This is a genomic window from Parasaccharibacter apium (genome assembly GCF_002917995.1).
In the GTDB taxonomy this organism is placed as follows: domain Bacteria; phylum Pseudomonadota; class Alphaproteobacteria; order Acetobacterales; family Acetobacteraceae; genus Bombella; species Bombella apis.
Genome location: NZ_LMYH01000012.1, coordinates 229,871 through 287,541 on the forward strand (window position 1 = coordinate 229,871; position 57,671 = coordinate 287,541).

Here is a 57,671-nt window from a genome sequence, read left to right on the forward strand (position 1 = left end):
CACGCAGCACCGCATCTCGGTCGTCTCCGCCACGGCTGTTGACCATAAACAGAAAATGGATGAGGCCGCCCTGACCCGCCTCAATGCGGCGGTCGCCTATGCTGCCCTGACAGCCTATCACCGTGGCATGACGGATGTCTGCTCCACACAGCCTCTGCCCGAAGTGGAAGAGGTGAAAAACACCCTGCCGGAACTGCACTGGAGCGGCATCACCATGACCCGGCCAGACCGGGTCTCCACCGCCAGCTCGGCACATGTGAATGTCCTCAGCACCACACCAACCATTCATGTCGTGTTTGATGCCAGTGGTCTTCATTCCCCCGGTGCCATCCTGCTGCCACCGACCCTGTCCGGCGATGTCAGCTTCACACCGGCAGCCCAGCCCCCCTATCATCTGACCATCAACAGGTTCCAGACCGTCATCAACGGCAGCGATGTGACTGGAACGGGCACGGTCGTGGCAGGTGAAGGAACAAAAAACCTCAAGGCGGATGTTCACCTTTCCATTGGGCGGATCGGCGAAATGATCGATCGGGTCAACAGGGTAGCCCCGACAGAACTCAAAGCCGCCCTGCTCATTGCCCGCTTCATGAGCGCCAGAGAGCCCGACCACCATGTTGGCTGGCACATCGTCGTGAAGAATGGCACCGTCAAGGTCAATGGTGTCGAACTTCCCATCCCCTTCTGATGCCACAGCGCCCCGCCCTGACAGGCGGGGCTTTCTGTTTCAGGCCTGTTCCAGCTTTCTGATTCCTTCCAGTGTGTGCATCTGCTCCGCCAGACGGGGTGTGACACGATAGAAACCCGGCAGCCTGATCTCAATCGCCTGCGTCTCCTCAAGAGTAGGCAACAGCACGACACGCCCCCGCCCGCCCCTGACCTCTGCCAGCATGTCATGAAGGGGGGCCAGAGCTGCCTCATCATCAATCCAGATACGCAGCTCTCCCTGCTCATTGGCTGCGGCTGTTTCCAGGTCCTGCACGCTATTGGCCGTGATACGCAGGGCATCTCCATCCAATTTCAGCTCCGCCTGCACCAGGACAGCCTGCCCAGCCACAAGCATGTCCCGGCAACTCTGCAATGTTTCCGAAAATAACGTGACTTCGCAGCCACCGCTGGCATCCGTCAGGGTGACCCATGCCATCTTCTTGCCGGTCTTGGTGGGACGCTCCTTCTTGTCCACCACACAGCCCGCAATGGAAACACGTGATACACCCTGATGCGCCCTGCTCTCCAGCTGGAGAGCAGGCGTGATCCCCAGTCGGCGCAGCACCTGCCTGTAAGCATCCAGCGGATGGGCACTCATATGGAACCCGATTACCCCGGCCTCATGAGAGAGACGCTCAAAATCCGGCCAGGGACGGACCTTCTTCAACCGCAGGACCTCCCGCAGGCTGCTATCGACACCCCCACCGAACAGACCGGCCTGTCCCACTTCCTTCTCCTGCGCCCGGGACTGCGCCCGCCGCAGGATGATCTCCGCACTGGCAAACACGGTGTGACGGTCTGGCTCCAGACTGTCGAACGCACCTGCCTTGGCCAGACTCTCCATCTGTATCTTGTTGATGTGCCGGGAATCACACCGTTCGGCAAAATCGGTGAGATCGCAGAACGGCTTTTCTCCACGGTCCTGCACCAGCCCTTCCATAGCCACGAAACCAACCCGCTTGACCGCTGCCAGAGCGTAGCGGATGCCCAGCTGCCCGTCCTCCATCCTCTCGATGGAAAAATCGGCCTGGGATTTATTGATGTCCACCGGCAGGACAGGGATCCCCATGCGTCTGGCTTCCTGGCAGAGAGCCGCCAGCTTTTCCGTCTTTTCCCGTGCCAGAGACATGCAGCCTGCCAGGAAGGGAACAGGATGGTTCGCCTTCATCCAGGCCGTCTGATAGGACACGAAGGCATAAGCGGCAGCATGAGACTTGTTGAAGCCATAATTGGCGAATTTGGCCATGAGGTCGAACACCTCTTCGGCTTTCTCGGCAGGGATGCCCCTCTTCGTAGCCCCTTCGCAGAAAATGGCCCGCTGTTTCTCCATCTCCGAGGCGATCTTCTTGCCCATGGCCCGCCGCAGCAGGTCGGCCCCGCCAAGGCTGTAGCCCGCCATCTTCTGGGCAATCTGCATCACCTGTTCCTGATAGACCATGATGCCGTAGGTCTCTTCCAGAATCGGGCGGATTTCCTCGTGAGGCGGCTCCCACGGTGCCCCATGCTTGCGGCGGCAATATTCAGGAATGTTTTCCATCGGGCCGGGGCGGTAGAGCGACACGCCGGCAATCAGGTCTTCCAGACGGCTGGCAGCCATCTGCTTGAGCATGTCCCTCATGCCCGCCCCTTCGAACTGGAACACACCCGCCGTGTCTCCCCGGGCCATCATCTCGAAGGTTTTCTTGTCATCCAGCGGAATATGAGAGAGGTCCACCTCTTCCCCCAGCTCCCGCAGGAAATCGACCCCCCGCTTGAGAATGGTCAGGGTCGTCAGCCCCAGAAAGTCGAACTTGACCAGCCCGGCCTGCTCCACAAACTTCATGTTGTACTGGGTGACCAGCATCTCACTTCGTGGATCGCGGTAGAGAGGCACAAGCTCCACAAGATCACGGTCCCCGATCACCACACCGGCCGCATGGGTCGAGGCATGGCGGTACAATCCCTCCAGCTGAAGGGCGATCTCCAACAGGCGGCGGATCATCTCATCCGTGTCCCGCATCTCCTGAAGCCGGGGTTCTTCCTCAATGGCCTGGGCCAGTGGTGTCGGTTTGGCCGGATTGTTGGGGATCAGCTCCGCCACACGGTTGACCATGCCATAAGGCAGACCCAGCACACGCCCTACGTCCCGCACGGCCGCCTTGGCCTGGAGTTTCCCGAAGGTGATGATCTGCGCCACACGCTCGTGGCCATATTCATTCCGCACGTAGCGGATGACCTCATCCCGCCGGTCCTGACAGAAATCGATATCAAAGTCCGGCATGGATACACGTTCGGGATTCAGGAACCGCTCGAAAAGCAGCCCGAACGGAATGGGATCAATATCCGTGATGGTCAGCGCATAGGCTACCAGTGATCCAGCACCGGACCCACGCCCCGGACCCACCGGAATGTCATGCGCCTTGGCCCACTGGATGAAGTCCGCCACGATGAGGAAGTAACCGGGGAAGCCCATATCGGCTATGATTTTCAGCTCGGTCTCCAGCCGCTCCTCGTACTCGGCCCGACGGTTCTCCCCATCCTTCATGACAGCCAGACGTTTCTCCAGCCCTTCCTGCGCCATGGCCCGCAGGGTTTCCTCTTCCGTGCTGCCTTCACGAACTTTCGGACAGACAGGCAGGAGCGGCTTGCGGGTATTCACCGCCACGGCACAGTGACGGGCGATCACCAGCGTATTGTCGCAGGCCTCCGGCAGGTCATGGAAGAGCTTCCGCATTTCATCCGGAGTCTTGAACCATGCCTGACGGGAAACACGCCAGCGGTCTTCCTCCGCCATGGTACGCCCCTGGGCGATGCAGAGCAGCGCATCGTGCGCCTCATGCAGTTCCGGTCGGGGAAAAAAACATTCATTGGTCGCCACAAGCGGGAGGTCCAGCTCATCGGCCAGAGCGATCAGCTGCGGCTCCGTGATCTCCTCACCAGCTTCATCCAGCCGGTTGATCTCGACGGCCACATACCCCCCAAAGGCCTCCCTGAGACGCTCGAGCATCTGCTTCGCCGCAGCCCTCTGCTCCCCCAGCAGGAGCCGGTTGATCGGCCCCCGGTTGCCACCCGTCAACAGGAACAGCCCACCGGCACGGCTGCACAGCACGTCCAGCGGCATGGACGGGTCTGCCGAATCCCCATTCAGGAAGCCCTGCGTGGAAAGATACTGAAGATTCTCCAGCCCTTCTTCCGTCCGGGCCAGAACGACCAGCGGTTCCGCCGGAACGCCGGGCCTGCCCGAAGCTGACGGCAGGGCCAGCTGGCACCCGATGATGGGCTGCACACCGGCCTTGCGGCAGCTCTGGGAAAATTCCAGCCCGCCAAACATGTTGCCGCTGTCCGTCAGGGCGACGGCGGGCATGGCATTCTTTTTGGCCAGCTCCACAAGCTCGGAGACACGAATCGCCCCCTGGCTGAGGGAATAGGCGGAGTGATTACGGAGATGGACAAAGCTGGCATAGGACATGCCGCCCATTTACCACGCCCCCGCGCCGGGGCGGAATAGAAAACGCCCTACCCCTGAAAAGGAACGATCCGCCCTTCATCCAGCGTGACGGTACGGTCCATCGCCGCCGCCAGAGCCTCATTATGGGTGGCGATCAAAGCCGCCACACCCTCTTCCCGCACCACACGCATCAGCTCGGCGAAGACGAGATCGGCGGTTTTCGTATCCAGATTGCCCGTCGGCTCATCGGCCAGCAGCAGGCTGGGCCGGTTCGCCAGCGCACGGGCGATGGCCGTACGCTGCTGCTCCCCACCGGACATGCGTCCCGGCAGAGCCTCCAGCCGATGGGACAGCCCAAAACGGACCAGCAGGTCTTCTGCCCGCTTCCGGGCCTCGGCAGGTTTCACGCCTGCCGCAAGCTGGGGCAGCATGACATTCTCCACGGCCGTGAATTCCCGCAGCAGATGATGGAACTGATACACGAAGCCGATTTCATCCCGCCGCAAGGCCGTCCGTCCCGCCTCGCCCAGTCTGGATGTGGCCTTCTCCCTGATAAGAACCTCTCCCCTGTCGGGGCGTTCCAGAAGGCCAGCCAGATGCAGCAGCGTGGACTTGCCCGTGCCGCTCGGGGCCACGAGGGCAACCAGCTCACCACTTTTCAGGGAAAGATCAGCCTCCCGGAGAATGTGCAGTTCTTCATCCCCGGAACGGAAGGACCGCCCCAGCTTCTCAAGCGTCAGAACCGTGGTCTGTTTCGTGTCACTCATGACGCAGGGCCTCCACCGGGTCGGTCTTCGCCGCACGCCATGAGGGATACAGCGTGGCCAGCAGGGACAGGGCCAGCGACAGCACGGCGACTTCCACAACCTGCGACCAGACCAGACGGGCCGGCAGCCGGGCCAGGAAATAGACCTCAGGATTGAACAGGTCCGTGCCCGTCAGGGATTCCAGAACGTGACGGATCCGCTCGATGTTCAGGGCGAAGCAGATGCCCAGCCCCGTCCCCACCACGGTCCCCACGACGCCAACAGACGCTCCGCACATGAGGAAAATACGCATCACGCTGCCCCGGCTGGCTCCGAAAGTCCGCAGGACGGCGATGTCCCGTGTCTTGTCCTTGACCATCATGATGAGCGAGGAGATCACGTTGAAGGCCGCCACCAGAATGATGAGCGTAAGGATGAGGAACATCACGTTCTGTTCTACCGTCACGGCATCCAGAAAACCGTTGGCACTCTGTGTCCAGTCCAGCACCTGAAGACGGGGATCATTCAAAGCCTCCGTGATCTGGCGGCTGACCGGCCTGACATTCAGCGGGTCGGAGGTGCTGACCTGCATCAGCGAGACCCCGTCTCCCATCATCAGGAATTTCTGGGAGGCTGCCAGCGGCATGAGAATGATGTTGCTGTTGTAATCATTCCAGTTGGCATCAAAGACCAGGGCCACGTGCAGTTTCCGCACCCGTGGCATCGTGCCGAATGGCGTGGCCTGCCCGTTGGGCGAGAGAATGGTCAGCGACGAACCGACATGCAGCCCGGCCCGCTCGGCCAGCGTGACCCCCACGGCAACGGCGGAATCCCCTTGGAAGTCATCCAGACTGCCTTCCATGATTCCATCGCTGAGAGCCTTCCAGTTCCGCAGGTCCTCCTGTGCCAGCCCTTCCAGCATCGCCCCGGTGGAATAACGCCCCGCCTCCGCAAGGACCGTGCCTTGCGTCATGGGCAGGACCTGCGTCACGCCGGGCACCCTGCGGATCAATGCGGCATCATCCTTGTAGTCCCGGATGACCTGCCCATAGGCATAGACATTCAGGTCTCCATGCAGGCCGAGAATCCGGCCCATGAGGTCGGCCTTGAAGCCGTTCATCACGGCCATGACGATGATGAGCGTCGCCACCCCCAGAGAGATGCCGACAAGGGAGAACAGCGCAATCACCGACGCAAAACGCTCCCCCTTGCGGGCCCTCAGATAACGCAGGGCAACCGTTCGCTCAAACCGCCCGAACATGCTCAGCCAAGCCCCAGTTTCGCCAGAGCTTCATCAAGAGGCAGTTCGCTGCGTTCGCCGGAGGCACGGTGCTTCAGCTCCACCATGCCCGCCTTGGCCCCACGGGGACCAACGATGATCTGCCACGGATGGCCCATCAGGTCGGCATCATTGAATTTCACCCCGGCACGGTCGGACCGGTCATCATAGAGCAGCCCTTCCGGGTCACGGCTATAGATGGATTCACAGAGCTGGTCACACAGTTCGTCACCGGGGCGGAGGTTGAGCAGAACTGCCCGATAGGGAGCCACCTCTTCCGGCCAGATGATCCCGGCCTCATCATGAGACGCCTCGATGATGGCTCCGACCAGACGGGACACCCCGATGCCATAGGACCCCATGTGCGGATGCAGGGGCGCACCATCGGCACCGCTCACTTCCACACCCATGGACTCGGTATATTTCGTGCCGAAATAGAAGATGTGGCCAACCTCGATGCCCCGGCCACCACGACGACGGTCTTCCGGCACGGCCTCCCAGGCGGAAAGGTCATGTTTTTCATCCGTGGCGGAATAGGTCGTCTTCACGATCTCACGGAGTTTCTGAAGGTCTTCCTCCTTCTGCGGGTCCAGGCCGATGCTGTCCCAGTCAATCTCGTCCCAGCCAGCATCATAGAAGACCTCACTCTCCCCTGTCGGAGCAAGAACGAGGAACTCATGGCTCAGCTCGCCACCAATCGGCCCCGTATCGGCCGCCATCGGCACGGCCTGCACACCAAGACGACGGAAAATCTTCAGGTAGGACAGCATGATGCGGTAATAGCTGCTCACCGCATCCTCATAGGACAGGTCGAAACTGTAACCGTCCTTCATGTAGAACTCACGGCCACGCATCACGCCGAAGCGGGGGCGGACCTCGTCCCTGAACTTCCACTGGATGTGGTAGAGCATCTTCGGCAGCTCACGGTAGGATTTCACCGTGCTGCCGAAGAGGTCCGTCACCATTTCCTCATTGGTCGGGCCGTAAAGCATCTCACGCCCGTGCCGGTCCTCAAGACGCAGCATCTCCGGTCCGTACGCATCATAACGGCCGGAACGCCGCCACAGATCGGCGGACTGAACGGTCGGCATCAGGATTTCCTGTCCGCCAATCCGGTCCTGCTCCTGCCGCACGATGGTGGCGATGTTCCGCAGGACACGCAGCCCGGCGGGCAGCCATGTATAGATGCCCGAGGATGTCTGCCGCACAAGCCCCGCCCGCAGCATCAGCCGGTGTGAGGCAATCTGCGCCTCGGCGGGGACTTCTTTCAGAGTAGGCTGGAATGCCTGACTTAACCGCATGTTCTTTTTCCCTCAGACGCGCAGGAGATGGACATCAACCAGCGGACGCTTCCGCAGCTTGCGGCCGAGTGCCCGCCGCAGGGCTGTGCGTGCCACATCCCGGAAGGCCTGATCGTCCTGACGGAATTCATCAGGAATCTCATCAATGGCATAGGCGAATTCTTCACGGATGCGAGTGCTTTCAGGGTCATCCCGCTCCAGAAGACCTGGTGCACTGATGCGTGGTTCGCCAATGACATAGCCCTCATCATCCACGGCAAAGCTGGCCAGCACCACGCCATTGAAAAGCATCCGGCGACGGGCCGCCAGCACACCGCCCGTCATGGGCAGAAGGCGGTCACCATCCAGAGCCAGAAGGCCCGTCGGAGCCGTATCGACCACCTCGACCGGCCCCGGCCCCAGATTGAGGATGTCACCATCCTCCAGCAGCACGGCCTCAGCACCGGCCTCACGGGCCAAAGCCCCGTGGGCTGTCAGATGGCGCCATTCCCCATGGGTGGGAATGCTGTAACGGGGGCGAACAAGGCTGTAGAGATGGCGGATATCCCCACCCGTTGCATGGCCGGATGTATGCACCATGCCATCCTTGTCCGTCAGCACGGTCACGCCACGGCGTGTCAGATTGTCCTGCACCGTCATGACGGCCTGCTCATTCCCCGGAATGACACGGGAGCTGTAAATCACCGTGTCCCCTTCCCCCAGGGAAATGGTGGAATGAGTATCACAGGCGATACGAGACAGGGCGGAGCGGGCCTCACCCTGGCTCCCCGTAATGATCATCAGCAGGTTTTCATCAGGAACATCCTTGATGTCATATTCCGTCAGGAAAGGCGGCAGATCGGCAAAGTAGCCACATTCCCGGGCGGCGGCCTCCAGATTGCGCAGGGAGCGTCCCACCACCATCACCTCACGGCCAGAAGCGAGCGCAGCCTTGGCGATGCTCTCCACACGGGCCACGTTGCTGGCGAAGCACGTCACGGCCACACGTCCTTCCAGCCCGGCAATCATTTCCGTCAGGCCGACACGGACATCCGCCTCAGACTGGGACCGCCCCTCCTTCATGACATTGGTGCTGTCACCCACCATGGCCAGCACGCCTTCATCACCCAATGCACGGAAGGCATCCTCGTCCGTCACGGGGCCGACAAGCGGAGTCGGGTCCAGCTTCCAGTCCCCGGTATGAATGACAATGCCATACGGACTGCGAATGGCGACGGACTGGGCTTCCACAATGGAGTGGGTTACCGGGATGAACTGGAGATCGAACGGCCCGACCTCAAACCGGGAACCCGGCATGATGATGTGGATGACGACCTGGTTCTGAAGGTTCGCCTCGCTCAGCTTGCGCCGCAGCACGGCTGCCGTGAACGGCGTGGCGTAGACAGGACAGCGCATCTGCCGCCAGAGGTGGGCTACAGCCCCCACATGGTCCTCATGGGCGTGGGTAATGACCAGCCCGTGCAGACTGTCTTTCCGTTCTGCGATGAAGGTCGGATCGGACATCAGCACGTCGGCTTCCGGCGTATCATTGCCGGAGAAGCCGATGCCACAATCTATGGCCAGCCAGTGTTCCTCACCATTTTCGCGCAGGCGGTACAGGTTGAAATTCATGCCGATCTCGCCCGTCCCTCCCAAGGGAAGGAAGGCAAAATCACTCTTCTGGTCTGTCATAAACGCATCAGTTCCTGTTCAAGAATTATCAGGGTGCCCGAAGGCGGTATGGGCCTGTTGCCCGGAAAAATCGGTGATGAAACGGTCCCTGTTCTGCCCGGCCAGGAGGCGCAGTCCCTCCAGCGTCAGGTCGGGTGCCACTTCATCAAATAACGTTGTCCCCTCGGAGAAGAGCGGAGCCAGACCGCCCGTCGCCACAACCCGGGGACGTCCATCCATCTCACCGGCAATGCGGTGAACAATCCCTTCGACCAGACCTACATACCCCCAGAAGAGGCCTGATCGCATCGCAACACTTGTGCTGCGGCCTATTGCTTCCACCGGCCGGCCAACACTGACACGGGGCAGACGGGCCGCTGCCTGATGCAGGGCATCCATCGAGAGATTGACCCCCGGTGCAATCGCTCCACCGCAATAGCGGCCCCGAGCATCGACAACATCGAAGGTTGTCGCCGTACCAAAATCCACAACCACCAGCGGGCCCCCGCCGTAAAGCTGCCGGGCGGCAAGGCCGTTCAGCAGGCGGTCAGCCCCAAGCTCTGCCGGCGTATCCACCAGCACATCCATGTTCCAGTCCAGCTCATGATTGGCCACAAGAGGCTCCACATGCAGCCAGCTACGGCACAGGCGCCGCAGATCATACAACGCAGCCGGAACCACCGTCCCGATAATGGCCTGCGTTACACAATCCGGACCCAGACCTGCCCGTTCCATCAAGGCCAGCAGCCAGACGGCATATTCATCCGCCGTTCTGCGATCATCCGTCGAGATGCGCCAGCGTCCTACCCATGCTTCGCCATCATGAACGGCAAAAACCACATTTGTATTGCCAGCATCAATGACGAGCAGCACATCCCCTCCCTTACTCACAGATCACATCACCCGTCACGACCGAGGTCATGCCACCATCGTCCAGTGCGAGCAGAAGATGTCCCTGCGCATCAAGCCCGGCGAATTGTCCTGCTACTTCCCTACCATGTCTTCGAAGGATCAGTCGAGTACCCAGAGGATGAGCACGCTCCATCCAGCTCTCCCAGATCGCACCGTTGCCCTCACGCTGCCAGCGTTCCATCCATCCATCGAACGCTCGCACGATGGCCTGGGCGCAGGCCTGGGCATCCGGCGGAGAGCAGACCTCGGAAAGGGCTGCGAGTGTCCGGCCTTCCATGATCGGAGCCTGCCACAGATTGGCCCCCATGCCTATGACCGCCCAACAGGGCAGCCCCTTTGCCCCGGCTGCCAGAAAACCGGTTTCAATCAGAATACCTGCCATTTTCCGGCCTGAAAGCAGAAGATCGTTCGGCCATTTCAGCCATAGCGAGGCTGAAGCCTCCCCCGACAGATCCGCTGCGGCCACGAGCCCATCACGAAGGGCCAGAGCCACCATATAGGGCAGAACCGCCCGCATGGCCTGATTTTCGGAAAAACGGAAAAGAAAGGAAAATGCCAGATTTCCCTCGCCACTCTGCCAGCTGCGCCCCCGGCTTCCCCGGGCTGCGCTCTGTCGCTCTGCCACAACGGCCAGCCTGTCTTCTTCGCCGGCTTCAGCCCGTTTCCGACAGAGATCGGAAGTGGATGCCAGCGTTTCATGATATTCGAAACGCCAGGTCATAAAAAAACTTGAATGTAAGATGGTGGGCAATGACGGGATCGAACCGCCGACCCTCTCGGTGTAAACGAGACGCTCTACCGCTGAGCTAATTGCCCGCCCCGGTTTATAGGCAAAAGCCTCACGGAGCGCAACGGGGAATTCTCATTTTTTTTCAGAAAATTATCTTCCCCGTTTCCACGATGCCAGCTTACTTGCTGACGGCATCCTTCAGGCCCTTGCCCGGCTTGAAACGCACGGACGTGGAAGCCGGAATGTCGATCTCTTCACCCGTACGCGGGTTGCGGCCCTTGGCAGCCTTGCGGGTGGCTGTCACGAAGCTGCCAAAGCCTACCAGGCGAACTTCCTGCCCCTTGGCCAGGGTCTTCTCGATGGTGCCGAACACGGCATCCACGACATCACCAGCCTTCGCCTTGGGAAGATCAGCGGCCTCGGCAACGGAAGCAATGAGTTCCTGCTTGTTCAGAGGTTTCTCCATGGTAAGCCTTTCAACGTTTGGTGAGACAGCCTCGCAAAGAGGCCAGAATCACATATTGCGATTTACACCTGCACTATGAAGCGGTTTTCGTCCGCGTCAACAGCCTGAAGCCAAGAATACCCTTACTTAATGTTGAATTGAGCGAGAAATTCCTTCCCCGTTCACTTTCTTGGCACTCCTGCCCGCCATCTGCCCCGCTGCCAAAGCCTTCGGCGGCTCTGTCAAGGCAATATTCAGCACTTCATCCATATGCTGGACGGGAATGATCTGTAACCCTTCTTTCACATTTTCAGGAATCTCAGCCAGGTCCTTGACATTCATTTCCGGGATGAGAACCGTCTTGATGCCAGCCCGCAGAGCTGCGAGCAGCTTCTCCTTCAACCCACCAATCTCCAGAACACGGCCACGCAGGGTCACCTCCCCCGTCATGGCAACATCATGCCGGACCGGGATGCGTGTCAGCACACTGACGAGAGACGTGGTCAGCGCTGAACCCGCAGAAGGGCCATCCTTCGGCACGGCCCCCTCTGGCAGGTGCACGTGAATGTCCGTTTTCTCAAGCACGGCCGGGTCGATACCGAATGTCTCGGCACGGGACTTCACATAGGAGAAAGCCGCAGACACGCTCTCCTTCATCACATCACCAAGCTTGCCGGTATGACGGATCGTGCCCTTGCCCGGCATGGTCAGGCTCTCGATGGTCAGGATCTCTCCGCCAACCTGTGTCCAGGCCAGGCCCGTCACGATACCGATCTGATCCTCCTGATCAGCCTCACCATGACGGTAACGTGGGACACCGGCATAAACCTCCAGCGTCTCTGGCGTCACCTCGATCTTTTTCACCTTGCCAGACAGAATCTCACGCACGGCCTTACGCGCCAGACGGGCGATCATCCTCTCCAGACTGCGCACCCCGGCTTCCCGTGTATAAGACCGGATAAGCGCCAGAAGAGCCTCGTCTGTCACGTGCCATTCACCAGGCTTCAGATTATGCTCTTTCGCCTGCTTGGCCAGCAGATGCCTCTTGGCGATCTCCAGCTTCTCCTGTTCCGTATATCCAGAAAGGCGGATGATCTCCATGCGGTCCAGCAACGGCTGGGGCATGTCGAGAGAATTGGCCGTGGCGATGAACATGATGTCAGAAAGATCATATTCCACCTCGAGGTAATGGTCCCCGAACGTGTTGTTCTGTTCCGGGTCCAGCACCTCCAGCAGGGCGGAAGACGGATCCCCCCGCCAGTCCGACCCCAGCTTGTCCACCTCATCCAGCAGGAAGAGTGGATTGCTCACCCCGGCCTTCTTGATACCCTGGACAATCTTGCCCGGCATGGCACCGATATAGGTCCGTCTGTGACCACGTATCTCGGATTCATCCTTCATCCCCCCAAGGGAAATGCGGACATATTTCCGCCCTGTCGCCCTGGCGATGGACCGTGCCAGAGAGGTCTTGCCAACACCCGGAGGGCCAACCAGACAGAGGATCGGCCCCTTCAGCTTCTTCGCACGGCTCTGGACGGCCAGATACTCGAGGACACGTTCCTTGATCTTCTCCAACCCATAGTGATCAGCCTCAAGAACGTCTTCCGCCTTCTGGAGGGATTTTGCCAGTTTGGAGCGTTTCTTCCATGGCAGGCTGACCAGCCAGTCCAGATAACTGCGGACCACTGTGCCCTCGGCAGACATGGGGCTCATGCTCCGCAGCTTTTTCAGCTCGCCACGGGCCTTCTCCCTGGCTTCCTGGCTTAGCCCCTGCGTTTCGATCTTCTCTTCGATCTCGGCAAGTTCGTCACGGCCATCCTCGCCTTCACCCAGTTCTTTCTGAATGGCCTTCATCTGCTCATTCAGATAATACTCCCGCTGGGTTTTCTCCATCTGCTTCTTCACACGGCTGCGGATACGCTTCTCCACCTGAAGAACGTCTATTTCCGCTTCCATCCCCGCAAAGACACGCTCCAGCCTCTCCTCCACGGAGAGGGTTTCCAGCAGCTCCTGCCGTTCCGGAATCCGCAGGTTGAGGTGGCTGGCAATCGTATCCGCCAGACGGGACGGATCCTCCAGATGGCTGACCGAGGCCAGTACCTCCGGCGCCACCTTCTTGTTCAGCCGGGCATAATCCTCAAACCGTTTTACGGCAGAACGGGCCAGAGCTTCACGTTCCCCACCACGGGCACCCAGCTCATCAGGAAGGTCTTCCACAGAGCTCTGAAAATAGCCATCCTGCTCCTTCAGGCCAACAAGACGGACACGGCGCAGCCCTTCCACCAGAACCTTCACCGTACCATCGGGCAATTTCAGAAGCTGGAGGACGCTGGCAACCGTCCCGATGCGGAACACATCATCAACAGTCGGCTCATCTTTGCCCACATCTTTCTGGGACACGAGAATGATCTCACGGACATCCTCCGGCATCTGCTCCAGAGCATGGATTGATTTCTCACGTCCCACAAAGAGTGGAACAATCATGTGTGGGAAGACGACAATATTCCGCAGGGGCAACACCGGCATGACAGGCGCTTCCTTCCGGGGCGACTGAGCGGCCACTGTAGCCTTGCCGCTTTCAGCCTTGGAGGACGCAGCCTTCCTGCGAGGAGCCGCAGAAGCCTTGGCCTCTCCATCTTTACGGGTAGCAGACGTGGAAGCCGTACGCCGCGTCCGGGCGACGCTACCCTTGTCGGCATCCTTGGCAGCAGTCTTGCGGCGGGCTGTCTTTGGTTTCTTTTCGTCACTCATGCTTCAGGATCTCCATAACGGACGATCAAACCCCCGCCGCCCTGAAAAAGTGGCACGGCAAGGGGCTCTTTCATTCTGTATCTCTATGTGGGGTATCAAGGCACAAGGGACAATACCCCTGTCGCTGCGAAGCGCTGGCAGATGATGGAAATCTGCCAGCATCCGCCTCTTTCAGTCCGCCTGTTTTTCTTCCTCAGCCTGCTGGCCATGAACATAGACAGGCTCTGCACGGCCTTCCGCCACATCCCGGGTGACGACAACCTTGTCGACATTCTTCCGGCCTGGAAGGTCAAACATCGTTTCCATCAGGATTTTTTCCATGATGGAACGCAGCCCCCGGGCCCCGGTCTGCCGCTCGATGGCACGGGCAGCAATCCCCTTGATGGCCTCTTCCTCAAACTCCAGCTCCACCCCTTCCATCTGGAAGAGACGCTGATACTGCTTGACCAGAGCATTTTTCGGCTCTGTCAGAATCTGGACGAGAGCGGCCTCATCAAGGTCATTCAGCGTGGCGATGACCGGCAGACGACCAATGAATTCCGGAATCAGGCCGTATTTCATGAGGTCTTCCGGCTCGATATCCTTGAGGATATCTCCCAGCTTGCGGTCATCCTCGGAGCGCACATCCGCCCCAAAACCAATGCCACTGCCCTTGCCACGGGCACTGATGACCTTGTCCAGCCCGGCAAAGGCCCCGCCACAGATGAAGAGCATGTTGGTCGTATCGACCTGCACGAACTCCTGCTGCGGATGCTTGCGCCCTCCCTGCGGAGGAACGGAGGCCACCGTGCCTTCCATCAGCTTCAGCAGAGCCTGCTGCACGCCTTCACCAGAGACATCCCGGGTGATGGACGGATTCTCCGCCTTGCGGGAAATCTTGTCGATCTCATCAATATAGACAATGCCACGCTGGGCACGTTCAACATTATAGTCACAGGCCTGAAGCAGCTTGAGGATGATGTTCTCAACATCCTCTCCCACATAGCCAGCTTCTGTCAGTGTCGTGGCATCGGCCATGGTGAAGGGAACGTCCAGAATGCGGGCCAGTGTCTGGGCCAGCAGGGTCTTCCCCGTTCCCGTCGGACCGATCAGCATGATGTTGGCCTTACCGATCTCGACATCACCAGCCTTTTCGGACTGCTCCAGCCGCTTGTAATGATTATGCACAGCCACCGAAAGCACCTTCTTGGCTTCACTCTGGCCAATGACATAATCATTGAGTATCTGGCAGATTTCCCGTGGAGTTGGCACCCCTTCACCACTGGTCACAGGGCCTGTGTTCCGCTCCTCACGGATGATGTCCGTGCACAGTTCAACACATTCATTACAGATGAATACGGTTGGCCCGGCAATGAGTTTCTTCACCTCATGCTGGGATTTCCCACAGAATGAACAATAAAGCGTATTCTTTGAATCGCTATCTTTTCCGCTCATTACAGCTCCTCAAACCCGTATGGGAGACGGGTATGTTCAGACCCCTGAATGCCCTGTTCAACAATCAGATCAGGCCCTTTTCTTCTCCGCGGGATGACGTGTCACAACCTCATCCACCAGCCCGAACTCCTTGGCCTCCGCAGCAGAGAGATAACGGTCACGCTCCAGCGCCTCCTCGATTTCCTCCAGCGCACGCCCTGTATGCTCACGGTAGATCTCATTCAGCCGGCGACGGATATGCAGGATTTCACGGGCCTGAATTTCGATGTCCGAAGCCTGCCCCTGCGCTCCACCGGAAGGCTGGTGGACCATGACACGGGCATTGGGCAGGCAGAAACGACGGCCCGCCTCACCGGCAGCCAACAGCAGTGACCCCATGGACGCTGCCTGACCGATACAGACCGTACTGACCGGTGAACGGATATACTGCATGGTGTCGTACATCGCCAGACCGGCAGAGACGACCCCACCAGGGCTGTTGATATAGAAAGAGATTTCCTTGGTCGGGCTGACACTCTCAAGATAGAGCAGCTGCGCACAGATCAGAGACGAGACCTGGTCATAGACCGGGCCTGTCAGAAAAATGATACGCTCCTGCAAAAGCCGGGAATAGATGTCGAAAGAGCGCTCACCCCTTGAGGTCTGCTCCACCACCATTGGAACAAGAGTGTTATTGAACACGTCCAGAGGATTACGGTCTTCAATGCCCATAGGTATTTTCCTTTACAACTCCCCCTAGCCTAGCACACCCTCTTTGCCCGTGTCTTCGCACAGAATGGACTAATATCAGAGGAATCTTCCTGCCAAGAGCAAAAAAAAGGGGCAGCGGCTGCTGCCCCTTCCTTCCTCAGATGCAGCAATCAGTCAGCATCCGGAATGTTGGCCAGTTCCTCTGCCGTCACTTCCTTGTCGGTCACTTCAGCCAGCTCGATCAGATAATCGACGACCTTATCCTCAAGGATTGGCCCGCGCAGGGTATCGATGGCCTGAGGATTCTTCGTAAAGAACTCGAACACGGCCTGCTCCTGCCCCGGGTACCGGCGAGCCTCCTGCTGCATGGCAGAGAGCAGCTCTTCCTGCGAGACCTGGATGTCCTGCTTGCGGCCAAGCTCGGCCAGAAGCAGACCCAGCTTCACACGGCGCTCGGCAATCCTGCGATAGTCGGCCCGCAGGGTTTCCTCATCCTTGGCAGCATCCTTCTCATCAAGGCTGCCATTCTTGCGCTCAGCCTCGATACGGCTCCAGATCTGGCCGAACTCGGCATCCACCATGCTCTGCGGTGCCTCAAAGTCAACCTTCTCGGACAGGATGTCCAGCAGGTCCCGCTTGATGCGCATACGGGAAAGCTGCTTGTACTCGCCCTCTGCCTGCTCGGCAATCAGCTTGCGCATCTGCTCGACGCTCTCCAGCCCCAGAGACTTGGCAAACTCATCATCAATCGTCGGATTGACCGGCTTCTTCAGCGCATTGGCCTTGATCTCGAATGTAGCTTCCTGACCGGCGAGCTCCTTGGCCTGGTAATTCTCCGGGAAGGTCACCGTGATCGTGCGTTCCTCACCCGGCTTCATGCCTTCCATCTGCTCGGCAAAACCGGGGATGAAACCAGCACCGCCAATCTCGACATTGACATCCTCGGCCGTGCCACCATCAAACGGCACGCCATCCTTCTTGCCAACGAAATTGACGTTCAGCACATCACCCTTGCCAGCCGGACGGTTCTCATCCACCGTCTCGAACTTGCGGTTGCGCTGGGCAACCTCGGCCAGAGCCTTGTCCACAACCTCATCAGCAACCTTGGCACTGTAGCGGGTCAGCTTCGTGCCTGCCATGTCCGGGGTCGGGATTTCCGGCAGGATTTCCATCTCCAGCGTGAATTCGAAGGGCTTGCCCTCAGTTCCACCAGAAACGATCTCAACCTTCGGCTGCATGGCCGGGCGGATGTCACGCTCTTCCAGCAGGGACTTCACGCTCTCCTGCACCAGCTTTTCCGTCACTTCCGCCTGGACGGATTCACCAAAGCGCTGCTTGACGACGGAGGCCGGAACCTTGCCCGGGCGGAAGCCGGGAAGCTTCACATCACGAGCCACTTCAGCCAGACGGGCATCGCAACGGCCCTGCAGGTCAGCAGCGGGAATAACTACGGTGAAGGACCGCTTCAGGCCTTCGGTGAGTGTGGGCGTAACCTGCATGAAACCGCTATTCCTTCTCTATGACAAGGGGATCATCGACATTGTTGTACTCAGGAGGAGACTGCCTTGGTGCGGGCGGAGGGACTTGAACCCCCACAGCTTGCGCCACCAGAACCTAAATCTGGCGTGTCTACCAATTTCACCACGCCCGCATGAACCATACGACCTGTTCTCCAGCATCCGCACCCCCTGACAGGCAGGCACGGACCCTTCATCAGTCTGCGGATTTAGCGCATGAGACAGGCATCGGCAAGGGTTTCTCTTTGCAAAGATGTCATTTCTGCCATGGGCGGTCCTGTTATTCTGCCCTCACGCACACACTGTCCCCTTCAGACCTCTTGGAAGCCGCATACCGGGCTGCCCCCAGCTCTCCAAAAAGGTCTTCCGGTACGATCCAGCCTGCTTTCCTGCGGGCAGCACGCCGTCCTGCCTCACCATGAACCCAGACAGCCGCCGCCGCAGCCTCCCAGGCGGGCAGCCCTGCGGCGAGAAAGGCCCCGACAAGCCCACTCAGCACATCCCCTGCCCCGGCAATGGCCAGAGCTGGCGTGGCGTGGACGTTGATGGACAAACGGCCATCCGGAGCCGCAATGACCGTATCAGCTCCCTTCAGAACAACCACGACACCCAACCGGGCTGCAGCCCGCCGTGCGGCCTCCAGACGGCTCCCCTCCACCTGCCCGAAAAGGCGGGAAAACTCACCCATGTGCGGCGTCATGACGGAAACCCCCTTCAGTCGCTCGGGGTGCCCGGCCGCCCATGACAGCGCACCGGCATCAGCCACGATTGTTCGGCCAGACTTCTGAAGGCATGGCAGTGTCCGCTCCACCTCCTCCGGACACAGGCCGGGGCCACAGACCCAGACGTGCCGGCGCTCATCCTCCAGCGCCTGCTCCATGGGCTGTGCATCCACAATAGCAGCCGGTGAAGCGAGTCGGTACAGCGTGGCAGCCTCGGCTGGCACCGTAAGGCGGACAAGCCCGGCACCGACATGCCGGGCTGCCTCGAACGCAAACAAGGCGGCACCGTGCATGGCAGCACCACCACAGATGCTTACCACGCCCCGTCTGTATTTGTGGTCCCCAGGCCTCTGCGCCGGGAGCCGCCATAAACCCGGTGCATTCTCCCACAGCCGGACACTCTCCATCTGGATCATGGCAGCGGCAGGCGCCGCCAGATCGACGCAGACAACCTCACCACAGAGCGACCGCCCTGGTTCCAGCAGATGGCCCGGCCTTTTGCGGATCAGGGCAATGGTCATCCGGCAGGCTGCCACACGCCCCGAACACGCCCCTGTAGCGCCGTCCAGACCAGATGGAACGTCAATGGCAATGATCTGCCGTGCCGCAGCAAAGAAATCTTCGACACATTCCGGCAGGGACCGGTTCATGCCAGCACCAAATACGGCATCAATCACCAGATCAGCCCGTCGGGCCTCCTCCTGCGTGAAAGCCACTACCGGCCCATGCCAGCGCTTTGCCATCCTGTCAGCCAGACTGTCAGGCTCAGGCGGATGCAGCACCGCCACGGACACAGGCCAGCCACGCTCAGCCAGATGACGGGCCAGCACATGGCCATCGCCCCCATTGTTCCCTGGCCCACAGGCCACCAGAACCCGGCAGGGCCGGACATGCTGGCAGACAGCCCGGGCAGCCATCATGCCAGCTCTCTCCATGATTACAGGCAGAGTCGATGCCATGGCATGATCCATCCGCCGTGTATCCTCAGGAGCCAGAAGAGCCTGCGACAGGGCTTCCTGATACGGAAAACAGGACATAATGGAATCTTCCCTCTATAAGACGTGGCCAATCACTCAGTTACACGTTACGGATTGACCATGACCAGTTCCATTCTCTGGGGGCTCATCCTCGCCCTGCATCTCCTCTGCATCACCTACTGGGTCGGTGGCGCCATCTTCTGCCTCCAGTCCCGCCGCAGCGTCCGCCTGCTGGAAGCACAGCAGGCCAACACGGTTCTGCTTCAGACCTATGGCCGTTATCTCAAGGCGCTCTGCCACGTCGTCCCTGTGGCTGTCCTCAGCGGAATCGCCCTCATCATCCATGCAGGCGCCTATCTGCCTTGGCCGTTCCACCTCATGGCCTTCTGCGGGCTGGTGATGATCGTCATTTTCCTGAGCATGCTTTTCGGCCCACTGCGGGCAGCACGGCGTGCCATCCGCCCTCAGCCGCAGCTTTTCAGCTCCCTGCATCGGCGGGCAGCCCTCATGGCGCTGGCAGGCATCATCGCCATCATCGCCGGTGCTCTTGGTGGCGGCGCCTGACATCCAGCTCTCTTCACCGTGAGCGACCGCCTATTACCTTGCCAAAAACGGCATTTGACGATAACGGATATTAACGAACCGGAGAGGCTGATACCCTTCCTCTCCGGTTGCCTTTCATCTGCCCGACAGGCTGCCGGGCAGCCTGCCCTGTAACAGAAACATTCCGAGAGTCATTTGAGCAGTAAACCATCCTCTGGTCCGTCCAAGACCCGCAGCAGCACCAGCCGCGTGCGGAAAACGTCCACTCCCCGCACGAAGACACCCCGCACCGGGACAGAAACCGGGACGGAACAGCCAGCGGACGATACTGTGCAGGATGACACCACCACTGCCGCCCGCAAGCCAGCCACGCGACGCCGCAGCACGACAGCCGGCACCAGGAAGAAAGCCACGACTCCAGCCGCCACGGTTGCTGATGAGACAGCCCCGGCTGCTGAGGCTGCGGAGCCTGCCGAGAAACCCAAGCGCACGACGCGCCGCCGCAGCGTGAAACCCACGCCAGAAGATGCTCCCTCCCCAGATGAGGCGACAGAAAGCAGCGCCTCCACTCCGGCAAAGAAAACAGTAAAGCGCACCCGCCGCAAGGCTGCCACTGCTGAGGAAGCATCTGCCCCGGCAGACCCCACAGCAGCTGCCGGGAGTGAGGAAGCTCCCCCCGCACGCAAACGCAGGGCGACTACCCGCACCAGAAAAACAGCCGAAACAGAAACTGCCAAAGCCGACGTCCCGGAAAAAAAACCGGCAACGCCTCGCACACGCCGCAAAAAGACGGCCGAAGCCACACCGGCCACGGAAACCGTGGACGACCACGAAGAGTCGGCTACCCCTCCAACACGCCGCCCTTCCACCCGTCGGAAAGCTGCTGAAGAAACGGTCGAAACCACGGCAGGCAGCGCCGCACCAGCCGGAACGGAAGACAAGGCATCCGCCACACCAGCCAAGCCTCGCCGAAAAAGAGCGAAGAAGGCTGAAGCAGAAACGGCTGAGCCGCAGGCAGAAAAACCAGCTGAGGAAACACCCACCGAGACCGGCTCGGAAAGCCGTATCCTCTTCAGCGATCTTGGTCTTTCCGAACCGATCCTCCGGGCCGTGGAGGAAATGGGCTATACTCATCCCACGCCCATCCAGGCACAGGCCGTGCCAGAGATTCTGACCGGGCGTGACGTCCTTGGCGTGGCGCAGACTGGCACCGGCAAGACGGCCTCCTTCACCCTGCCGATGCTGGAGAAGCTCTCCAAATCCCGAGCCCGGGCCAGGATGCCCCGTTCGCTCATTCTGGAACCCACCCGTGAGCTTGCCCTCCAGGTTGCCGAGAACTTCAAGCAGTACGGGGCGCATCTGCGCCTCACCCACGCCCTGCTGATCGGTGGCGGCAAGATGAACGAGCAGAAGGAACTACTCAACCGTGGCGTGGACGTCCTCATCGCCACCCCGGGGCGGCTGCTCGACATGTTCGAACGGGGCGGACTGCTGATGACGCAGACTGACCTTCTCGTCATTGATGAGGCCGACCGTATGCTGGACATGGGCTTCATTCCCGATATTGAGCGCATCGTGAGCCTGCTGCCCAGACGGCGCCAGACCCTTTTCTTCTCCGCCACCATGGCTCCGGAGATCCGCCGTCTGGCCGACAATTTCCTGAACAGTCCCAAGGAAATCACCGTCGCCCGCCAGTCCTCCGTTGCCAGCACCATTACCGAGGGCCTGCTGGTCGTGGAGAAGAAGGACAAGAGCCGTGCCCTCTGCGCCCTGCTGCGGCAGGATGACGTGCAGAACGCCATCATCTTCTGCAACCGCAAGCGTGACGTGGACACACTGGAACGCCATCTGACACGGCAGAAATTCTCTGTCGGCCACCTGCATGGCGACCTGACGCAGGACCTGCGTTTCGAAACCCTTGAGCGCTTCCGCACAGGTGATCTCCAGATTCTCGTCTGCTCCGACGTGGCGGCCCGTGGCATTGACATTGGCGGGCTGTCCCATGTCTTCAACTATGACCTGCCTTTCAATGCGGAAGATTACGTCCACCGTATTGGCCGCACGGGCCGTGCCGGCAAGGAAGGCAAGGCCTACAGTCTGGCCACACCTGATGAGCAGAAGCTGCTCGAGGCCGTCGAGAGCCTGACGGGCAAGACGATCGAGCCGCTGACTGTAAAAGGCTTCCGCCATCTTGAATGGCGTGGAGAGGAGGATGCCTCCCCTGCCTCCGCCAAGGATGAGAGCAAGGGTCAGCAGCGGAATGGCAGAAACAGGAAAACTGCCGAACCGAAGCAGGAAGACCGTCCGGCCCGCAAGAAGCAGCCGGAGCGTGATCCTCTGCCGGAAGCCCGCAAGCATGACCACAAGCGGTCCGGCCGAGCCGAACTGCTGCCGCCCGTACCGGAAAAGAACGGGATGCAGGATGGCTTTGGCGAGAATGTACCTGCTTTCATGAAGGTCAGCTTCCTGCCGGAACCACGTGATCCGTCCGACTCATGATGGAAACATCCACGCAGATTCACGCCACTGTCGAACAGCTCGGCCGTTCGGGAGACGGGATGGTGCGTCATGAGGGGCGGGCCTGGTACATTCCCGGAACCCTGCCGGGCGAGCAACTGCATCTGCGATTCCATGACGGCGAAGCGGAACTTCTGGAGCGGGAAAGCACATCCCCCCATCGGGTAGAAGCGCCCTGCTCCCTGTCCGACCTCTGCGGCGGCTGTGCCCTCCAGCACATGGACCAGACCGCCCTGCTGGAGTGGAAAAAGGATCAGGTCAAGCGTGCCCTGAACAGAAGCGGCTTTACGGACCTGCCAGAACCTGCCCTGTACCAGACGCCCCCTCACAGCCGCCAGCGGCTGGACGTAGCCCTGCAAAGGGTACCGGGGGGCATCATTCTCGGGCTGCATCAACGGGGTGGTGACCCGGTGGACATGACGGAATGTCCCCTCATCCGCCCGGAACTGCTGAAGCTGCTTCCTCCACTCCGTGAGTGCCTCTCCTCCCTTGGTGCCCTGACAGGGCGTGGCAATCTGGCCATCAACCTTCTGGACAGCGGCCCGGACCTGACGCTGGAGACACCCGCTCCCCTGAGTGGTTCTGACAGGGAAAAACTGGCCGCTTTTGCACGGGACCATGGGATTCCACGCATCACATGGCGTCCGGCTCCCGGCAGGGTGATGGAAACGGCTGCACAGACGGGGCCGGTCTTCCATCATTTTGGCGGTGTCAGGGTCTCACCCCCACCAGCCAGTTTCCTTCAGGCCAGTCAGGAAGGTGAGCAGGCCATCCGTGAGGCCGTTCTTGCCGGTCTGCCGCCGCTGAACCGGAAGGACCGGATCATCGAGCTGTATGCTGGATGCGGAACCCTGACCTTCCCGCTGGCCCAGCACGGTTTCGTGCAGGCCTATGAGGGCGACAGGGCGGCTATCGCCTCCCTCCGTGCCGCTACCCATGGCAGCCGTGCAGAAGGCTCCGAGCGGGACCTGAATCGCCAGCCCCTCCTGCCGCCTGAACTGAATCAGGCCCGTGTTGTCGTGCTGGACCCGCCCTATGCTGGCTCAGGCAAGCAGCTGGCCTCCCTTCTGCGCTCCAAAGTGCAGGATGTGGTCTATGTCAGCTGCAATCCAGCTGCGCTGGAAAAAGAACTCCCCGCCCTGAAGCAGGCCGGTTTTGCCGTGCTGTCATGGACCGTGATCGACCAGTTTCTCTGGTCCACGGATGTCGAGACCGTGCTGGTTCTTTCCAGAGATCCGAAACGCATCCGCAAGGCCGAAAAAAAGCGGAAGGGATAACCTCCCTCCCGCTTCATCACGTTGCGCCTGCTTCCACCATCAGACGTGGAAACTCTCCCCGCAGCCACAGCGGCCCTTCTCATTGGGGTTGGTGAAGGTGAAGCCTGATTCCAGCTCCTTCACCTCATAATCCATGACCGTGCCGATCAGGAAGAGCGTCGCCTTGCTGTCCACCAGCAGGGTCAGCCCATGATCCTCGATCCGCTCATCCCCTTTCTGGACTTCCGGCACGAAATTCATCTCGTAAGACATGCCGGAACAGCCACGCTTGCCCACACTGATGCGCAGGAATTTTCCCTTCTCGGCTCCCTCATACAGGGTCTTCAGGCGGGCGGCGGCCCGGTCTGTCATGGTCATCAGGGGCGGCAGGCTGCGTTTGGGGGCAGTATCTGTCATGAGGGTACCCTCCCGATCTTCAGTTTCCAGCGTGTTCATTCAGGATCAGAACATGTTCAGGGCAAGACGGGCATTGTCGCTCATCCGGCTCATGTCCCACGGCGGATCCCAGACCACCTTGACGGTCACTTCCCGCACGGTCGGAACGGACAGCACGGCATAGCGCACCATCTGGGGCAGCTCCTGCGCACTCGGGCAGTTCGGGGCCGTGAGGGACATCTCAATATCCACACGCCCGTCATCATGCAGGTCGATGGCGTAAATCAGCCCCAGCTCGTAGACGTTGACCGGAATCTCCGGGTCAAAGACGGTCTCGATGGCGGCGATGACCTCATCCTGCTGTGGCGGCGCATCCACGGGGGGAGGAACAAGCTCCTCCTGCCCCGCATAGGCCTGCTCCCGTGTCGGAACAGACGGCCCGGCGGGAACGTTCTCTTCCACAGCGGAAGAAACCGCCTCATCTCTGCTCTTCAGCTCGTCTGTTTCTGTCATGACATCCTCACGCAAGTAAGGCACGCGCACGCTCAATGCCGTGGGCCAGAGCGTCTATCTCGTCACGTGTCGTATAAATGGCAAAACTGGCTCTGGCGGTTGCCTGCACGCCCAGCTCCTGCATCAGCGGTTCAGCACAATGCTGCCCGGCCCGGATGGCAATGCCCTGCTGATCCAGCAGCACGGCAAGATCATGCGGGTGTGCCCCCTCCACCTGAAGTGAGAAGACACCGCCCCGCTCCACCGGGTTTCCCATGATGCTCACACCATCCGTCTTTTCAAGCACCTTCTGGGCATAAGAGACCAGATCACGCTCATGTGCTTCAATCACGTCTGCCCCCAGCTCCTCCACGAAACGGATGGCGGCTCCCAGACCCAGCACTTCCAGAATGGCGGGCGTGCCAGCCTCGAATTTGTGCGGCGCATCGGCCCAGCTTGCCTTCTCGAACGAGACGGAGCGGATCATGTCCCCTCCACCCAGAAAAGGCGGCATCTCCTCCAGCAGGGGCAGCCTGCCCCAGAGGATGCCGACACCCGTAGGCCCATAAAGCTTGTGGCCGGTAAAGACGAAGAAATCCGCCCCCAGAGCCTGCACGTCCACCCTGCGGTGGACGATGGACTGGGAGCCATCCACGATGACTTTCGCCCCGTGCCTGTGGGCCAGCTCCGCCAGCTTTTTCACAGGCGTGATGGTCCCCAGCACGTTGGACATGTGCGTGACGGAAACCAGCGCAACACGGCCATCACCCAGCAGCTCTTCATAAGCGGCAAGATCGATGTCCCCATCCGCATTGATGGGGGCCACACGCAGCTCGATGCCCAGCCTGTCCCGCAGCATGAGCCACGGCACGATGTTGGCATGGTGCTCCAGAGCGGAGATCAGCACGGCCTGACCGGGCCTAAGCTGGCTGCCCAGCGAATGGGCCAGCAGATTGAGGCCCTCCGTGCTGTTCTTGGTAAACACGATCTCCCGCCGGTCCGCCGCATTGAGGAACCGGGCCACATCATCACGCACGGCTTCATAAGCCTGCGTGGTTCGCTCGCTCATGTCATACAGACCACGATGGATATTGGCGTAACAGTGCCGTGCCGCTTCGCTCATCGCCTCGATGACACAGTCCGGCTTCTGGGCAGAGGCTGCGCTGTCCAGAAAGACCAGCGGACGGCCATGAGCCGTTTCGGACAGGATGGGGAAGCGGGCACGCACGTTATCAGACATGGCCGGGCAACGCTTTCAGCAAATAGTCCCGCAGGCTTTCATGCTCCACCAGTTCCACCGTTTCCAGAAGGAAGGCCTGAACCAGCATGTCACGGGCCTGCTCCTCCTGGACCCCACGGGAACGGAGATAGAAAAGCTGGTCCTCATCCAGCGCACCGACGGTCGCACCGTGGCTGCACTTGACGTCATCAGCGTAAATCTCAAGCTCCGGCTTGCTGTTCATCTGTGCCTTTTCGGACAGGAGCAGGGCCTGGTTCATCTGGTAGCCATCAGTCTTCTGGGCGATCCGGTCCACCAGAATCTTCCCCTGGAAGACACCCTGTCCGTTTTCCGACAGCACGCTCCGCACCGTCTGGCGGGACGTGCAGTCCGGTGACGCATGATGGATCATGGAAGACAGGTCATTCAGCCGGGCACCATCGACAAGCTGGATCGCATTGACGTTCGTGTTGCTGAACGGGCCAGACAGCTGGGTGACGACTTCCTGACGGGCCAGCACGCCCCCCTGATTGAGCGTGAAGCTGTCATAATTGCCACGCTCACCCACACGGGCCCCGACAATGGCCAGACGGGCGGCCTCATGGCTTTCAGCCTGCTGCGTGATGTGGCTGAGATGCGCCTTGTCCGCACAATGGACATCCACCTGCGGATTGGTCAGATACTGCCCCGTGCCAAGCTGGACATCCAGCAGGGTCAGCTGCGCCCCCTCATCCAGCGTGACACTGTGATGAAGATGGGTGGACACGCCATCCCCTTCCGTCAGGCTGACCATGACGATCAGCCCGGCATCCGTCCCGGCCGGAACATGAAGCCGTGCCCCCGGCTGACGGAGGGCCGCATTCAGACCGGCAGAGAAACGCCCCGCCAGCAGCGGCTGCACGGCAGAACCGTCACCATATTCCTGCACGTCCATGCAGTCTGGCAGGTGGGACAGCTCCTTGCAGAAACGGCCATTGGCAAAGACCAGCAGGCCATCATGCTCTGGCAGGTTCAGGCCTTCCACACGCTGCTTCACGGTGGCGGCTTCAAGGGCTGGAGCCTCCTGCCAGGCAATCCCGTTCAGGGACTGGAGTGGCGTGTAATGCCATGCCTCCACCCGACGTGTTGGCAGCCCTTCCGCTCCCAGCAGGGCTGCACGCTCTCCGGCACGCCCCGTCAGGGCCTGCCAGGCTGCTGCACTGTTCTCACTCACGCTGCCGCCTCAAGAAACTGTTTGTAGCCCTGTTTTTCCAGCAGTGTTGCCACTTCCGGGCCGCCACTATGGATGATGCGTCCGTGCGCCATGACATGCACACGGTCCGGCACGATATATTCCAGCAGACGCTGGTGATGGGTAATCACCAGTGATGAGAAGTCCGGCCCACGCAGGGAGTTCACACCCTCCGCCACGATACGCAGCGCATCGATGTCCAGCCCGCTGTCCGTCTCGTCCAGAATGGCCAGAGAAGGCTTGAGCAGGCGCATCTGGAGCACCTCGTTGCGCTTCTTCTCACCACCGGAGAAGCCGACATTCACGGCCCGCTTGAGCATCTCGCCGGACATGGAAAGGCGGCTGGTTTCCTCCCGTGCCAGCTTGAGGAAGGACACGGCATCCAGCTCCTCCTCACCACGGGCCTTGCGCACGGCGTTTACTGCCGTCCGCAGGAAGTTGGCGTTGTTGACACCGGGCAGTTCCACCGGGGACTGGAAGGCCAGAAACACACCCAGTGCCGCGCGTTCTTCCGGCTCCAGCTCCAGCAGGTCCTGCCCCTTGAAATGGGCGGAACCACCTGTCACCTCGTAATCCTCACGCCCCGCCAGAACATAGGAGAGCGTGGACTTGCCAGAGCCGTTCGGCCCCATGATGGCGTGAACCTCTCCCTTGGGGATCGTGAGGTCCAGACCCTTCAGAATTTCCTTGGGGGTGCCGTCAGCATCGATCTGGGCCTTCAGCCCCTCAATCTTCAGAAAATCACTCATAGCTCAACCAACGCTCCCTTCCAGGCTGATCTGAAGCAGCTTCTGTGCTTCCACAGCAAATTCCATCGGAAGTTCCTTGAGGACTTCCCGGCAGAAACCGTTCACGATCAGGCCAACGGCTTCTTCTTCTGAAAAACCACGGGACCGGCAGTAGAAGAGCTGGTCCTCGGAAATCTTGGATGTCGTCGCCTCATGCTCGATGCGCGCACTCATGTTGCGGCTCTCGATGTAAGGCACTGTATGGGCACCGCACTGGTCACCGATCAGCAGGCTGTCACACTGCGTGAAGTTCCGACCGTTGCGAGCCTTGGGCTGCATCCGGACAAGCCCACGATAGGTGCTGTCCGACTGTCCGGCGGATATGGTCTTCGCCACGATGGTGGACCGTGTATCCGGGGCGAGATGGATCATCTTCGTACCCGTATCGGCCTGCTGATGTCCGTTCGTCACCGCAACGGAATAGAACTCACCAACAGAACCCTTCCCCGCCAGAATGCAGGACGGATACTTCCACGTGATGGCAGAGCCGGTTTCGACCTGTGTCCATGAGATGCGGGCACGATCACCTTTGCAGATGCCCCGCTTGGTCACGAAGTTGTAGATGCCGCCCTTGCCGTTCTCATCCCCCGGGTACCAGTTCTGCACCGTGGAATATTTGATGAAGGCATCTTCCATCGCCACCAGCTCGACCACGGCGGCATGAAGCTGGTTCTCATCACGCTGCGGGGCCGTGCAGCCTTCCAGATAGGAAACAGTGGCCTGGTCCTCGGCAATGATCAGCGTCCGCTCAAACTGCCCCGTATTGCGGGCATTGATGCGGAAATAGGTGGACAGCTCCATCGGGCAACGCACCCCCTTGGGCACGTACACGAAGGAACCATCGGTAAAGACGGCCGAGTTCAGGGCCGAGAAGAAATTGTCCGCCACTGGCACGACCGTGCCCAGGTATTTCTTCACCAGCTCGGGATGCTCGATGATGGCTTCGGAAATCGGGCAGAAAATCACCCCGGCCTCGGCCAGGGTCTTGCGGAAGGTCGTGGCCACGGACACGCTGTCAAACACCGCATCAACAGCAACGGGTGTCTTCTGCCCTGCCCCTTCCACGCCGGCCAGCATTTCCTGCTCATGCAGGGGGATGCCGAGCTTCTCATATGTCCTGAGCAGTTCGGGATCGACCTCATCAAGGCTCTTCGGGCCTGATTTCTTCTTCGGCTGGGCGAAGTAATGGGCGTCCTGATAGTCGATCGGCGGATGCTTGATCTTCGCCCAGTCCGGTTCGCTCATGTCCTGCCAGGCACGGAAGGCCTTCAGCCGCCAGTCCAGCATCCACTGCGGCTCTTTCTTGCGGGCAGAAATCAGCCGGACGATGTCCTCATTCAGCCCCTTCGGGGCGAGGTCCATCTCCACATTGGTCTCAAAGCCCCATTCGTAATTGGACTTTGCCAGTTTCTCGACCGCTTCACGGGTTTCTGACACAGCCGGCATGACATTCTCCCTGTTCCTCAGGCCTATGCATTGTCGCTTCCACCGATGTGGCAGAGGACGGATCGAATTTCAGATCGGGGTTGGCCATATCGGCCAGAGTGATGGTCTCCAGGGCCTGCCGGACCGCTGCATTGACCATATCCCACTGCCCGGACAGACCGCAGGTCTCACCATGTGCACATTCCTTGCCATCACAGCAGGCTGTCACGCAGATGGGACCATCCACCACGCTGATGACCCGGGCCACGGAGATGTCGGCCAGCTCCTCGGCCAAGCGATAGCCGCCCCGGGCACCACGGAAAGAGACAACCAGCCCACCTGCTGCCAGCCCTTTCAACAGTTTGGCAACTGTTGGCTCTGGCACCCCCGTCTCCTGCGCCAAAGACGCTGCCGTGGCCAGATCACCACGCACACCAAGACGCACGAGAACAACGGTCGCATAATCAGCCAGTTTGGACAGTCTCAGCACAATGAAAAACCTACATCCTATATCAATGATTCTCTATTTAAGACCCAATAGGTCCCCATTCAAGGGAGTGACCCATATTTTCCCGATGGTCAAGCCTTATGTGCCGCCAGGATAAAGCGTTTTTCATATTTTGTTAAAAATACCCAATCACGGAACAAGACAGACAAGCAGCCCCTCCAGCACGGCACCTATCACAAAGCCGACGACAGTGCCATTGACACGAATATAGGCCAGATCTTTCCCGATACCAGCCTCCAGCCGGGCTGACAGGCTCCTGGCATCCCAGCGTCCGATAACACGGGCAATCATCCCCGCTACATTCTTCCGCATCTGCGGCAGGGATTTCACGATAGCCTGCCGGACCGCCCTGTCCAGCTGGCTGGCCAGGTCTGTCCTTTGCAGGAGCGTCCCCGTCAGCTGCTGGTAGGCGGTCCGCAGTGCCTGCGTACTCAACCCATCATCCCGCCGACTATCTTCCTCCACCATCAGGCAGAGCCGCCGCCACAAACCGCCACCCCATTCCTTCACACTCTCGTGTGCGAAAAAAGACGTGATGCTGCCCATGAGCTGACGGGCGCTCTCCGGGTCATCGTCCAGATCCTGGATTTTCCGTTTTACCCAGCGTGTAAACCCATGCCGGATATCGGAATCCATGGGGTCCACCCGGCCCAGCTCCGCCTTCAGGGCTGTCAGCACCTGCGTGGCCACCGAGGCCCCGATGGCCCAGCCAACCAGCCGCCCCCCCTGCTCACGCACCCGCCTCTCCACAAACCGGTGCAGGTCATCCTCCTTCGTGCTGACCAACTCCTTGAACTGCGCCAGAAAGAAAGAAAAGACTTCCTGATGGATATCCTCATCCACCATGGCTCTCAGGGCACGGATGACAAGTGCCGTAACGTCATCCCTTTTCATTAGGGTCGGAAAGAGGGTGACCAGAAAAGAGCCTCCCCGTCCATCCCCGATGCGCTCCAACACCGCCGGGGCCAGACCACGAAGGTGACGCAGCAGAACCTCTTCCGTCTCCTTTTTCTGAAGAAGACGGGCCAAGGCCGCTGGCAGATCGGCACCTTCCAGCAGGCGCAGCATTTCTTCTTCTGTCAGGAAATGCTCAGCCATGAAACGGCCCAGCGCATCCCCCAGCTGGGCCTTTCTCTGTGGCAGGATGGCCGTATGCGGTATGGGAAGCCCAAGAGGATGCCGGAACAGGGCCGTAACGGCAAACCAGTCTGCAAGCCCCCCCACGACACCCGCCTGGCTGCCAGCCCGCAGCATTTCCAACCAGAGTGAGGGGCCAAACAGCTTCTGCCAGACGCTCAGACGGCTGATGACAGCCAGCACGGACGTCCCCACCAGCAACAGGCCTGCCCAGAGAGAGACCCCGTTTTTCCTCACCGGAAGAAACATGACGATGGACTGCCCTCCTGCATGACCGTTGGTTGCCGCCCTCCTGCCAACTTCAGGCAGGCCGAACAGAAAGCACTTCTTATTAACAAGACTTGGCGCTTTATCACAATTGAGCCTATACAGGAACGATCACGCCGGCGATGGAGCCACACCGTTCCCGGCCCATATGAGACCAAGACAAGCGAGACTGTTCCCCATGCCAGATTGCGCCTCCCAGACTGACGCATCGCCTGCTGAACTGATTGAATCCTGCACCACTGCGCTGACATACTCTCCGCATGATTTTTCCAACCTGATCATTTCCCTTGCGAAAAAGGCAGGTACGGAAAATGGTCTGGAAGCAATCGGTCAGACCGTACGTCTGTTACGGGACCGCAACTTCATGACCCGGGCCGACGCCCTGCGCCGGTATGTGGGGCTGGAGCATGACGGAGCCGAATGCCCGCCGGAGCCCCGGCTGCGCAAGGTCGCCGAGCAGCTTGTCGCACAGGCACGGACACCGGATGACCTCTCCGTCACCGGTTTTGCTGCTGTCTTCACCGCTCATCCCACCTTCGCTCTGGCCAATGATGTGTACGAACTTCTGGCCCGCCGGGCGGAGGATCCGTCCTGCCCTGTTCCCACCCTGCCGACGCATCGCCGCAGTGCGCCTCCAACACTGGATGAAGAACAGTCTCTTGCCCTGGCTGCCATCACCCGTGGGCGGGATGCGCTGGACAGCCTTACCATGGAGATCCTCCAGACAGCCCGTCGCCGCTGGCCTGAAGCCAACGAGCTGACCCCTGCCCCTGTCCGGCTGGCCAGCTGGGTCGGGTTCGATACGGATGGCCGCAATGACATTGGCTGGTGGGACACCATCCGCATCCGTCTTGGCCTCAAGATTGCCCAGCTGGAACGTCTGCTTGAAGGACTGGAACAGATCGGGCTGAAAGAAGGTGTGCTGAGCCGGCGTGTGGCCGAAGCCCTTGCCGCCACGCAAAAGCAGCGTGACATCTGCCCCCGCTCTGTCCCCGGCCAGACTATGAAACCGGAAGACATCGCCCGCTTCGCCCATGTCCTCATCGACCTGCGGGAAACGGCCCTGCTCAATGCTGATGAGCTACGCCCTCTCTTCCGTGAGGAGGCAGCCCGGCTGGATGGTGAAAAAGCCCATCGGCTGGATGTCATGCGTACGGGGTTCCTCAATCACGGGCTTGGACTGTCCCACATCCATACCCGCCTCAATGCAGCCCAGATTTACAACGTGGCCCGTACAAGGCTGGGCCTGACAGATGATCCGACCCTGCCTTTCCATCGTCGGGCGCTTCTCTCCCATATTGATGCCGCCATGGATGACCTCAAGCCGCTGGCCATCGATTTCGGGGCCCTGCTGGTAGAGCCCAGTGCCGCCTCACGCCTGATGATGACGATGGCGCAAATCCTCAAACATGTGGATTCCGGCTCCCCCATCCGCTTCCTGATTGCCGAGACGGAAAGCGGCTACACCCTGCTGGCCACGCTGTGGCTGGCCCGGCTCTTTGGCATCCGTGATGACCAGATCGAGATTTCCCCACTCTTCGAAACGGAAACGGCTCTGGAGAACGGTGCCGAGATTCTGGAGGAAGCCTTCCGCTCACCACACTGGCGGGCCTATCTCCGGGCCAATGGGCGCCTGTCCCTCCAGTTCGGTTATTCGGATTCCGGGCGTTATGTCGGCCAGCTGGCGGCCGGCCCCATGGTGGAACGCCTGCGCCTGCGGACACTGGAGCTGATGAAAGAACATGGGCTGGAAGACATCGCCCTGACCATGTTCGATACCCATGGTGAAAGCATTGGCCGCGGTGCCCATCCTTTCAGCCTGAAAGAGCGTCTGGAATATTTCTCTCCGGCCAACACAAGGCAGGCGCTGCACAAGGCGGGCATTACAAGCCGGGTTGAAGCTGCGTTTCAGGGAGGGGACGGCTACCTCGCCTTCGGTACGGACAGGCTGGCGGCCTCCACCATTGCAACGCTGGCTGAATTCGTGGCAGCCCAGGGCGAGCCCATTGCGGCTGACAAGCTGAATGATCCACTTTTCAGCAAACCCGATTTCGCCATGGACTTCTTCTCCACCATCGCCCTGAAGATGGGTGACCTGGTGAACGACCCGGGCTATACCGCCCTCCTCAGCGCCTTCGGCCCTGCGCTGGTGGACAAGACCGGCTCCCGCCCCTCTGCACGTCAGTCCGATACAGCACGGGTAACACGCATAACCCATCCAAGCCAGATCCGGGCCATCCCCAACAATGCCATTCTCCAGCAGCTGGGCTGGTGGGCCAATGTCCTGCATGGTCTCGGCAGTGCTGCCCGCCGCCATACAGAGCAGTTTGAACGGTTGCGTCACAGCTCGCCCCGCTTCCGCCAGCTTATGGATTTTGCCTCCCAGGCTCTGAACCATTCAGACCTTGATGTCCTCCGGGCCACCATCCATCAGCTGGACCCCGGCACATGGCTGAACCGGGCTGCGGACTGCGACAATGCTGATGATCGGGTCCATTTCCTCAACATTGCCCGTGACCTTGAGGAGCTGGAATTCTGGAAGAGCGTCCCGGCCCTGTTCCGGCGCATCCAGAGGGAAGATATCGCCCTGCGCTCTGCATGGCCTGAAGCCCCTCGCATGGATGTGGATGAAAAGCTCCTGCACGTCATCCGCTTTGCTCTGATGGACCGCATCTGGACCCTGGGAACACACATCCCCTATTTCGGTCCCCGTGGTACTCTGACACGGGAAGCCATCACGACACTCATCCTGTGTCTTGATGTGCCACGGGCTCTCCGCCTGCTGGATGACCTCTTCCCCATCACGGCCCCCAGCATTGCCGATCTCGATTTCGGTGAACCGGGTGGCGCTGGTGTGGCACAGGGCTTTGCCCGTGAGCATCGGGAGATATTCCAGCCACTGCAAAACGCCTTCGACCTGCTCCGGGAGGTCGGCGTGGCCATCATGCACGCCAATCACTGCTTCGGCTGACATTCCTCCATCAGGCGAAACACGACCATGAAAAAGGGCCTCCTTCCCAGTGGAAAGAGGCCCTTTTTCTATCCTCACAGACTTGCAAAACGGAGACGATCCACACTCTTCCCACGTTCCTCTCCATCCATTCTGGAAACGTTCAGTCTTCTGTCCAGATACCTTCCCTCGTACGGCGCAGCGCTATACCAGGGACAAAATCAGGTCGCCATATTTTGGGCACCCCCACTTTCTGGGACAGGTAAATCCCCGTATGCCCTGAGCAGAGATAGGCGATGAAACAGCCCGTGGCGTAATAGACAATGTTCGTCCCACCAAACAGCTCCACCCCCATGACCGTACAGGCCAGAGGCGTATTGACGGCTCCACCGAACACGGCCACCATCCCCACACCGGCCAGAAGATCACCAGGCACACCGAGCACCGGTGCAAGGGCATTTCCCAGTCCAGCTCCTACAAAGAACAGAGGCGTAACCTCTCCTCCCTTGTAGCCTGTGGCAAGAGCCAGGACTGTGAAAACCAGCTTCAGCAGCCAGCTCCACTCATAATGGGTCGTGCTGAAAAAGTTGACGATGGACGCTCCGCCCGCCTCCGGTGCCACGACACCAAGGCCCAGATAATCCCGTGTTCCCAGCAGCCAGACCAGCAGAATGGTCACGACACCGCCAATGGCTGGCTGCAACCAGGGTGTCGGACAGATTTTCTTGATGACCGGACCAAGCCTGTACACACCCTCTGCAAAGGCACGGCTGGCAAACCCGAAAGCCACAGCCGCCACAGCAACCTTTACCCACAGCAGGGCATCAACATGGAAAGGCGTCTGCCCTGGAGCTGCCAATCCCCTGAATGTAACGGGATAGACCGCATGATGTATCCCCCATTGATGGCATGTCCAGTCCGCAATGATGGACGTAACAGCCACAGGCAGCAGAGCAGAATAATCCAACGTACCAAGGGTCAGGACCTCCAGACCAAAGATCGCCCCCGTGATGGGCGTACCATACACGGCGCCAAGGCCGGAGGCTACACCAGCTGTCAGCAGAATGCTCGTGTTGCGGCTGTCCAGCCGGAACAGTCGGGCAAAACTGCTGGCCAGACTTCCACCCATCTGCACGGCAGTGCCTTCACGCCCCACGGATGCCCCAAAAAGGTGACTGACCACTGTCCCGATGAACACAAGCGGGGCCATGCGCAGCGGTACCCCTTCCGAAGGTTTGTGGATTTCATCAAGGATGAGATTATTACCGCCTCCTGCACGACCGCCCCACCAGTAATAGGACAGGGCCACGGCCACACCGGCGACAGGCAATCCATAGAGAATGTCAGGATGGTCAAACCGGTATTGCGTCACCCATTCCAGCATCCAGAGGAAAAGAGCGCAAAAACTGCCCACCACAACTGCCAGCGGTACCAGTACACAGAACCACTGAAACAGACGGGACAAAAAAGAAACGCTTTTCTGGAAAAACAACATGACAAATTCCCCCTAACGCACCCTCACCGATCACTGCGAGGAATTCTGTTGGCAGGAATCATCAGCCTTCCCCGGCAACCGGGTGGCGGTTCGGCCCACAAGGAACCCGGTGGCAATCCATCACCGTTCCCTCTCAAAAACACGATCCCATAATACCTGTCAAGCAGACGCAAAAAGAAAACCCCCCGCCAGCACGCTGGCGGAGGGCCTCCCTCACAGAACAGTCAGCAGGGAACGTATCAGCTACGCTCTGCGATGATCTCATCCTGCACGTTACGAGGCACCGGCTCGTAGTGGTGGAACTGCATGGTGAAGGACGCACGGCCCTTCGTGGCAGAGCGCAGATGGGAAATGTACCCGAACATTTCCTTCAGCGGCACCTGGGAGCGGATCAGAACCGTGGAACCCGAGGTCTCCTGGTTCTGGATGATGCCACGACGACGGTTGAGGTCACCCACCACGTCACCGACGTGATCGTTCGGCGTGGTGATCTCCACATCCATGATCGGCTCCAGAATGACCGGACCGGCCTTCTTCATACCTTCACGGAAGCAGGCCTTGGCAGCGATTTCGAAGGCCAGAGCCGAAGAGTCAACGTCGTGGTACTTACCGTCTTCCAGAGTGAACTTGAAGCCCACCGTATCGAAGCCAGCCAGCACACCCGTCGTGGACTGCATGCGCACGCCCTTTTCGACAGCCGGGATATATTCCTTCGGCACGGCACCACCGACGATCTTGTTCTCGAACAGAATCTCCTCGGCACCCTTCTCCGTCAGCGGCTCGAAGGTGATCTTCACCTCAGCGAACTGACCGGAACCACCGGACTGCTTCTTGTGGGTGTAGGTCTCGGTGTGGGACTGGGTAATCGTCTCACGGTAAGCAACCTGCGGGGCACCGATGTTGGCATCAACGCCATATTCACGGCGCAGACGGTCCACGATGATGTCCAGATGCAGCTCACCCATACCGGAAAGAATGGTCTGACCCGTTTCCTGGTCTGTCCGCAGATGCAGGGACGGATCTTCGGCTGTCAGCTTCTGGAGAGCCAGCGTCATCTTCTCGACGGCGTCCTTGGTCTTCGGCTCGACAGAAATGTCGATCACCGGAACCGGGAACTGCATGCGCTCCAGAATGACCGGATCAGCTGCATCGGCCAGCGTGTCACCTGTCACGGTATCTTTCAGACCAACGAAGGCAGCAATGTCACCAGCACCAACAGACTTCACTTCCTGACGCTTGTCAGCGTGCATCTGGAACATGCGGCCAACGCGTTCCTTCGTGCCCTTGGTGGTATTCAATACGGTGTCACCCGTGTTCAGCACGCCACGATAGACACGGACGAAGGTTAGTGTACCGTACTTGTCGGAGATGATCTTGAAGGCCAGACCAGCAAATTTACCTTCCGGGTCCACCGGGATGATCGGCAGGAAGCTCTCGTCAACTTCCTTGTCTTCCGGCGGAGCAATACGGATGCCCTCGACTTCGTCCGGTGCTGGCAGATAATCAACCACGGCATCCAGAAGCGGCTGCACACCCTTGTTCTTGAAGGCCGTACCGCACAGCACAGGACGGAACTCACCAGCGATGGTGCCCTTCTTGATACAGCGTTTCAGGGTTGCGACATCCACCTCACCCTTCTCGAAATACTCTTCCATGGCGGCGGTATCGACGCTCAGGGCGGTATCGAGCAGGTTCTGGCGGGCTTCCTCGGCACGCTCCTTCATGTCGGCCGGAATCTCTTCATAGTGGAACTTGGCGCCCAGCTCACCGCCTTCCCAGACGATGGCACGCATTTCCACCAGGTCCACCACACCGACCATGTTCTCTTCAGAGCCGATCGGCAGCTGAAGCGGAATGGCCACGATGTCCAGCTTCTCCTTCAGTGTGCTGAAGGCGTAGTCGAAGTCGGCACCGGTACGGTCCAGCTTGTTGATGAAGATGATGCGGGGCACGTTGTAGCGGTCAGCCAGACGCCAGTTGGTCTCGGACTGCGGCTGCACGCCAGCCACACCTTCAATCACGAAGATGGCGCCATCGAGCACACGGAGGGAACGGTTCACCTCGATGTTGAAGTCGATATGGCCAGGGGTGTCGATGATGTTGATGCGGTGGCCGTCCCACTCGCAGGTCACGGCAGCAGACGTGATGGTGATGCCGCGCTCACGCTCCTGCTCCATGTAGTCGGTTGTGGTGTTCCCGTCATGCACTTCACCGATACGATGGGACATACCGGTGTAATAGAGCATACGCTCTGTTGTTGTCGTCTTACCGGCATCAATGTGAGCGGTAATACCGATGTTGCGAATCTTTGAGAGAGCGGACTTCGCGCCCTGAACGCTGTCGTCGGTCACGGGAAACCTCCAAAATGCAAGGAAAGGTGCCACCGCCTGCGCCGGGGCACCCTCATCAGGCCCTGTATGAATACCAGAAAAACAGACTACCCCGGCAGAGCCACCCCGGAACAGCCGCCCGTCCTGTGGAGAGAACGGGCTTCAGCTGCCTGATCAGGCAGCTGACTGGGCAGCCTTGCGCTCCTGCACACGCAGGATGCGACGCTTGATGACCAGAGCTTCTGGCGTCAGTTTCCGGTTCGGTGTGCCCAGCAGGAAGGAATCAAGCCCGCCATTATGCTCGACCGTACGGATCCCCTTGGCGGAAAGGCGCATACGCACCGGAGCCTCGAGAATATCGGACAGGAGCGTGGCTTCCTGAAGATTCGGCAGGAAACGGCGACGGGACTTGTTGTTGGCGTGGCTGACGTTATTGCCCGTCAGTACCCCTTTGCCCGTGACATGGCAACGGCGAGACATAGAACTTCCTCGATACTGTGATACGCAGGGCCGCAAGGCAGACCTGCATGTTCCGTAAATAAGGCGGGCTTATGACTTACTGACGCTGATACGTCAAGTCTTTCCTGCCTTTCATACCGACAGAAGCAGCCCGCTACCCCTCTACATCCGAATGACTTTCAACGGAACCCCTTCTTGCCTGCAATCTCCACATTCCTGCATAAATGCCACCTTTTTCCAACAGCTGGCGATGGGTTCCCTCTTCCACCACCTCTCCGTTCTCCATCACAAGGATATGGTCTGCCCTCTGTATCGTGGAGAGACGATGGGCGATCACGAGCGTTGTCCTGCCAGAGGAAAGGCTCTCCAGCTCTTTCTGGATGGCCTCTTCCGTCCGACTGTCCAAGGCACTGGTGGCTTCATCCAGCACAAGCAGACGGGGATTGCGCAGGATGACACGGGCAATCGCCATTCTCTGCCTCTCCCCGCCCGACAGCCGCACCCCCCGCTCACCGACCAGTGTATCGAACCCGTCCGGCAGACTGTCCACAAAAGGACCAAGCTGGGCCGCCTCGGCTGCCTGCCTGACCTCCGCTATGCTGGCCCCTGCCCGCCCGTAAGCAATATTCTCGGCAATCGTGGCATTGAAGAGTGAGGTCTCCTGCGCCACCACGCCGATCTGCCCCCGCAGGGCATCAAGCGACAGTGCCGGAAGTGGCACACCTTCCATTCGCACGGTTCCTTCCAGCGGGTCATACAGCCGGCTGACGAGCTTCGCCACTGTGGACTTTCCGGACCCGCTCCGCCCGACAATGGCGAGCATTTTCCCTGCCGCCAGCGTGAAACTGACATGACGCAGGATCAGCCGCTCCGGGTCATATCCGAAAGAAACATGCTGCATGTCCAGCGTCACGCCATGTGCCTGTCCGGCAGGCAGGGGGACAGGCGCTGGCGGAGACTGTATCTCTGGTACCAGCCCCATCAGCTCCAGATAGGCTTCCATGTCGACACGGGCATTGCGCCAGCCTGCACCGACATAATTCAACGCCCCGACCGAGGCATAAACACTCCGGAGATACGTGCCCATCAACACGAATTGTGCAACACCGAGTCGATGCGCATGAATATCCCGTATGGCCATCCCCAGCAATACAGCCGTGGCGAGGGCAATCAGACTGTTGCGAATGGCCTGGGAACCTCCAACAAGCCCCTGCAAACGGGCCTCGGCCGTGCGCAGCGCCTGCCAGGCCCCCTCCTGCCGTCTGCATTCATGGGCGGCATTGCCGAACATGCGGACAATGTCCGCATTGAGCAGACTGTCCACCAGATGCCGATGTGCATGGTTGTTCGCCTGATTGCGCTCCCGTCTGGCCTGCATCCGCCAGCGGGTAAACAGGAAAGAAACAGCGGAATAGAGGATCAGCGTGGCACACAGCAGCACCAGGTACCAGCCATCAAAAACGCGCAAGACGACCAGAAAAGTCAGGGCCAGCCCCAGAAGGTTCGGCATGACGTTGGAGAAGGTCATGTCAACGATCATGCTGGCAGCATCAGCGCCACGATCGATGATACGGGTCAGCGCACCTGTCTGCCGCTGCTGATGGAACCGGGCCCCCAGCTGATGGACATGCTCCAGCCCCAGCAGGCTGATCCGCTCCCGCAGGGCCGTCCTCACCGGCACCATGAGCAGGCTGCGCAACGGCCCGGCCAGAGCACCTGCCATGCGCAGGACCGTATAGGACGCCAGCAGGGCCATGACCGCCGCCATGACCGCTTCCTTCCCCGAAAGCCGGGCCACCATGTCGCTGAACAGCCAGGGTGTGGCAACGGCCGTCACACTCTCTACGACCAGCAGAACACAGGAACAGAAGAAGCGCAGAAACCAGCTCCTCAGGGAAGCCGGGCGAACCAGCCGCCAGAAAGCCCGCAAAGGCAGGTGTCCGATCTTTGTTGATGCCATAAAAACCTGATAGATGATCTGCTGCCATGTCTGGCATTGTTGCCGGAGGAGCTTTTACACGGTCCTTCCCATCCTGCCAGCCTTTGCCAATTGAATGATGCCCCAGAGACAGGCAGGCTCTCCGCTGCTGTCCGTCCTCCGTGCCATCATGAATGAACATCAGAGAGAACCCATGCTGTCCTCCGCTGCCGCTCCCTTTCTCCGCCATATTGAGCGGTGCCGCAATGTCACCCTCCCGGCGGGGCGCATCCCCCTGCTGCATGACGGCCTGTCCATCGGTCTGGTCGACCCTGCCTGCCTTGGCTGGCTGGCCGCTCCTGCCGAGATGGGCCTGCTGGAAATAGGGGACGGGCACATCACCCTGCCCGATGGACAGGGGCTGTCCCAGATAAGCCACATGCTGGCCGAGCAGGAACGCTATGTGCCCTTCCATGAATGGTTTGATGTCCGCTCACCTGATGGAACAATCATCGGGCAGATTGACCGGGCTCTGATCCCGGTTTTTGGTGTGGAAGCTTCTGGTGTCCACATGAATGGCCTTGTCCAGAAAAAAACGGGGCTGCACCTCTGGGTTGCCCGCCGCAGCCCACAGAAACGGCTGGACCCAGGCAAACTCGACCATCTGGTTGCCGGCGGGATGAGCAGCGGCCTCACCCCAGAGGAAACACTCGTCAAGGAAGCCGGAGAAGAAGCCTCCATCCCCACCGCCCTTGCCCGCCATGCCAGCCACGCCAGCACGCTCCATTACGCCATGACACGTCCGGAGGGGCTGCGACGCGACCGGCTTTACTGTTACGATCTCATGCTCCCGGAAGATTTCGTTCCCCAGGCCAATGATGGTGAAGTGGAATCCTTCCATCTCATGCCTGTCGGAAACGTCTTCCAGCTGGTCCGGGACACAGACGATTTCAAATTTAACGTTAATCTTGTCCTTCTGGACCTTTTCCTTCGACTTGGGATGTTCGATAAGCAGGATAGTCTGATTCTGGCAGAAACTTTACACGGGTGACCCCACATGACCACCCTTTCCAGACCAGCCCACTGATGTGGCTGCTTCATTCCATTCTGGCACGCTGACCGGGACACCACGCACCATGACCCATCCACACCACAGAACCACCCAACCGCTGCGGCTCTCTCCGCCCTCCAAGACCCTACAGAAACGGGCCCGTGGTTTTCTGGCACTGTTTTTCGTGCTGGCAGCCCTCTGGACACTCAGACACATGCTGCCAGCCCTCCTCTGGGGCGGCATCTTCGCCATTGCCCTCTGGCCGCTATACAAACGCTCGACAAGGCGGTTCGGCCACACGATATGGCTTCCCCTGCTCTTTACCGGTGTACTGGCGCTGATCTTCCTCGTCCCTGTTTCCTTCATCAGCATCAAGACGGCTGACGAAATCCATTCGGCTTTCCTGTGGCTTGATACGATCCGCCATCAGGGGCTGCCGGCCCCCGCCTGGCTGGACCGCCTGCCAGTGGCTTCCGGACCGGCCACCGCCCTCTGGACCGAGCATCTCAGCAATCCTGATGCCCTGAACGATTTGTTCCATTCCCTGAATCTGGGACATGGCATGGCCGTGGGCAAACAGTTCGGTTCGGAAGTCCTGCACCGGGGAATCCTGTTCGGCTTCTCCATGCTGACACTTTTCTTCCTGCTGAAGGATGGCGACAGCATCATCCGGAAATGCATGATCGGCTCGCAGCGTCTCTTCGGAGCGCAGGGAGAAAGCCTTGCACGACAGATTGTTGCTTCCATTCATGGCACGGTTTCCGGCCTGGTTCTGGTCGGGCTGGGTGAAGGGGCCATCATGGGCGTGTGCTACGTGGTTGCCGGGGCCCCACAGCCGCTCATCTTCGGGCTGGCGACAGCCATTGCGGCCATGGTCCCTCTGCTCGGCTGGATCGCCGTGACAGGCGTATGCCTGCTGATCGCCTTCAAGGGTAGCATGCTGGCTGCCGCCATCGTCTGGCTGATTGGTGCCGTCGTGCTGTTCGTGGCAGACCACTTCATTCGCCCTGTCCTGATAGGCGGCAGCACGAAAGTCCCATTCCTCTGGGTGTTGATGGGTATTCTGGGCGGTGCGGAAACATGGCAGCTGATGGGCCTGTTCATCGGACCAGCCATCATGGCAGCCCTGCACCTGCTCTGGACACTCTGGACCAGCAACAAGGTTTCTGGCCAGCGTACGGGACATATTGTGAGGGAGTGAACCGCAGGAGATGGTCGGGCAGGCGGGATTCGAACCCACGACCCCCAGTCCCCCAGACTGATGCGCTACCAGACTGCGCTACTGCCCGTCGTCCTGCGGTGAGGAAGCTCTAGCAGCCCCGGCCCATTCCTGCAATGGCCCGGGGCTTTTTTTTAATATTTTTTCAGAGGGTAAGGGTTTTTTTCATCTCGGCCAGCTCGCCAAGAAGATCATGCAGCAGCCTGTCCAGCTCATCCTTCCGCCGGACCTGGAGACGGTTTTCCATATCCTGGGCTGTCAGCTTCTGTTGCAGGACAACGCCTTCCCCCTCAAGGGTACGGATACGTTCCACTGCCTCGGCATGGCGTTCACGCTCACCGGCAAACCCGGCCTGCGCCTGCTTCAGCTCGCCATTTTCCGCTTCAAGATGCTCCACCCTACCAACGATGACAGCCTGTGCTGCCAATTTTTCCTCACTCTCTTTCAGGGAACGCTTGAGACGGACATTTTCATCCTCAAGGGACTGCATGATCAGAACAGACTGTTCCAGCTTCCGCACAAGCTCCTGCCGCTCTGCCCCTACAGCCTCCAGACGACTGGCAAGCTGTTTCTGCTGGGCAGCGCCTTCCGACTGCAAGGTCTGCACCTGCTCATGCTCTGCCTGCAGGGTTTTCAACTGCCCCTGAAGAGCCTGCACCTCATTCCACCTGGCTTCTTCTGCCAGCACCTGTTTTCTGGCGTCAGCTTTCAGCCGATCAACAGTTTCCCGCAGAGACGCAGCCTGCTTTTCCAGTTCCTGCTGTCTGGCCTGACCCGCTGTCTGCTGCTCCATGGCAGCCCTGTGCAGTGTCTCGATTTCAGCTTCCAGCCCCCGGCACCGTTCTGCCTCAGCACGGGCTTCTTCCAGCTCCCTGCTCAGGGTCTGTATCCGCCCATGTTCGACCTGCATGTCGGCCAGCTTGACCCGCAGCCCTTCCAGCTGGCTCAAACGTTCCTTCCGGGATTCTGCCTCTTTCTGATGCTCTCTGGCTTCAGCCATCAGGCGATCAACAGTTTTCTGCAACTCGGCGTTACGCTCTTCCAGAACACGTCCCTGAGTGGCTTCCGTTTCACGCTGCTTCTGCCCAGCCGCACGCAGCGCCCCGTTCTCGGTTTCAAGACGCCTGATGTCCGCCCGTACGGCCTCAAGCTCCTCATGCAGGGCCGACGCCCTGTCACGCTCCGCCCGCAACCCGGCAAGCTCTGATCGCAGCGTCTCCAGCTGGAGCCGCTGCTCCTTCCCATCGGTAACCGCCTGCTGATACGTGGCCGTCTCCGCCGTCAGACGCTCAACCGTTTCCTGCAAAGCCAGATTCTCTTCTTCCAGCTCTGCAACATAACCACCCTTTGCGTCCTTCTGAGGCTGCGGGGCAGACCGGGACTGCTCCAGCGCTTCCTTCAGGGAAGCATTCTCATCTTCCAGTGTCTTGAGGGAGAGCGCAATCTGACCAAACTCCTCAAGACGATCGCTGAGCGTTCTGTTTTCCTTCTGCAACTCCTTCAGCTGGTCAGGTGAAGAGGTTTCGCCGTGACCAGCTGTCTCCGCCCCGCCCGAGACGGAAAGCGGCGTGCCATCACTGATAATCCCCTCACGCTTCAGCAATGGAACAACCTCATGGCTTCTGGCACCATCCTGATAAAGGAGCCGGGCGATATTGCGCACGACCGTGACAGCCTGCTCATCGTAATAACTCTGCCCGTCTTCACCCTGCTTTACCCTGAAAACAGGATAAAGACTTTCCCATGAATGCAGACGGTACAGAGGCAACCCCAGCTCCCCTGCAACGCTGATGGCTGTCCTCAAGCCCCCATGCTGAGGCTGAGATGAATCAGTGGACATCATTGATGGGCATCCTGAGCTGATGGTCTGCCATTGACGCTGTCCCGCAGAAGACGGGATGGCCGGAAGAACGGCACACGCCGGGCCGAGATGATGGCCTCTTTCCCTGTCAGGGGATTCCGCCCCAGACGGGTTGCTTTATCCCGTACAGCGAACGTACCGAAGCCGCTGATCTTCAGCGACTTGCCCTGCTCAAGAGTCTGGATGAACAGCTCAAACATTTTCTCCAGAAACAGGGTAGCCTGCTGCCGGGAAAAGCCATGCTCCTCCTGGAGGAGCTCTATCAGATCAGCGCGTGCAATTGTCTCCATAATGGGAAAAGGTATCACGAGCCATCTGATTAGCACACTGAAAAAACGAACTCCCCTGCATATAAATCAGGGGAGTTTCAGAAGCGCTGATTCCGCCTGGAAAGGCCTTACATTCTCACCAGAGCAGACCCCCATGTAAGGCCACCACCAAGGGCCTCCATGAGGACCAGATCGCCCTGCCTGATCCGCCCATCCCGGACCGCTTCATCCAGAGCAAGGGGGATTGATGCCGCCGACGTGTTGGCGTGCCTGTCTACCGTCACCACGACGCGATCCGACGGCAGGGCAAGCTTCTTGGCCATGCCATCAATGATCCGCAGATTCGCCTGATGCGGCACCAGCCACTGGATGTCCGTGCCCTTGAGACCGTTTGTCTCCAGCGCTTCATCAACAGCAGCAGCAAGGTTGACGACAGCATGACGGAACACCTCCCGCCCATGCATTTTCAACGCCACCTTGCCAGACGCGCAGCCAACGGCACCATCAACATAGAGCAGATCACCCAAGCGGCCATCTGCGTGAAGATGCGTGGACAGGATACCCTCTCCCTCACCTGCGCCTGCCTCGAGCAGGACCGCACCAGCGCCATCCCCGAACAGCACACAGGTGGAACGGTCTTCCCAGTCCAGAAGACGGGAAAATACCTCCACACCGATCACCATGGCACGCCTGACCTGACCGGAGCGGATCATGGAATCAGCCACTGTCAACGCATACACGAAACCAGAGCAGGCTGCGCTGACGTCAAACCCGAAACCACGTTCCATGCCCAGAGCCGCCTGAACACGTACGGCAACGGAAGGGAATACCTGATCCGGCGTTGATGTTGCCACGATGACGGCATCCACATCATCTGCTGTTCTGCCAGCATGTTCCAACGCCCGCTGGGCTGCCAGATGCGCAAGGGATACGGCGGATTCATCGCCAGACACAATATGCCGCTGACGGATTCCGGTCCTGGTCCTGATCCACTCATCCGACGTATCAAGTCTGAATTCGGCAGCCAGCTCCTCATTGCTGAAAGCACGCTGCGGAAGGGCACTGCCGACACCTGTCAGACGGGCACCCGCTGCCGCTCCCCGGACCTGTTTATCCTGCGCCATGGAAGACGTCACTCCTGCTCTCTGCTTTCTCCAGACTGCCCCAACATGCCGAGCTGATCCAGACGATGGCGGATCTTGTCATTCAGCCTGTTTTCCACCGCATCCACGGCAACATCCACCGCAGAGGCGAAACCCTCGGCATCTGCCCCGCCATGTGACTTCACCACGATGCCATTCAGCCCCACAAAAACGGCGCCATTATAGCGGCTGGGATCGATCCATTCCTTCATGCGGCGCAGACCGGGGCGGACCAGAAGGTAGCCGATCCGGGTCAACCAGCTACTCATGAACACGCTCCTGAGCAACCCGAAAGCCAGCTTCAGCGCCCCTTCACCAGTCTTCAGTGCCACATTGCCCGTAAAACCATCCGTCACGACAACATCGGTCACACCGGCGGTAATGTCATGCCCCTCCACAAAACCGTGGAAACGGTCAGACAACACACTGTCCCGAAGGCGCTCGGCAGCCTGCTTCAGGCGTTCGTCGCCCTTCAGCTCTTCCGAACCAACATTGAGCAGCCCGATGCTGGGCGCCTTGAGGGACAGGGCCGCCTGTGCGAAGGCCTCCCCCATGATGGCGAATTCGACCAGATTGCGGGCATCGCATACGATATTCGCACCCAGATCGAGCATGACGACATCACCACGGGCGGATGGCTGGACAGCCGCCATGGCCGGGCGAGAAATACCGGGCAGGGCTTTTACGATGATCTTTGCCAATGCAAGCATCGCACCACTGTTCCCGGCGGACACGACGCCACGAGCCTCACCAGAGGCAACAGCCTCCATGGCGACCCGCATGGAGGATCCCCGCACGCGAAGCGCCGCAGTGGGTTTCATCTCCATGGGAATGCTTTCCGGCGCATGGCGCACGGTGCAGATTCCAGAAAGTTTGGGATAATTTACGAGTGATGCGTTCAGGACCTTCTCATCACCTATGAGAAGAATCCGGATGTCCGGGTGACGGATGGCCGTCATCTCCAGTCCCGCAAGAACGATCTCGGGGGCGTTATCTCCCCCCATGGCATCAACGGCCAGAGTAAAAGGAGCCGGGGATTGTGCAGCCTGCTTTTCGACTCCACCCTCAGCTCTGACGCCAGACGCCTCCGTCATGAGTGCAGCCCCCAGAAATTCCTTGTTTTTCCTGCTCAGGCAGGATGCACGAAAATGCAACCCCGGACCGGAAGCCCGGGGCGGCAGTATCCCTCAGGATACGGGCAATCAGGCGCGAACGGCTGTCTTCAGCGCACGGCCCTCTGCACTGACAACCTCACGGCCATCATAATGGCCACAATGGCTGCACACATGATGCGGGCGCTTCATCTCGCCACAGTTGGCGCATTCAGCATGCGCCTCAACACGAAGAGCCTGATGGCTGCGACGCATGCCACGACGGGACGGCGTAGTCTTTCTCTTAGGGACGGCCATGGGTATCTGCCTCTCACTGGGTTGCGTATCCGGCTTCTGCTACCGCACGGCGCGGCCTCAAGCCAGAGAAATCTCATTAGGTCTTCACCACCGCCATAAGCCACGGTGCTCAGGCGTGGGGCTCTAGCAGAGAGAGCATCTCTCTGCAAGCATCAATGCCACTACGGCATCGCTCCTTACTCCCCGCCTTTACCAGAAAGGCGGAAAGATTACCACTCCTTCACGGCTCCTTCCTGAGTTTTTTCAGCACGTCAAAAGGATTTTCCCGGGCTGCGCCGGGCCGTGCATCCAGCTCATCATCAGACGGTGTGACCTCCACGAACTGCTCCAGCCCTGCTCCTGCCCGCCGCGGATAAGAAGTCAGGCAGAGGGCCAGCTGTTCTGCTGCAGCCTCGCCCAGATCAATCATGCGGCCATCATAAGGAACATCATCGGCATCTTCCTGAAGCAGAGCCTCAATATCGATATCCTCTTCATCAGGCATCTCGGAAACCGGGACGAAACGTAAACTGAACGGCTCGTCGATCACCTCTTTCACCGGTTCACCCGTGATGATGCAGGCCTGCTCCACCTCCGCCCGGATATGACCTTCCGCCAGTACGATATTCTCCGCCCCCCGCCTCAGCGCAAAAGTGCAGGACAGCTCCTTCAAAGACAGAAGACCAAAGCGCTTCCGCAGACCTTCCCTCTCCTCAGCATTGGCCTCCACATGCTCTTCAAGAGGGCGGCCCGTCTTTGCCAGTGGAATGCGGCGCGAGAACTCTGGCGCAATCCTTTCTTCTGACTGTGTTCCGGCGTCTGCTCTGCCTCCAGATGACATCATGACCTCACGATAATTTACCAGGGTGCCTCTTTCAGAAGGGGCTGACGCCATGAAGTCAAGCCTAAACTGCTGCCGGACAGCCACAGCCCGACAATCCACGAAAAAGATTGACATGCTGCCCTCTCTGAGGCACCGGAAAGAGCACGTATGGCTTGCCCGCATATCATCAGGACAGTTTGCCCTTCATGACCAGCTTCTCTACTGCCTCCACCCCGGACAAGAGCTCCCCCTTCCCCCGTCTGGCCCGCTTCATGGCACTGCGACGCCGTTGCTGGACAGGCCTTCTGGCCGGTGGGGTGCTGATGCTCAGCGGCTGTGAGGCCATCAGCCCGCCGCCCATCCCGCGCGGGGCGCTGATCGAGAAACTGGATTATGACCAGCTGGTCCTCAACTCCAGCACCCAGAATGATGCCCTGAGCATACTGGGCTCTCCGACAGCCCATGCAACCTTCAATGACAATACATGGATCTACATTTCCATGACGAAGGACCTCGTGCCGCTGGCTCATCCGGTTGTGGACAAGCAGCAGGTCCTGGTCCTGAATTTCGACAATGCTGGCGTTCTCCGCAAGATGAACGTGCTGGACAGGCATGATGCCATCCGTGTCTCCATGGCAGGCGGAGCTACACCGACACCGGGCACGCATATTTCTGTTCTGCGGGAGCTGCTGGGCAATGTGGGCCGCTACAACCCGATGAGCAGCATGGGCAGCACCTTCGGCGGACTGGGAAATGGTGGCATGGGTGCCGGCCCGATGAGTGGCCAGGGCACCGGCAATGGGGGCGTCGGCAACTCGATGCCCTGATCCATCCAGCAGCCTGGTGACGGGCTAACGGGCTGAAAAATCCTTTCCATGAAGGGGAAGAGTCTTTGTCCGGCTCTTCCCCTTTTCTTATCCCCCCTCCGAGAGCGGCCCGCCATATTCGGCAACATGCAAGACCCTGCGGAACCCATCAACAGCGGCTCCGTCAACCTGCCTGTATGCCCGTGTCAGGACAGTGCGAATGGCAGCAAAAAGTTCTGCCTCAAGCTGTCTGCCCTCATCTGTCAGAAAAACGGGCCGCTTCCTCCGGTCCCCTTCATCCTGTTTCTGCTCGACCAGTTTTTTCGCTTTCAGCTCGCCAAGAGCCCGGCCCAGCGACTGTTTGGTAATGCCAAGCCGCCTGCACAGCTCACTGGGCAGCAATCCGCCATGGCTGCCCAGAAAAAACATGATCCGGTAATGGGCAGGCCCCAGACCGTGAGAGTCGAGCCCTCCTTCACAAGCAGCGGACAGGGACCGCCAGAGGGCCAGGAGCCCCTCAAAGGACTGCCTGATGGAATTTTCACGCAGATACAGGTGCGCATCCACCATGGTACGCCTGTCATTCTGTACCCCCATCCCGTCCTCCTCCTGTTCACCACACACTCATCCACATGCACCATACGCCCACCAGCCATGAGGAACCATCAGACAGGCGAAATAATCCACAGATAAAGAGGGCCTCCACCCTTTATGCCCATCAGAAACTATTGTCTGTCGTTTTGGAGTATGATAGGCCACTTCACACTGTAATCGGATCCGCGTCCTTCAATGGGTGATGCTACAGACACCGCTCGGGAAGGATCAGAACCCCAAAGGAGATGACGACACCGTGCAGGTTCTCGTTCGTGATAATAATGTTGACCAGGCGCTGAAAGCCCTCAAGAAGAAAATGCAGCGCGAAGGCGTCTTCCGTGAGATGAAGCTCCGTCGCCACTTTGAAAAGCCATCCGAGCGCCGCGCCCGCGAGGTTGCCGAGGCCGTGCGTCGCGCCCGCAAGATGGAGCGCAAGCGCCTGGAGCGCGAGGGCTTCTGAAGTCAGCCTGTTCGTATTTGTACGAATGAGAAAGCCATCCATGTTCGGATGGCTTTTTTCATGTCTGCCTTCATGCCGCCCATCAAGGCCGCTGCACGATCCAGCCGGAAAGGTCGTGCCGTTTTTCCAGCAGATAGACCCTTACAGGCCGCTTCCTGTCCTTCCGCCATACGGCCCAGCCGCCTGCGGGCACCGGTCCATACCGACCATCCTTCAGATACAGGACCGTCCTGACCGTCTCATGAGGAAGCCCTGCCACATAGCCCCATCGGGAATCCTTTCCCAGCACCGCAAGACCTTGCGGTTTCTGAAACGCCAGAATTGAGGCCAGGGCATAATCGTCCGTTGCCAGACATGAAATCCCTGCCTTTTCGGCCTCTTCTGCGACCGCTGCTGCCAGATCACTCCAACCTGCCCCCAACCTTGCGATGGGATCCATATGCGGGGGCAGTGGCAACCATCCCGTCAGACACTGAGCATAGACCAGAACCGTGCAGATGCCCCCCGTCATACAGGCTCCCCTGAGCCGACCCGCATAAGCGGCCCCGGCCAGGATAAGGGCTGGATACAGCACCCAGACCCAATTGGGCTGGACACGCTCTCCCGTCACATTCACCAGAAACAGCAGCAGCGCAGGAGCGGACAGCCACAACAGCACATGCTGCCCATGGCGGGCACGCCATAGCCCCATGAAACACAGGACAGCAACCCAAGGGGTCAACAGGGCCAGCTGCCCCGCCAGCAGTTCCCCCAGAAACTGCCCGGCCCGTTCAGGATGCCAGTACGAAGCCCGTCCGCCCTGTTTCAGCAAACCCGCCCAGCCATGCCTTTCATTCCAGACCAGGGTTGGCAGCACCATGAGGGCTGCTGCCCCTCCCCCCAACCAGGGGCCGGCCATACGCCAAGCCCCCCGGCCGCCAAACAGAACAAACCCCAGCAGACCGAGCCCCGGCAGAAGAGCCGTGTATTTGGAATCGGCTGCCAGACCAAGACCAATACCGCACAGCACCCACCAGCCACAGGCTGCCGCCCCATGGGACTGCAGGGCTCCAGACAAAGCCCATAACATCAGACAAAGGAAAACAAACAGAGGGACATCTGGCGTGGCCGGAACAAGCCCCACAGACGCCATCAGGGTCACATTCAACAGTAGAATCGCCCGAACTCCCACCCTGTCACGAGAAGGGAAAAAACGACGGGCGGCCAGAAAAAGCCATATGTTGGCACAGACAAAACCGACCAGACCACAGAACCGTACGCCAAACGGCGTATCCCCCCACAAGAGGGTTCCCAGCCGAATCCACAACGCCACCATGAAGGGATGGTCCAGATACCCTGCCTGCATATGGCGGGACCAGAGCCAGTAATAGGCCTCATCAGGTATGAGAGGTACTTCAGCAGCCAGAAAAAGCCGCACCATGAACCCCAGAGCCGCACAGCAGAACAGGATATGCAATGGCTTCCAGCGCCTGAAAAAGCGGACAGGTTTCAGCATGATCCGCTCCTAGAGCGGAACGCCGGCTCTCTCACAGCTTGTCCTGATGACCTGGAAAGTCTGTACCCGTACGACGTGCGTTACCTCGATCAGGTCCCGTGTCAGACGATTCTGATGTTCCGCATCCCGGGCCATGAGACGGAGGAGGAAATCCTCCCCTCCCCGGATCATGTGGCATTCCTGCGTTTCCGGCCATTCTGCGACCAGGGCCTCGAACTCTGCCAGCACGGCACCTTTCTGGCTGTCCAGCCCGACCAGAACAAAAAATGTGATGGACCAACCCAGCATCGCCGGAGCCAGCGTCGCATGATAGCCTTGGATGAGCCCCATCTCCTCCAGCCGCCTGACACGACGCAGACAGGGCGGCGCAGAAATTCCCACCCGTCGGGCCAGCTCCACATTGGTAACACGGCCATCCTGCTGGAGCTCCGCCAGGATACTGCGGTCAATCTCATCAAGGTCTGCAATGCTCATATGGTTTCCAGCAACTCTGCTCACAGAACCCCCATGCGGCCCGGATGGGGAACGGGCTCATCCGCAGGGGGTTATCCCCGCCTGTATAGACTGATCTTTCTTATGTGAAAACTCTTCCCATGGAAAAGAGAAATAATATTTCGTTTCTTCGCAAGATAATTATTTTTACCGAAATCTTTCATATACTATATCTGTTATCCTCCAGCCCGTAGCGGACCTAAGATCACCCCGCCCCTTCGAAACCATTCCTCTCATCCCCGTAGCCGGGAAGATGATCCCTTTACCACGGAGCTTTCAATGGCAGAGACACATCATACCGACATGCTGATCGTCGGGGCCGGACCGGCAGGCTATACAGCAGCCATCTATGCCGCCCGGGCTGGCATGCAGCCTCTTCTGGTTACCGGCATGCAGCCCGGTGGCCAGCTGACCATCACGGATGAAATCGAAAATTTTCCCGGTTTTGCACAGCCTGTCCAGGGGCCATGGCTCATGGAACAGATGCGGGAACAGGCTGAACATGTCGGGACGAAGCTGCTCTATGACCTCATCACGGAAGCCTCCCTCAAGCAGGGCCCTGATGCAGAAGGCTATTTCCACCTGAAAGGGGATTCTGGCGACCTGTTCCTGGCACGTACAGTCGTCATTGCCACGGGCGCCCAGGCCAAGTGGCTTGGTCTCGATTCTGAAAAGAAATATCAGGGTGCTGGCGTGTCTGCCTGTGCAACCTGCGACGGCTTCTTCTACCGCGGCAAGGACGTTGCCGTCATAGGCGGGGGCAATACGGCCGTGGAAGAAGCCCTCTATCTGACCCACCACGCCTCTACCGTGCATCTCATCCACCGGCGTGACAGCCTGAAAGCCGAACGCATCCTCCAGAAGCGCCTGCATGACAATCCCAAGATCAAAGTTCACTGGAACCGGTCTGTCCGCGAAATCATCGGTGAAGGTTCACCCGCCGTCGTGACGGCCCTTGAGCTGACAGACACGCAGGATAACACGAAAACGGAGCGTCTCGCCGTGGATGGCGTGTTTGTGGCCATCGGCCACAGCCCCAGCACAGGCCCCTTCCGGCATGAAGTCCTCTGTGATGAAGAAGGCTACATCACAACCCAGCCGGGAACTGCCTCAACGTCCATTCCCGGCATCTTCGCAGCCGGCGACATTCAGGACAAGACATACCGTCAGGCTGTCACGGCTGCCGGTACGGGCTGCATGGCCGCTCTGGAAGCGGAACGTTACCTTGCCGAAAAAAAATATGGTGCCTGACAGACCTGCACAGGGGCAGACCATCTCTCATTTTCGCCTTGCTGAAAGATGATCTGCCCTCTATCAGTCAACACTAGCTAAAATGGACTAAACTCTATCCTTTTCATGGCCTTTCATCTTCATTTAACGAAAATATAACCAACTTTAGAGGCATTCTGCCCTTGACCGATCGTTTCTTTTCGGGAATTTTTCATGAAATAGATAGACGGTTAAGGTTACGATGCGGGGCGTTATGAGCAGAGCTGGCCATGATTATTGCGAAGGGGCGTACGGGAATCAGAAAATGGACTGGGACAAACTCCGTATCTTTCATACCGTGGCGGAAGCCGGCTCCTTCACTCATGCCGGTGATCGTCTCAACCTGAGCCAGTCTGCTGTCTCCCGGCAGATTTCTGCACTGGAAGACGTACTGGGCGTACCTCTCTTCCATCGCCACGCCCGTGGGCTTATCCTGACCGAGCAGGGCGAGGTGCTCCACCGCACGGCCCGGGAGGTCTTCTCCAAACTGGCCCTGACCCAGGCTTTCCTGAGTGAAAACAGGGAGAAAGCGGCCGGGAAGATCAAGGTCACGACCACATCAGGCTTTGGCCTCTCTTGGCTGACACCCCGTCTCCATCACTTCATGGAACGTCATCCCCATGTGGAAGTCACGCTCCTGCTTGAGGATTCCGATCTTGACCTGAGCATGCGGGAAGCTGATGTCGCCATCCGTCTCCATCCTCCCACCCAGCCCGACCTCATCCAACGTCACCTGGCCAGTTTTCACATGCCCATCTATGCCAGCCGGGAGTATCTGGAAGAGCACGGCACCCCCACCACGCTGAAGGACCTAGCCGACCACAATCTGATCGGCTTTGCTGGCTGGCACCTTCCCCTGCCCCATGTAAACTGGCTGATTGAACGGCTCGTGAAGGACAAGATCATCCTCCACCCCAAGGTCCGCCTTGCCGTCAACAACATTGCGGCGGTCGGCATGGCCATTGCGCAGGGCAACGGCATCGGAACCCTGCCCTTCTACACAGCTTCCGCCCATCCTAACCTTGTCCGTATCCTCCCAGATGTGCACGGCCCGCTGGCAGAGGCGTTCTTTGTCTATCCGGAAGAGCTGAGAAGCTCCAAAAGGATTTCAGTCTTCCGGGACTTCCTGCTGGAAGAACTCAATACGGCCCGTACGGGGAAAGAAACCCCCTCACATAGCGCAGAGCCGTTCATTTCTTCGGCTGATTGACCCTCTCGCGCAGGTCTTTTCCAGCCCGGAAAAAAGGAACACGCTTCGCCCTGACAGCCACGGACTGACCCGTTCTCGGGTTCCGTCCCTGATGGGCAGTGTGCTGGCGTGTTCCAAAACTGCCTATGCCACGCAGTTCGGCCCTGTTCCCTGCTGCAAGGCCAGAAGCGATACGGGAAAATATCCCATCAACAGCCTGATCAACCTTATCTCTGGAAACACCCTCCAGGCGGGAGGTCAGTAAAGCGACAAATTCCGAGCGTGTCATCCAAACTCTCCGTCACTGATCATTCTTCCGAAGAGTGACAATAGGACGCCAGAAACGTCAAGAAAAAATGCTCTACTATGAAAAAAGCCGGGTTTACGCCCGGCTTTTTTCAGATTGATGTTAATAAACGGTTTCAGTTTTTACTGCCATTATCCCGTTTATTCTCGGCTGAGACACCAATATTACGCCCGAGCCCAATCGTTCTGGCCAGCTCGGACCGCCGTGCAGCATAGGCTGGCGCCACCATCGGGTAATCCGCAGGCAGACCCCACTTCTCCCGATACTGGTCCGGCGTCATGTCATACGTGCTCTTCAGGTGCCGCTTCAGCATCTTCAGCTTCTTTCCGTCTTCCAGACAGACGATATAATCAGGGTAGACGGACTTGCGCACGGGCACGGCCGGCTGCTGCCGGGTCTGCTCCACTACGTCACCGCTTTCTCCCCCCTGCCCGGCAAGTGCCTCATAAACCTGGCGGATCAGTCCCGGCAGGCTGTCAGCAGAGACATCAGAACCAGTCAACTTTGCGACGACAATATCAGTCGTCAGCTCCAGCAGCTTTCTGCGCTCTTCATTCGGGGCCGTCTGAGTTCCTTCAGCCTGAGTATTGTCCGTCATTGAATAACCTTTGCAGCTACAAGTCTTCAGCAGAATTTTCAGAAAAGTTTTACTATTTTTCCTTTAAACAAAAAAGAGAAATATTCCACGATAATGAAAAAAATATTCCCTCTGAAATCATTCCGATATTTTTGTTCAATTATAAGTGTGACCCCTCGCATCCATGCGTAAAGGGCAGTAATCTCCCGTCCTGAAAGCCACTGGATGCGCAATGATCACCCGTTTTCTGAACTTCAGGACCCCGTCCTTTTTCTACTGGATCTTCACCCCGTCTCTGGATGGATTTCTCTTCGCCCTGCGGACTACCATTGCAGCCTGTCTGTCTCTGGGGATCGCTCTCTGGCTGGAGCTGGACAGTCCCATCTGGGCCCCCATGACGGTCTGGTCCGTAGCGCAGCTGACACGAGGAGAAAGCCTCTCCAAAGCCCGTTGGCGCATCATAGGAACATTGGCTGGCGGTGTAGCGGCCCTGATCTTCGTCGGCATATATCCGCAGGCTCCCTGGCTGTTTTTCCCGATCATTGCCCTGTGGATTGGCCTCTGCAGCGGGCTGGCCACCTTTGTCAGCAACTTCCGCTCCTATGCGCTGGTTCTCTCCGGCTACACCTGCGCCATCATCTGCATGGATGTCGTCCCGCATACGGGCAGCATCTTCATGTTTGCCGTATCCCGTGCCAGTTACATCATCCTCGGCGTGCTGTGTGAGGCCTTCATCGGGCTTCTCTTCGCCTTCAACCAGGACCGTGTAGCCCATCTCAAGATACGGCAGAAACTGGAATCGGCCCTAACACTGGTGGCCGACACCCTCCACCATATTCTCCAGAGGGACACCGGCGCCCTGACAGAAGCCCGCAAGCTGTTCGGCACCATCCTCTCCATCAACGACCAGATCGAATTTGCGGAACTGGAAATGGGTGCGCATGGTCATGAAGGCGACCATGCCCGTGCCGCCCTGGCCGCCGTATCTGCCCTGCTCTCCCGCAGTTTCGGTATGGCTACACGGTTGGAGCTGCTCTCCTCCAACCATCAGGATTTTGACACGGTGGCACGGGCGTTCCGGCATTTTCTGAAGGACTTCTCCAGCCGCCTGCCCCAGGAAGCCGAAATCTCGGAACTTCTCGCCGAGCTCCAGCACCTCCGGGACATCTGCCGCCGTTATGCAACCCCGCACCGGCAAAAGATCATCTCCACCTCTGGCCCACTAACCCCTCTACGGGACAAGACCACCATCATTACTGATTCCGCACTGGATGAACGTATTCTATTCTCATCCCTTGGGGATCTGATCGGTGATCTGGAAGAAGCCATCACGGAATATCACGCCAGCACGCACAGTGTGCGTGGTGACCATTTCCAGTTCCAGCGCCATACGCACCGGGACGGGCGACTTGCCTTCAATAACGGGTTCCGTGCGGCGCTGACCATTCTGGTCACATCCTTCATTTATGAAATCACGGCATGGTCCAATGGCAACACACTCATCAGCATCACGGCCCTGATCTGCGGCCTTTTCGCCACAAAGGAAGACCCCGTACTGGGAACAATCAAATTCCTCAAAGGGCTTGCGGTAGGCTGGTGCGTGGCCTGGCTGCTCTGCTTCATCTTCATTCCCATGGTCACGACATATGAACCTCTGGTGCTCATCCTGTCCTGCGTGATGATGATCGGAGGGTTAGCCCGGGCCAACCCCGCCACAGCCCCGGCAGCCTCGGCCTTCAACCTGCTGATGCCCCTGATGCTGGGCATCCAGAATCATCATGTCATTGACGAGACGAAATTCTACAACACCAACCTCGCCATCATCCTTGCAGGTGTAACGGCCGTGCTGATCTTCCGCAGCATCCTGCCTTTCAACCGCAAGGCCGAAGAATTCCGGCTGCGCCGTGCCACACTGCGGGAGCTGCGCAATCTTGCCAGCCTGAGCAGCACACCGCAGATCAGCGCATGGATTGGCCACAGTACGGACCGCTTCTCTCGCCTTCTCAGCCACGCCACCACCCTGTCCCCCCTTGTGGAGGCCGGTATTCAGGGTACGCTGGCTACCCTGACACTCGGGCTGAACATCATCCGCCTGCGAGGGCTGCTCAACCGTGAGTATCTGCCGGAAAGCGCCCGCCGCCCCATCACGCTGGTTCTCTATTACATTGAACACTCATCCCGCCGGCATGACCGGGCAGCCCGCCTGACCCGGGCCGCCATACGCCGCCTGCGTGAGCTGGACACACAGGACCATGAGGCCATCATCCGGCTGGAAATAACCCGTGCCCTGGCCCACCTTGTGGTGATCGAACACACCTTGCGGACAAACGAGAATTTTCTGGATGCCAGCAAGCCCTTCCGTGGTGAAGGCCCCATCCCCCTGCCCCATGATGAGGATTCATACGCAGGCCACCCGCAAAGGGCTTGATCTCCTGCCTGTGGGCAGCCAGACTTCTGCCTCCCTGCCCTTGTCCGAGGTTCTGCCGTCTCCATGAATATCCATTATGTT

Annotated in this window: 49 protein-coding genes, 3 tRNA genes and 1 riboswitch (2 of these 53 running past the window's edge); of the genes, 13 read left to right on the forward strand and 39 right to left on the reverse strand. The window is 59.3% G+C overall.

What is annotated here, in order from left to right; all coding sequences use genetic code 11:
* Positions 1-688 carry the 3' portion of a hypothetical protein gene (locus ASO19_RS05745; protein WP_103791304.1) on the forward strand. 209 nt of this gene lie to the left of the window's left edge, so the window shows 688 of its 897 coding nt (coding positions 210-897); its start codon lies off the left edge, out of view; its stop codon occupies positions 686-688.
* A 39-nt stretch (positions 689-727) separates the two neighbouring features.
* Here the strand turns inward: ASO19_RS05745 and dnaE are convergent, their stop codons facing one another.
* From dnaE to ASO19_RS05820, 15 genes are all read right to left on the reverse strand, one after another.
* A complete protein-coding gene (dnaE, locus tag ASO19_RS05750) occupies positions 728-4,156 on the reverse strand; it encodes a DNA polymerase III subunit alpha (protein WP_086431448.1) in 3,429 nt (1,142 codons plus the stop codon).
* A 47-nt stretch (positions 4,157-4,203) separates the two neighbouring features.
* A complete protein-coding gene (locus tag ASO19_RS05755; protein ID WP_043559924.1) occupies positions 4,204-4,902 on the reverse strand; it encodes an ABC transporter ATP-binding protein in 699 nt (232 codons plus the stop codon).
* Positions 4,895-6,142 carry a lipoprotein-releasing ABC transporter permease subunit gene (locus ASO19_RS05760; RefSeq protein ID WP_043559921.1) on the reverse strand — a complete coding sequence of 416 codons (1,248 nt, stop codon included), beginning with the start codon at positions 6,140-6,142 and terminating at the stop codon, positions 4,895-4,897. Before ASO19_RS05760 ends, ASO19_RS05755 begins: the two co-directional genes overlap by 8 nt.
* Before the next feature lie 2 nt (positions 6,143-6,144).
* Positions 6,145-7,461 (reverse strand): proline--tRNA ligase, encoded by a 1,317-nt coding sequence (gene proS, locus ASO19_RS05765; RefSeq protein ID WP_103765578.1) that lies wholly within the window; start codon positions 7,459-7,461, stop codon positions 6,145-6,147.
* A 12-nt stretch (positions 7,462-7,473) separates the two neighbouring features.
* Positions 7,474-9,132, reverse strand: coding sequence for a ribonuclease J (locus ASO19_RS05770; RefSeq protein WP_043559916.1), 1,659 nt, complete (start codon positions 9,130-9,132; stop codon positions 7,474-7,476).
* 18 nt (positions 9,133-9,150) lie between these two features.
* A complete protein-coding gene (locus ASO19_RS05775; protein ID WP_043559914.1) occupies positions 9,151-9,984 on the reverse strand; it encodes a type III pantothenate kinase in 834 nt (277 codons plus the stop codon).
* A 10-nt stretch (positions 9,985-9,994) separates the two neighbouring features.
* Entirely contained in the window at positions 9,995-10,744 is a 750-nt protein-coding gene (locus tag ASO19_RS05780; protein ID WP_103765579.1) for a biotin--[acetyl-CoA-carboxylase] ligase, read from the reverse strand.
* 20 nt (positions 10,745-10,764) lie between these two features.
* Positions 10,765-10,839 (reverse strand) — tRNA-Val (locus tag ASO19_RS05785).
* 92 nt (positions 10,840-10,931) lie between these two features.
* Positions 10,932-11,219, reverse strand: a complete 288-nt coding sequence (locus tag ASO19_RS05790) for an HU family DNA-binding protein (protein ID WP_043559910.1) — start codon at positions 11,217-11,219, stop codon at positions 10,932-10,934.
* 126 nt (positions 11,220-11,345) lie between these two features.
* Positions 11,346-13,949: an endopeptidase La gene (gene lon, locus ASO19_RS05795; protein ID WP_086431452.1), complete on the reverse strand. Its 2,604-nt coding sequence runs from the start codon at positions 13,947-13,949 to the stop codon at positions 11,346-11,348.
* Positions 13,950-14,120: 171 nt separating this feature from the next.
* Positions 14,121-15,383 (reverse strand): ATP-dependent Clp protease ATP-binding subunit ClpX, encoded by a 1,263-nt coding sequence (gene clpX, locus ASO19_RS05800; protein ID WP_043559908.1) that lies wholly within the window; start codon positions 15,381-15,383, stop codon positions 14,121-14,123.
* A 69-nt stretch (positions 15,384-15,452) separates the two neighbouring features.
* Positions 15,453-16,094 (reverse strand): ATP-dependent Clp protease proteolytic subunit, encoded by a 642-nt coding sequence (locus tag ASO19_RS05805; RefSeq protein ID WP_043559905.1) that lies wholly within the window; start codon positions 16,092-16,094, stop codon positions 15,453-15,455.
* 149 nt (positions 16,095-16,243) lie between these two features.
* Positions 16,244-17,572, reverse strand: a complete 1,329-nt coding sequence (tig, locus tag ASO19_RS05810) for a trigger factor (protein ID WP_103765580.1) — start codon at positions 17,570-17,572, stop codon at positions 16,244-16,246.
* Between the two features lie 67 nt (positions 17,573-17,639).
* Positions 17,640-17,724 (reverse strand) — tRNA-Leu (locus tag ASO19_RS05815).
* Positions 17,725-17,870: 146 nt separating this feature from the next.
* The gene (locus tag ASO19_RS05820) at positions 17,871-19,349 is read right to left on the reverse strand and encodes an NAD(P)H-hydrate dehydratase (protein WP_103765581.1); all 1,479 of its coding nucleotides are present in this window, start codon (positions 19,347-19,349) and stop codon (positions 17,871-17,873) included.
* Positions 19,350-19,409: 60 nt separating this feature from the next.
* Between ASO19_RS05820 and ASO19_RS05825 the strand changes: the two genes are divergently transcribed.
* The 3 genes from ASO19_RS05825 (at position 19,410) to ASO19_RS05835 (ending at position 23,626) form a co-directional block, all read left to right on the forward strand.
* Complete coding sequence (locus tag ASO19_RS05825; RefSeq protein WP_043559900.1) at positions 19,410-19,853, forward strand: hypothetical protein; 444 nt, start codon at positions 19,410-19,412, stop codon at positions 19,851-19,853.
* A 486-nt stretch (positions 19,854-20,339) separates the two neighbouring features.
* On the forward strand, positions 20,340-22,331 hold the full coding sequence (locus tag ASO19_RS05830; RefSeq protein WP_103765615.1) for a DEAD/DEAH box helicase: 1,992 nt from the start codon (positions 20,340-20,342) through the stop codon (positions 22,329-22,331).
* Entirely contained in the window at positions 22,328-23,626 is a 1,299-nt protein-coding gene (locus tag ASO19_RS05835; protein WP_103765582.1) for a class I SAM-dependent RNA methyltransferase, read from the forward strand. Before ASO19_RS05830 ends, ASO19_RS05835 begins: the two co-directional genes overlap by 4 nt.
* 39 nt (positions 23,627-23,665) lie before the next feature.
* Here ASO19_RS05835 and ASO19_RS05840 read toward each other — a convergent pair whose 3' ends face one another.
* The 8 genes from ASO19_RS05840 to ASO19_RS05875 form a co-directional block, all read right to left on the reverse strand.
* Positions 23,666-24,022: a HesB/IscA family protein gene (locus ASO19_RS05840; RefSeq protein ID WP_043561127.1), complete on the reverse strand. Its 357-nt coding sequence runs from the start codon at positions 24,020-24,022 to the stop codon at positions 23,666-23,668.
* 45 nt (positions 24,023-24,067) lie between these two features.
* The gene (locus ASO19_RS05845; RefSeq protein WP_081563230.1) at positions 24,068-24,514 is read right to left on the reverse strand and encodes an SUF system Fe-S cluster assembly protein; all 447 of its coding nucleotides are present in this window, start codon (positions 24,512-24,514) and stop codon (positions 24,068-24,070) included.
* Positions 24,515-24,521: 7 nt separating this feature from the next.
* On the reverse strand, positions 24,522-25,733 hold the full coding sequence (locus ASO19_RS05850) for an aminotransferase class V-fold PLP-dependent enzyme (RefSeq protein WP_043559898.1): 1,212 nt from the start codon (positions 25,731-25,733) through the stop codon (positions 24,522-24,524).
* Positions 25,726-26,925 (reverse strand): Fe-S cluster assembly protein SufD, encoded by a 1,200-nt coding sequence (gene sufD, locus ASO19_RS05855; protein ID WP_086431456.1) that lies wholly within the window; start codon positions 26,923-26,925, stop codon positions 25,726-25,728. The genes ASO19_RS05850 and sufD overlap by 8 nt, the downstream gene beginning before the upstream one ends.
* Positions 26,922-27,692, reverse strand: coding sequence for a Fe-S cluster assembly ATPase SufC (sufC, locus tag ASO19_RS05860; protein ID WP_043559896.1), 771 nt, complete (start codon positions 27,690-27,692; stop codon positions 26,922-26,924). The genes sufD and sufC overlap by 4 nt, the downstream gene beginning before the upstream one ends.
* A gap of 3 nt (positions 27,693-27,695) precedes the next feature.
* Positions 27,696-29,177 (reverse strand): Fe-S cluster assembly protein SufB, encoded by a 1,482-nt coding sequence (gene sufB, locus ASO19_RS05865; protein WP_086441718.1) that lies wholly within the window; start codon positions 29,175-29,177, stop codon positions 27,696-27,698.
* Positions 29,152-29,646 (reverse strand): SUF system Fe-S cluster assembly regulator, encoded by a 495-nt coding sequence (locus ASO19_RS05870; protein ID WP_081563234.1) that lies wholly within the window; start codon positions 29,644-29,646, stop codon positions 29,152-29,154. Before ASO19_RS05870 ends, sufB begins: the two co-directional genes overlap by 26 nt.
* A 147-nt stretch (positions 29,647-29,793) precedes the next feature.
* Positions 29,794-31,050 (reverse strand): DUF445 domain-containing protein, encoded by a 1,257-nt coding sequence (locus tag ASO19_RS05875; protein WP_103765583.1) that lies wholly within the window; start codon positions 31,048-31,050, stop codon positions 29,794-29,796.
* A 196-nt stretch (positions 31,051-31,246) separates the two neighbouring features.
* Between ASO19_RS05875 and ASO19_RS05880 the strand changes: the two genes are divergently transcribed.
* The gene (locus tag ASO19_RS05880) at positions 31,247-34,039 is read left to right on the forward strand and encodes a phosphoenolpyruvate carboxylase (protein WP_103765584.1); all 2,793 of its coding nucleotides are present in this window, start codon (positions 31,247-31,249) and stop codon (positions 34,037-34,039) included.
* A 142-nt stretch (positions 34,040-34,181) separates the two neighbouring features.
* On the opposite strand, the gene ASO19_RS05885 is transcribed toward ASO19_RS05880, so the two are convergent.
* From ASO19_RS05885 to ASO19_RS05900, 4 genes are all read right to left on the reverse strand, one after another.
* Positions 34,182-35,513, reverse strand: coding sequence for a voltage-gated chloride channel family protein (locus tag ASO19_RS05885; RefSeq protein WP_086431459.1), 1,332 nt, complete (start codon positions 35,511-35,513; stop codon positions 34,182-34,184).
* Positions 35,514-35,558: 45 nt separating this feature from the next.
* Positions 35,559-35,647, reverse strand: a riboswitch (Fluoride riboswitch).
* A 105-nt stretch (positions 35,648-35,752) separates the two neighbouring features.
* Positions 35,753-37,864 carry an elongation factor G gene (gene fusA / locus ASO19_RS05890; RefSeq protein WP_043559890.1) on the reverse strand — a complete coding sequence of 704 codons (2,112 nt, stop codon included), beginning with the start codon at positions 37,862-37,864 and terminating at the stop codon, positions 35,753-35,755.
* Positions 37,865-38,017: 153 nt separating this feature from the next.
* Positions 38,018-38,323 (reverse strand): 50S ribosomal protein L28, encoded by a 306-nt coding sequence (gene rpmB, locus ASO19_RS05895; protein WP_043559888.1) that lies wholly within the window; start codon positions 38,321-38,323, stop codon positions 38,018-38,020.
* A 133-nt stretch (positions 38,324-38,456) separates the two neighbouring features.
* Positions 38,457-40,262, reverse strand: a complete 1,806-nt coding sequence (locus tag ASO19_RS05900; RefSeq protein ID WP_103765585.1) for an ABCB family ABC transporter ATP-binding protein/permease — start codon at positions 40,260-40,262, stop codon at positions 38,457-38,459.
* A 172-nt stretch (positions 40,263-40,434) separates the two neighbouring features.
* On the opposite strand from ASO19_RS05900, the gene ASO19_RS05905 reads away from it, so the two are divergent.
* Positions 40,435-41,271, forward strand: a complete 837-nt coding sequence (locus ASO19_RS05905; protein ID WP_103765616.1) for an NUDIX hydrolase — start codon at positions 40,435-40,437, stop codon at positions 41,269-41,271.
* An 85-nt stretch (positions 41,272-41,356) separates the two neighbouring features.
* The gene (locus ASO19_RS05910) at positions 41,357-42,472 is read left to right on the forward strand and encodes an AI-2E family transporter (protein ID WP_043561113.1); all 1,116 of its coding nucleotides are present in this window, start codon (positions 41,357-41,359) and stop codon (positions 42,470-42,472) included.
* Between the two features lie 11 nt (positions 42,473-42,483).
* On the opposite strand, the gene ASO19_RS05915 is transcribed toward ASO19_RS05910, so the two are convergent.
* The 7 genes from ASO19_RS05915 to ASO19_RS05945 form a co-directional block, all read right to left on the reverse strand.
* A tRNA-Pro gene (locus ASO19_RS05915) sits at positions 42,484-42,560 on the reverse strand.
* Positions 42,561-42,635: 75 nt separating this feature from the next.
* Positions 42,636-44,333 carry a MerR family transcriptional regulator gene (locus tag ASO19_RS05920; RefSeq protein WP_103765586.1) on the reverse strand — a complete coding sequence of 566 codons (1,698 nt, stop codon included), beginning with the start codon at positions 44,331-44,333 and terminating at the stop codon, positions 42,636-42,638.
* Complete coding sequence (locus ASO19_RS05925; protein ID WP_043561110.1) at positions 44,330-44,641, reverse strand: integration host factor subunit alpha; 312 nt, start codon at positions 44,639-44,641, stop codon at positions 44,330-44,332. Before ASO19_RS05925 ends, ASO19_RS05920 begins: the two co-directional genes overlap by 4 nt.
* Before the next feature lie 107 nt (positions 44,642-44,748).
* Positions 44,749-45,744: a beta-ketoacyl-ACP synthase III gene (locus ASO19_RS05930; protein ID WP_086431530.1), complete on the reverse strand. Its 996-nt coding sequence runs from the start codon at positions 45,742-45,744 to the stop codon at positions 44,749-44,751.
* Positions 45,745-45,752: 8 nt separating this feature from the next.
* Positions 45,753-46,856: a phosphate acyltransferase PlsX gene (plsX, locus tag ASO19_RS05935; RefSeq protein ID WP_043561104.1), complete on the reverse strand. Its 1,104-nt coding sequence runs from the start codon at positions 46,854-46,856 to the stop codon at positions 45,753-45,755.
* A 108-nt stretch (positions 46,857-46,964) separates the two neighbouring features.
* The gene (gene rpmF / locus ASO19_RS05940; protein WP_043559883.1) at positions 46,965-47,171 is read right to left on the reverse strand and encodes a 50S ribosomal protein L32; all 207 of its coding nucleotides are present in this window, start codon (positions 47,169-47,171) and stop codon (positions 46,965-46,967) included.
* A gap of 220 nt (positions 47,172-47,391) precedes the next feature.
* A complete protein-coding gene (locus ASO19_RS05945; RefSeq protein ID WP_181005211.1) occupies positions 47,392-47,994 on the reverse strand; it encodes a DUF177 domain-containing protein in 603 nt (200 codons plus the stop codon).
* Between the two features lie 185 nt (positions 47,995-48,179).
* Here ASO19_RS05945 and ASO19_RS05950 point away from each other — a divergent pair, with 185 nt between their 5' ends.
* Positions 48,180-48,800, forward strand: a complete 621-nt coding sequence (locus tag ASO19_RS05950) for an outer membrane protein assembly factor BamE (protein WP_373364574.1) — start codon at positions 48,180-48,182, stop codon at positions 48,798-48,800.
* 87 nt (positions 48,801-48,887) lie between these two features.
* Here the strand turns inward: ASO19_RS05950 and ASO19_RS05955 are convergent, their stop codons facing one another.
* The gene (locus ASO19_RS05955; protein WP_052349035.1) at positions 48,888-49,376 is read right to left on the reverse strand and encodes a MarR family winged helix-turn-helix transcriptional regulator; all 489 of its coding nucleotides are present in this window, start codon (positions 49,374-49,376) and stop codon (positions 48,888-48,890) included.
* Between the two features lie 253 nt (positions 49,377-49,629).
* Here ASO19_RS05955 and rpsU point away from each other — a divergent pair, with 253 nt between their 5' ends.
* Positions 49,630-49,833: a 30S ribosomal protein S21 gene (gene rpsU / locus ASO19_RS05960; protein ID WP_026294133.1), complete on the forward strand. Its 204-nt coding sequence runs from the start codon at positions 49,630-49,632 to the stop codon at positions 49,831-49,833.
* Positions 49,834-49,915: 82 nt separating this feature from the next.
* On the opposite strand, the gene ASO19_RS05965 is transcribed toward rpsU, so the two are convergent.
* Together ASO19_RS05965 and ASO19_RS05970 are read right to left on the reverse strand one after the other, a co-directional pair.
* Complete coding sequence (locus ASO19_RS05965; protein WP_103765588.1) at positions 49,916-51,328, reverse strand: ArnT family glycosyltransferase; 1,413 nt, start codon at positions 51,326-51,328, stop codon at positions 49,916-49,918.
* 9 nt (positions 51,329-51,337) lie between these two features.
* Positions 51,338-51,802 carry an Lrp/AsnC family transcriptional regulator gene (locus ASO19_RS05970; protein ID WP_043559880.1) on the reverse strand — a complete coding sequence of 155 codons (465 nt, stop codon included), beginning with the start codon at positions 51,800-51,802 and terminating at the stop codon, positions 51,338-51,340.
* A 297-nt stretch (positions 51,803-52,099) separates the two neighbouring features.
* Here ASO19_RS05970 and trxB point away from each other — a divergent pair, with 297 nt between their 5' ends.
* Positions 52,100-53,071, forward strand: a complete 972-nt coding sequence (gene trxB, locus ASO19_RS05975; RefSeq protein ID WP_103765589.1) for a thioredoxin-disulfide reductase — start codon at positions 52,100-52,102, stop codon at positions 53,069-53,071.
* Positions 53,072-53,354: 283 nt separating this feature from the next.
* Positions 53,355-54,299 (forward strand): LysR family transcriptional regulator, encoded by a 945-nt coding sequence (locus ASO19_RS05980; RefSeq protein ID WP_052349033.1) that lies wholly within the window; start codon positions 53,355-53,357, stop codon positions 54,297-54,299.
* Here the strand turns inward: ASO19_RS05980 and ASO19_RS05985 are convergent.
* Positions 54,280-54,567: an HU family DNA-binding protein gene (locus tag ASO19_RS05985; RefSeq protein WP_103765590.1), complete on the reverse strand. Its 288-nt coding sequence runs from the start codon at positions 54,565-54,567 to the stop codon at positions 54,280-54,282. The two genes, ASO19_RS05980 and ASO19_RS05985, sit on opposite strands and share 20 nt — an antisense overlap.
* Positions 54,568-54,700: 133 nt before the next feature.
* Positions 54,701-55,183 (reverse strand): MucR family transcriptional regulator, encoded by a 483-nt coding sequence (locus ASO19_RS05990; protein ID WP_086431465.1) that lies wholly within the window; start codon positions 55,181-55,183, stop codon positions 54,701-54,703.
* Between the two features lie 211 nt (positions 55,184-55,394).
* Here ASO19_RS05990 and ASO19_RS05995 point away from each other — a divergent pair, with 211 nt between their 5' ends.
* A complete protein-coding gene (locus tag ASO19_RS05995) occupies positions 55,395-57,590 on the forward strand; it encodes an FUSC family protein (RefSeq protein WP_081847696.1) in 2,196 nt (731 codons plus the stop codon).
* A gap of 63 nt (positions 57,591-57,653) precedes the next feature.
* On the forward strand, positions 57,654-57,671 hold the beginning of the coding sequence (locus tag ASO19_RS06000; RefSeq protein ID WP_103765591.1) for a glycosyltransferase family 4 protein. The gene runs 1,092 nt beyond the window's last position; only the first 18 of its 1,110 coding nucleotides appear in the window; the start codon lies at positions 57,654-57,656; its stop codon lies off the right edge, out of view.

What these genes read in the sequence shown, in the direction of transcription:
- ASO19_RS05885 (WP_086431459.1), bottom strand. Translation starts at nt 35,513, where the DNA reads ATGTTGTTTTTCCAGAAAAGCGTTTCTTTTTTGTCCCGTCTGTTTCAG.
- ASO19_RS05820 (WP_103765581.1), bottom strand. Translation starts at nt 19,349, where the DNA reads ATGTCCTGTTTTCCGTATCAGGAAGCCCTGTCGCAGGCTCTTCTGGCT.
- ASO19_RS05825 (WP_043559900.1), top strand. Translation starts at nt 19,410, where the DNA reads ATGACCAGTTCCATTCTCTGGGGGCTCATCCTCGCCCTGCATCTCCTC.
- ASO19_RS05985 (WP_103765590.1), bottom strand. Translation starts at nt 54,567, where the DNA reads ATGACACGCTCGGAATTTGTCGCTTTACTGACCTCCCGCCTGGAGGGT.
- ASO19_RS05845 (WP_081563230.1), bottom strand. Translation starts at nt 24,514, where the DNA reads ATGACAGAAACAGACGAGCTGAAGAGCAGAGATGAGGCGGTTTCTTCC.
- ASO19_RS05945 (WP_181005211.1), bottom strand. Translation starts at nt 47,994, where the DNA reads ATGATGTCATCTGGAGGCAGAGCAGACGCCGGAACACAGTCAGAAGAA.
- ASO19_RS05970 (WP_043559880.1), bottom strand. Translation starts at nt 51,802, where the DNA reads ATGAGCATTGCAGACCTTGATGAGATTGACCGCAGTATCCTGGCGGAG.
- ASO19_RS05955 (WP_052349035.1), bottom strand. Translation starts at nt 49,376, where the DNA reads ATGGGGGTACAGAATGACAGGCGTACCATGGTGGATGCGCACCTGTAT.
- lon (WP_086431452.1), bottom strand. Translation starts at nt 13,949, where the DNA reads ATGAGTGACGAAAAGAAACCAAAGACAGCCCGCCGCAAGACTGCTGCC.
- ASO19_RS05950 (WP_373364574.1), top strand. Translation starts at nt 48,180, where the DNA reads ATGACCAGCTTCTCTACTGCCTCCACCCCGGACAAGAGCTCCCCCTTC.
- ASO19_RS05900 (WP_103765585.1), bottom strand. Translation starts at nt 40,262, where the DNA reads ATGGCATCAACAAAGATCGGACACCTGCCTTTGCGGGCTTTCTGGCGG.
- ASO19_RS05840 (WP_043561127.1), bottom strand. Translation starts at nt 24,022, where the DNA reads ATGACAGATACTGCCCCCAAACGCAGCCTGCCGCCCCTGATGACCATG.
- trxB (WP_103765589.1), top strand. Translation starts at nt 52,100, where the DNA reads ATGGCAGAGACACATCATACCGACATGCTGATCGTCGGGGCCGGACCG.
- ASO19_RS05925 (WP_043561110.1), bottom strand. Translation starts at nt 44,641, where the DNA reads ATGGAGACAATTGCACGCGCTGATCTGATAGAGCTCCTCCAGGAGGAG.
- ASO19_RS05755 (WP_043559924.1), bottom strand. Translation starts at nt 4,902, where the DNA reads ATGAGTGACACGAAACAGACCACGGTTCTGACGCTTGAGAAGCTGGGG.
- ASO19_RS05835 (WP_103765582.1), top strand. Translation starts at nt 22,328, where the DNA reads ATGATGGAAACATCCACGCAGATTCACGCCACTGTCGAACAGCTCGGC.
- proS (WP_103765578.1), bottom strand. Translation starts at nt 7,461, where the DNA reads ATGCGGTTAAGTCAGGCATTCCAGCCTACTCTGAAAGAAGTCCCCGCC.
- ASO19_RS05980 (WP_052349033.1), top strand. Translation starts at nt 53,355, where the DNA reads ATGGACTGGGACAAACTCCGTATCTTTCATACCGTGGCGGAAGCCGGC.
- ASO19_RS05790 (WP_043559910.1), bottom strand. Translation starts at nt 11,219, where the DNA reads ATGGAGAAACCTCTGAACAAGCAGGAACTCATTGCTTCCGTTGCCGAG.
- ASO19_RS05905 (WP_103765616.1), top strand. Translation starts at nt 40,435, where the DNA reads ATGCTGTCCTCCGCTGCCGCTCCCTTTCTCCGCCATATTGAGCGGTGC.
- ASO19_RS05990 (WP_086431465.1), bottom strand. Translation starts at nt 55,183, where the DNA reads ATGACGGACAATACTCAGGCTGAAGGAACTCAGACGGCCCCGAATGAA.
- ASO19_RS05910 (WP_043561113.1), top strand. Translation starts at nt 41,357, where the DNA reads ATGACCCATCCACACCACAGAACCACCCAACCGCTGCGGCTCTCTCCG.
- ASO19_RS05850 (WP_043559898.1), bottom strand. Translation starts at nt 25,733, where the DNA reads ATGTCTGATAACGTGCGTGCCCGCTTCCCCATCCTGTCCGAAACGGCT.
- sufB (WP_086441718.1), bottom strand. Translation starts at nt 29,177, where the DNA reads ATGCCGGCTGTGTCAGAAACCCGTGAAGCGGTCGAGAAACTGGCAAAG.
- sufC (WP_043559896.1), bottom strand. Translation starts at nt 27,692, where the DNA reads ATGAGTGATTTTCTGAAGATTGAGGGGCTGAAGGCCCAGATCGATGCT.
- ASO19_RS05760 (WP_043559921.1), bottom strand. Translation starts at nt 6,142, where the DNA reads ATGTTCGGGCGGTTTGAGCGAACGGTTGCCCTGCGTTATCTGAGGGCC.
- ASO19_RS05995 (WP_081847696.1), top strand. Translation starts at nt 55,395, where the DNA reads ATGATCACCCGTTTTCTGAACTTCAGGACCCCGTCCTTTTTCTACTGG.
- ASO19_RS05930 (WP_086431530.1), bottom strand. Translation starts at nt 45,744, where the DNA reads ATGGCGCAGGATAAACAGGTCCGGGGAGCGGCAGCGGGTGCCCGTCTG.
- rpmB (WP_043559888.1), bottom strand. Translation starts at nt 38,323, where the DNA reads ATGTCTCGCCGTTGCCATGTCACGGGCAAAGGGGTACTGACGGGCAAT.
- clpX (WP_043559908.1), bottom strand. Translation starts at nt 15,383, where the DNA reads ATGAGCGGAAAAGATAGCGATTCAAAGAATACGCTTTATTGTTCATTC.
- dnaE (WP_086431448.1), bottom strand. Translation starts at nt 4,156, where the DNA reads ATGTCCTATGCCAGCTTTGTCCATCTCCGTAATCACTCCGCCTATTCC.
- plsX (WP_043561104.1), bottom strand. Translation starts at nt 46,856, where the DNA reads ATGACGGAGGCGTCTGGCGTCAGAGCTGAGGGTGGAGTCGAAAAGCAG.
- ASO19_RS05920 (WP_103765586.1), bottom strand. Translation starts at nt 44,333, where the DNA reads ATGATGTCCACTGATTCATCTCAGCCTCAGCATGGGGGCTTGAGGACA.
- ASO19_RS05875 (WP_103765583.1), bottom strand. Translation starts at nt 31,050, where the DNA reads ATGTTTCTTCCGGTGAGGAAAAACGGGGTCTCTCTCTGGGCAGGCCTG.
- ASO19_RS05805 (WP_043559905.1), bottom strand. Translation starts at nt 16,094, where the DNA reads ATGGGCATTGAAGACCGTAATCCTCTGGACGTGTTCAATAACACTCTT.
- tig (WP_103765580.1), bottom strand. Translation starts at nt 17,572, where the DNA reads ATGCAGGTTACGCCCACACTCACCGAAGGCCTGAAGCGGTCCTTCACC.
- ASO19_RS05965 (WP_103765588.1), bottom strand. Translation starts at nt 51,328, where the DNA reads ATGCTGAAACCTGTCCGCTTTTTCAGGCGCTGGAAGCCATTGCATATC.
- rpmF (WP_043559883.1), bottom strand. Translation starts at nt 47,171, where the DNA reads ATGGCCGTCCCTAAGAGAAAGACTACGCCGTCCCGTCGTGGCATGCGT.
- ASO19_RS05780 (WP_103765579.1), bottom strand. Translation starts at nt 10,744, where the DNA reads ATGACCTGGCGTTTCGAATATCATGAAACGCTGGCATCCACTTCCGAT.
- ASO19_RS05880 (WP_103765584.1), top strand. Translation starts at nt 31,247, where the DNA reads ATGCCAGATTGCGCCTCCCAGACTGACGCATCGCCTGCTGAACTGATT.
- ASO19_RS05770 (WP_043559916.1), bottom strand. Translation starts at nt 9,132, where the DNA reads ATGACAGACCAGAAGAGTGATTTTGCCTTCCTTCCCTTGGGAGGGACG.